Here is a 57,671-nt window from a genome sequence, read left to right as displayed (position 1 = left end):
TCAGCAGCACATTGAAATGGCAATAAAAAAGGCCCGCATTTGCGGGCCTCATGTCACGTTGGACGGCGTAAATTACAGAACGTCAACCGCGTTCAGTTCTTTGAAAGCCTGTTCCAGACGGGTGATCATAGTTGCCTGACCAGCACGCAGCCATACGCGCGGATCGTAGTATTTCTTGTTCGGCTGATCTTCGCCTTTCGGGTTGCCCAACTGACCCTGCAGGTAAGCTTCGTTTGCTTTGTAGTAGTTCAGAACGCCTTCCCAGGTAGCCCATTGGGTATCGGTATCGATGTTCATTTTCACTACGCCGTAGCTTACGGAGTCTTTGATTTCCTGAGCAGTAGAACCGGAACCACCGTGGAAGACGAAGTTCAGGCTGTTATGCGGCAGGTTATGTTTCTTAGAAACATAGTCCTGAGAGTCGCGCAGGATGGTCGGGGTCAGAACTACGTTACCCGGCTTGTAAACGCCGTGTACGTTACCGAAGGACGCTGCGATGGTGAAACGCGGGCTGATTTTGCTCAGCTCGGTGTATGCGTAGTCAACGTCTTCCGGTTGGGTGTACAGTGCAGAAGCGTCCATGTGGCTGTTGTCCACGCCGTCTTCTTCACCACCGGTGCAACCCAGTTCGATTTCCAGAGTCATGCCCATTTTGGACATGCGCGCCAGGTATTTGGAGCAGATTTCGATGTTCTCTTCCAGAGACTCTTCAGACAGGTCGATCATGTGAGAAGAGAACAGCGGTTTGCCAGTTGCTGCGAAGTGTTTTTCACCCGCGTCCAGCAGACCGTCGATCCACGGCAGCAGTTTCTTCGCGCAGTGGTCAGTGTGCAGGATAACCGGAACACCATAGTGTTCAGCCATCTGGTGAACGTGATGCGCACCAGAGATAGCACCCAGGATTGCAGCGCCCTGAGGAACATCAGACTTCACGCCTTTACCCGCGATGAAAGAAGCACCACCGTTGGAGAACTGTACGATTACCGGCGCTTTAACTTTTGCAGCGGTTTCCAGAACGGCGTTGATGGAGTCGGTACCAACGCAGTTAACAGCTGGCAGAGCAAAGTTGTTTTCTTTAGCTACCTGGAAAACTTTCTGTACGTCATCACCAGTGATTACGCCTGGTTTTACGAAATCAAAAATTTTAGACATGTTGCGAGTCCTGTATCTTCGGCCTTGGAAAGGGGGCGCGCTCGACAGCGCGCTAATAATTGGGCAGGTTTCCCTGCCCATCAATGTCTTACTTTTTAGCACGCTCTTCGAGCATGGCTACTGCTGGCAGTACTTTGCCTTCCACGAATTCGAGGAATGCGCCGCCGCCAGTAGAGATGTAGGAGATTTTGTCAGCAATGCCGAACAGGTCGATTGCTGCCAGGGTGTCACCGCCGCCTGCGATAGAGAATGCTTCGCTGTCTGCGATAGCATTAGCAACGATTTCAGTACCTTTGCGGAAGTTCGGGAATTCGAACACGCCAACCGGGCCGTTCCACAGAATGGTTTTCGCATTCTTCAGGATGTCAGCCAGCTGCTGTGCAGAAGCGTCGCCGATATCCAGGATCTGCTCGTCTTCTTTTACATCGCTAACGGATTTAAGCGTAGCCGGTGCAGTTTCAGAGAATTCAGTCGCTACGCGAACGTCAGTCGGGACCGGGATATCGCAAGTCGTCAGCAGCCGCTTAGCTTCATCAACCAGGTCAGCTTCGTACAGGGATTTGCCGACGTTGTGGCCTTGAGCAGCAACGAAGGTGTTCGCGATACCACCACCAACGATCAGCTGGTCAGCGATTTTTGACAGAGAGTCCAGAACGGTCAGTTTGGTAGAAACTTTAGAACCACCAACGATAGCCACCATCGGACGAGCAGGTTCTTTCAGCGCTTTACCCAGCGCATCCAGCTCAGCAGCCAGCAGCGGACCTGCGCAAGCTACGTCGGCGAATTTACCGATACCGTGGGTAGAAGCCTGCGCACGGTGAGCGGTACCGAAAGCGTCCATTACGAATACGTCACACAGCGCAGCGTATTTTTTGGACAGTGCTTCGTCGTCTTTCTTCTCGCCTTTGTTGAAGCGAACGTTTTCCAGAACAACCAGTTCACCGGCAGCGACTTCAACGCCGTCCAGGTAATCTTTTACCAGGCGAACCGGAGCAGACAGTTTGTCTTTCAGGTAGTTAACAACCGGCAGCAGAGAGAATTCTTCGTTGTACTCGCCTTCGGTAGGACGACCCAGGTGGGAAGTTACCATCACTTTAGCACCCTGTTTCAGGGCCAGTTCGATGGTCGGCAGGGAAGCACGGATACGCGCATCGCTGGTTACTTTCCCTTCTTTAACTGGTACGTTCAGGTCCGCACGGATAAAAACGCGTTTACCAGCCAGATCCAGATCGGTCATCTTAATTACAGACATGGTGAATCCTCTCGTTGATTCATAAAGTTTTGTCGACGCTCAAGCGTCGAGCCTGAAACCAATAGCAGCCATCGCTAACGTTGTGTCGAGCATACGGTTAGCAAAGCCCCATTCATTATCACACCAGACCAGCGTTTTGATCAGGTGAGCGCCACTCACGCGCGTTTGCGTACCATCAACGATGGCGCTGTGCGGGTCGTGGTTAAAATCTACAGAGACCAACGGTAATTCCGTATAGTCAACTATACCATGAAATGCACCTTGTGCTGCTTTTTGCAGCAACTGGTTGACTTCACTGGCTTTTACTGGTTTTTTCACCGTCACGCTTAAGTCGATCGCCGTCACATTTATGGTCGGTACACGCACCGCAATCGCTTCAAAACGATCGTTAAACTGCGGGAAAATTCGCGTGATGCCCGCCGCCAGTTTGGTATCAACCGGAATAATAGACTGGCTGGCCGCTCGCGTGCGACGCAGGTCAGGATGATAGGCATCAATAACCTGCTGATCGTGCATCGCGGAGTGGATCGTGGTGACGGTACCAGACTCAATGCCGTAAGCATCATCCAGCAATTTAATGACGGGTATTATGCAATTCGTGGTGCAGGAGGCGTTGGAAACGATCCGGTGTTCAGCGCGCAGCTGATCCTGATTAACGCCATACACAACGGTTGCGTCGATGTCGTGACTACCAGGATGTGAAAAGAGCACTTTTTTTGCACCAGCGGCAATATGCGCCTCGCCGTGTTCGCGGTTGCCGAAGACCCCCGTACAATCCAGCACAACGTCGACACTCAGTTCGCGCCAGGGAAGCGCATCGAGCGTTCGCTCATGCAGAATGCGGATCGCGTCATCGCCAACGATGAGCTGGTCACGTTCCTGACGAACATCCCAGGCAAAACGTCCATGGCTGGTGTCATATTTCAACAAATGCGCCATGCCTGCAGCATCCGCCAGTTCGTTGATTGCCACCACGGTGATTTCCGCCCGACGCCCGGATTCATACAAAGCACGAACCACGTTGCGTCCGATGCGACCGAAACCATTAATCGCTACGCGTACGGTCATAGGTCTCCTGCAAGGATTTCTCAGAAACGATGTGGCAGACAGAGTAATGCAGCAAATCGCTCAGGGAAACCTTACCTGTCGCAAACTGCGACTAATTGGTTAATTGTCGAACATTTAATCGACTGAAACGCTTCAGCTAGAATAAGCGAAACGCGGAATAAAAGGAATGATTGTCCAGCCAAAGAAAACAGTTATCTGACGCACATCACATTTTTCCCGCTGAGACCGGGGGAAATTATTCCAGTAAGCCGTAATAATCATTACGGCTTAACAGGAATAATTGGCCTTCACGCAATCCGATATTCACCAGATTCCAGCATCTCCAGCGTCAGGTCACCAGGCAGACTCGCTTCCAGTACCCGACGAACATTCGGTCCGTCGGTACGCTCATAAAACGCCTCAGCGTCAGCTTGTGATAGTCCGCCCGCCAGTTTACGGCCTACCAATCGTGTACGGAGCGCGTTGGCAGGTGCACGAATAAACAGCGAGTAATCACAAAACTCAGCTAACGCCCGCCACCTTTCATCATCGCGTAATAACCAGTTACCTTCCACAATCACAATCGGCGCGGTCACTGTTATAGCCGCTTCTACCGGATCGTGTTTTTGCCGGTCGTACTGAGGCCAGGTGCCCTCCCCTTCCCTTATCAAACGTAGATTCTGTGCAAGCTTATCCACATCAAAGGTTTCCGGCGCACCTTTGTATGCTCGCAGGTTATGAGCATCCAGCCAGGTGTTGTAGTGATGGAAGCCATCCATCGGCAGCGTCTGGATCTCCGGCAGGCCAGGATCCTGACGGGAGAGATATTCCCAGAAGGTGGTCAGCGTCGATTTACCCGTACCAGGCGGTGCGCTGAGAAAAACGATCGTTCGTCGCTGCGGGTGAGTGGCGTGTATTTTTGCCAGCTGTTGTAATAACGGTTTGTGGACGTTCTCTATCTCATCATCACGGTAATGTGCTTCAACCTGTAGCCCATTCACCGTTAGTTTGATTTTCACGGCGTTAATTCCTTTAAAATCGCCGTCACTGCCAGCGTCATTGCCGTCTTGACCATTGCGCTAAAGCGCACTTCGGACCACGCAGCAAAGTCGGCAAATTTCATCGACTCCAGCGCACCGTAGAGCGTTGCGTTGCGGGTGATACTGTTCACGTTGCTGACAAAATCCCAGGTAATGTCATCGGCAAAACCGGGGATATTATCCTGCTCGTTCAGGTACTGATAAAACTGAGAGAAATGGGTGATGTCGGCATAAAGCCATTTATCCATTTTTCCCAACGCATAAATCAGACGTAACGCAACGTCGATATCGTCAAGCGGTCCACTCTGGGCGAGTAACGGCTTCACTGCATATTCCACGATCTCTTCATCGTTATTAACGAACAGCGACGGTAGAAAGCGCTTAATGCCCTGGAGCAAAATGTTATGTGCCGTCGTCATAAACGAGAGTAAATTATTTTGAGCATCCAGTTGCTCAAGCACATCGTCTTCTGTCAGCGTCGTCATTCGTTTCTCGATAAATCACCATGAATGCAGAGAGTCTATTATATTACACGTTCGATCCGCGCCGCCGATCAGTAAAGTTTGCGTGCGCACACCATTCGCAACCTGTTGGATCCCTTTCACAAGATCGCCGCCCGTGACTCCTGTCGCGCTGAAGAGGATCTTATTTCCTCCTACCAGTTCGTCCAGCGCGTAGATCCGGTTGATCTCAACGCCCATTTCCGCGCAGCGCTGATGTTCCTGTGCCGCAATCAGACGATTATCTGCGTTATTTCCTTTCGCTTCGCAAAAATCAATCAGTTCAGCCTGCATATCACCCCCCAGCGCTTTAACCGCACAGGCTGAAATAACCCCTTCAGGCGCGCCGCCAATGGTATACATCAGATCATAAGGATTCTCCTGCATACAGGCCAGCACGCTGGCGGCCACGTCACCATCGGGCAGAGCAAAGACCTTGACGCCAAGCCGTGTCGCCTCGGCAATCGCTGGTTGAAGGCGCGGCTTATCCAGCGTCACCATCCGCAGTCGCTCCAGCGGTTTACCCAACGCCTCTGCCACATTACGCAGATTATCTGCCAACGGCAGCGCCAGATTAATCGCCCCTTTCGCAAACCGATTAACAACCAGTTTTTTCATGTACATATCAGGAGCGTGTAACAAACTGCCGCGAGGGGCAAACGCCATGACGGCCAGCGCATTGCTTTGCCCCATAGCCACCATTCGGGTTCCTTCGATAGGATCAACGGCGATATCTACCTCAGGTCCGGTGCCGGTTCCCACTTCCTCACCAATCCACAGCATCGGGGCTTGATCAATCTCCCCTTCGCCAATAACGATGCGTCCGCGAATGGCAATACTGTTCAATGCTTCCCGCATTGCCGTCACAGCCAGACCATCAATCTTGTTTTTATCGCCGCACCCGGTTTGCGGCCAGGCTGCCAGTGCAGCCTGCTCCGTGATACGAAATAGCGGCCATGCCAGCGACATCATATCGCCGCCTCCCCGATATCAACGCCAAAGTGTGCCAAAAGGTATTTTTCTGCCTTTTCATTCCAGATACCGTGCGTCTCCTCCACCAGTAGCGCCAGTTCTTTGAATAATGGGTCAGTTTTCCCTTTCTCGGCAAAATCAGCAATGGCGGTTAGTGGCATGGTAACGCCGTTATATATCAGCTTCTTACCTCCGGGGATCGCCGGTAAATTCAATACAGTTTCCGGAACGGCATCAAGGCCGCCAATGTGCGTCACCATAAACGACGGTTGCAGTTGGCCAGTTGCACTGAGCGCAATGGCCTCTTTCATATCATCCGTTGAACCACCGGATGTCCCGACAACGTGAGTGCTGTTGTAGTGCACGTTATAAAAATTAAACGGCACTTTGAAGTTACTGTCCGTAGGGCCGGCAAAAAAATTCAGGCAGCCATCTTCCGCGAGTAAATCATCAGCCATCTCAACAACTGCAGGCACTGCCGCATACACAAAGACATCATCAAAACCTGCGTCATGAGTTAACGCTCGCAGCATCGCTGTCGGAGAATCCATGCCAGTAGTATTCACATAGATGAGCTCAATCCCCTTTTCAGCCGCCAACTCAACGGGCAACAGTTTTTTAGCTTGCGCCAGTCGTGCTTCGTCAATATCGACCACCACCACGCGCGACGGCTGAATATTCCCGTTAATGGCATAATCTATTGCACCAATACCCATCGGCCCGGCGCAGGCCAGAAGCGCAATGTTCCCCCCTGGCTTAATCCCCATGCGATGCTCATAAACGTAAGGCGTGGTGTGAAAATTCGCGTTATACGCGCCAATAATGCAGCACATCGGTTCTGCCAATGAGGCGGCAGCAAAATAAGAGCCGTGATAAGGCAAAACGCATCCGAGGTTAATCGCCACTTCCGGGATAATCATATATGTCGCATTGCCGCCAAAATATTCGTAGCTGTATCCCGCTGAATATCCACTAGGCAATCCCATCGCGGGTTGCAACACAAAACGCTGACCTTTCTTATATTTATCCGTCAGGTTTTTTCCCACCTCAACAATGATACCTGCACATTCATGTCCGGTAATAACCGGATGATTTTCCAGATCGTCCGGTACGCGTTTATGATCGCTCCCCAATGCTGCTGCTTTCCAGGTAGACAAACAAACGCTATCGGATATTACGCTTACTAACAATTCATTATCTGTAATTGCAGGCAGTTCAAACTCGCGGATACGAATATCCTGCTTGCCATATATGGCAGCAACTTTCGTTTTCATATTCACTCCAAAAATATAAGAAGGCTAGTTCGCAGTAATGCGTTTAAATAAATCATCCAACAATGGGTCACCAATATAGTTCTTAATCAGCACTAATGGCTTTTCACTTACACGTTTAACACGACCTTCAAGACTGGCATGGGTGACAATAATATCGGCATCTTGCGGAACGTTTTCGATAGCATAATGCGTCACAGTAATATTCAATCCCGCTTTCTCCAGACGCTTACGAAACGTGGTTGCCCCCATAGCACTGGAACCCATTCCTGCATCACAGACAAAAGCGACACGTTTAATGTTTTTATAAGAGAATTTCCCTTCCTGCTTCATCGCTTTGACGGTTCTGGCTGATTCAGCAAAGTCATCTTCACTTTCTGTTTCAACGTTCTTTTCCATTTTCAGGATGACAGAGGTAATAACAAAAGTAACAACGGTTCCCGCGGTGACTCCTGCAATGGTCGCGAGGAAAGAACCTTTCGGCGTTAATGCCAGATAGGCGAATATGGATCCTGGGCTTGGCCCCGCAACTAACCCACCGTCCAGCAGGTGGAATACCCACGTCCCGGTCATTCCCCCGGCAATCATCGCGATCAGGGTCAGAGGCTTCATCAGCACATACGGGAAATACAGTTCATGAATACCACCGAGGAAGTGGATAATCATGGCGCCTGGCGCAGACTTTTTACTCATTCCTTTGCCAAAGATAGCAAAGCCGAGTAACAAACCTAATCCCGGCCCTGGGTTAGATGCCACCATGAAGAAAATTGATTTTCCCGTTTCAGAAGCTTGCTGCATCCCCAGCGGATAATACACCCCCTGATCGATGGCATTGTTCAGAAAGAGGATTTTTGCCGGCTCATTGATTACGGATAGCAACGGCAGATAGCCCGCATGAACCAACGCTTCAATACACTCCTTCACAAAATTATTGGCAATGAGAACCGCCGGGCCGATAACTTCAAACCCCAGCAAGCATAAAAGCATTCCCGCAATACCAAGAGAGAAATTATTGATAACCATCTCGAAGCCTGCAGGAATGCGTTTTTCCAGCAGACGGTCGATATGCTTAATCACCCAACCGCCAAGCGGCCCCATTACCATCGCGCCAAGGAACATCGGGATATCCGCGCCCACAATAACGCCAATAGAACCAATGCCCCCCATTACCGCACCGCGTTTCCCGCCAACCAGATGTCCCCCTGTGGAGCCAATCATGACGGGCAGTAAATAGGTAATCATCGGACCGACAATTTTGGCGAAATGCTCATTCGGCATCCAACCAGTAGGAATAAATAATGCGGTAATAAAACCCCAGGCAATAAACGCGCCGATGTTGGGAATGACCATTGCAGTCAAAAACCCACCAAAAGCCTGGACTTTGGCACGAGCAGACTTGTTTTCCATAATAATGTCCTGAAAGGAAACCGTTAATTATGCTTGAGCGATAATATCCGCCAATTGTTTTTCTGATTTAGCCGCTAACAAAGCGGTTAGTGCTTCCTCTTCACATAATAATTCGCTTAAGGCCTGAATAGCGCCAATGTGTGAATCAGCATTAGCCGCCGACAATCCGATTAATAATCTGATACCTTCATCGTCTTCGGAAAATTTCACTTCCTGTTTGAGAAGCGTTAATGACATACCGGTTTTTAACGCACCACACTCCGGTCGAGCGTGCGGCATGGCGACGCCTGGCGCTAAAATATAATAAGGACCATTGTTAATCGTTGAGTCTTTAATGGCCTGAATATAATCTGAATTGACATAATGATTGGCAAGTAAGGATGACATAGAAAAGTCAATTGCCTCCTGCCAGTTCTTTGCTGAATTTTTTATTGAGATAGATGATTCGGGAAAGTAATCAATCAGCCGCATACATTTTCCTTATTTTATTTTTAGGGTACGAGTTAGCGTTAAAAATAAAATACGCGCACGGCGAAATGAAATCAATCGAGGAGAAAACTACATACAGCGCAGAATGTTTTTTGGTGATGCCTTTAAAAACAATGAATTGAGAAAAGAAATATAAAAGTCAACAGAAATAATGTGATTCAAGTTACAAATATAAAACATCTCTAAATATCATATTTGTGATGCAAATCTACATTTTCGGGTTGCACACGACCAAATAAATTTAATTACTTTAAAAAAACGGGCCGCATAAGCGACCCGTTTTCACCTGTAATCAAAATTACAGCAGTTCTTTTGCTTTCGCGACAACGTTGTCGACAGTGAAGCCAAACTCTTCAAACAGCAGCTCAGCCGGTGCAGACTCACCAAAGGTAGTCATACCAACGATAGCGCCGTTCAGGCCCACGTATTTGAACCAGTAGTCTGCGATACCCGCTTCCACTGCAACACGTGCGGAAACAGCTTTCGGCAGTACAGACTCGCGATAAGCGGCATCCTGTTTGTCGAACGCGTCGGTAGACGGCATGGAAACAACGCGCGCTTTAACGCCTTCAGCGGTCAGTTTGTCCCAGGCAGCCACAGCCAGCTCAACTTCAGAACCGGTAGCGATGAAGATCAGTTCCGGCTGACCGGCGCAATCTTTCAGCACGTAACCACCGCGCGCGATGTTCGCCAGTTGCTCTTCGGTACGTTCCTGCTGTGCCAGGTTCTGGCGGGAGAGGATCAGCGCGGTTGGACCGTCCTGACGCTCTACACCGTATTTCCATGCAACGGCAGATTCAACCTGGTCACACGGACGCCAGGTGCTCATGTTCGGGGTCACACGTAGCGAAGCTACCTGCTCTACCGGCTGGTGAGTCGGGCCATCTTCGCCCAGACCGATGGAGTCGTGGGTATAGACCATCACCTGACGCTGTTTCATCAGCGCAGCCATACGCACCGCGTTACGGGCATATTCCACAAACATCAGGAAGGTGGAGGTATACGGCAGGAAGCCACCGTGCAGGGAGATACCGTTAGCGATAGCGGTCATACCGAATTCACGTACACCGTAATGGATGTAGTTACCGGCAGTATCTTCGTTGATAGCTTTAGAACCAGACCACAGAGTCAGGTTACTTGGTGCCAGGTCAGCGGAGCCGCCGAGGAATTCAGGCAACAGAGGACCAAACGCTTCAATCGCGTTCTGAGACGCTTTACGGCTGGCGATTTTCGCCGGGTTAGCCTGCAGCTTAGCGATGAACTCGTTCGCTTTTGCGTCGAAGTCAGACGGCATTTCACCTTTCATACGACGGGTGAATTCAGCGGCTTCCTGCGGGAAGGCTTTCGCATAAGCAGCGAACTTCTCGTTCCATGCTGCTTCTTTTGCCTGGCCTGCTTCTTTCGCATCCCACTGCGCGTAGATTTCAGACGGAATCTCAAACGGCGCGTATTTCCAGCCCAGCTGTTCGCGGGTCAGTGCGATTTCTGCATCACCCAGCGGCGCACCATGAGAGTCGTGGGTACCGGCTTTATTCGGGGAACCGAAACCGATGATGGTTTTGCACATCAGCAGGGACGGTTTGTCGGTCACAGCGCGAGCTTCTTCAACTGCGCGCTTAATCGCGTCAGCATCGTGACCATCAACGCCACGAACCACGTGCCAGCCGTAAGCTTCGAAACGCTTAGCGGTATCATCGGTGAACCAGCCTTCAACGTGGCCATCGATAGAGATGCCGTTGTCATCGTAGAACGCTACCAGTTTACCCAGCTTCAGCGTACCGGCCAGGGAACATACCTCGTGAGAGATACCTTCCATCATGCAGCCGTCGCCCATGAAAGCATAGGTGAAATGGTCAACGATGTCGTGACCAGGACGGTTAAACTGCGCCGCCAGCGTTTTTTCGGCGATAGCCATACCCACAGCATTCGCAATGCCCTGCCCCAGAGGACCGGTAGTGGTTTCAACACCCGCGGTGTAACCCACTTCCGGGTGACCCGGCGTTTTGGAATGCAGCTGACGGAAGTTCTGCAGCTCGGACATCGGCAGATCGTAGCCGGTGAGGTGCAGCAGGCTGTAAATCAGCATGGAGCCGTGGCCGTTGGACAGCACGAAGCGGTCACGGTCAGCCCAGGACGGGTTAGTCGGGTTGTGGTTCAGGAAATCACGCCACAGGACTTCGGCAATGTCAGCCATACCCATCGGGGCACCCGGGTGACCGGATTTGGCTTTCTGTACTGCGTCCATGCTCAGCGCACGAATAGCATTGGCAAGCTCTTTACGTGAGGACATTTTGACTCCAGATCGGATAATGAAGGCTGAGCCCTTAACGACTTGACGACAGCGCGTTTTGGGCTACGCCGGAAAAAAGTGCCAACAATGTAACCCAAGCCGCGTGTCATGTACATGGAGCATCCTTTTACCGCTTCAGAAATCTCTGGATCATGCGCGCAAGTTGCGCAATCTTCTCGCCCGCTGAATGTTCTTTTCTTTATACTAAGGCCGAGCGTCGGTTTACCTGCAAACGACGCATTTTTTAGAAAAATCCTGACTTTGTGCGGAAGAGAAAAAATGAAAATTCGCGCTTTACTGCTTGCTACGAGCATGGCGGCGGCATTGACCGGCTGCCAGAACATGGACTCAAACGGACTGCTTTCTTCTGGCGCAGAGGCTTTTCAGGCCTATAGTCTGAGCGATACTCAGGTAAAAGCGCTGAGCGATCAGGCCTGTAAAGATATGGACAGCAAGGCTACTATCGCCCCTGCCAGCAGCGAGTATGCAACGCGTCTTGGCAAAATCGCCGCCGCGCTTGGCGACAACATTAATGGCCAGCCGGTGAACTACAAAGTCTATATGGCGAAAGATGTGAATGCCTTTGCCATGGCGAACGGTTGTATCCGCGTGTACAGCGGCCTGATGGACATGATGACCGATAACGAAGTCGAAGCGGTGATCGGCCACGAAATGGGCCACGTCGCGCTGGGTCATGTGAAAAAAGGCATGCAGGTCGCGCTGGGCACTAACGCCGTACGTGCAGCAGCGGCTTCCGCTGGCGGCATTGTCGGCAGCCTGTCGCAGTCGCAATTGGGCGATCTTGGCGAGAAACTGGTGAACTCGCAGTTCTCCCAGCGTCAGGAATCCGAAGCGGATGATTACTCGTATGATTTGTTGCGCAAACGTGGGATCAATCCGGCAGGACTGGCTACCAGCTTTGAGAAACTGGCTAAACTGGAAGCAGGACGCCAAAGCTCAATGTTTGACGATCACCCGGCATCTGCAGAACGTGCGCAACACATTCGCGATCGCATGAGCGCAGACGGGATAAAATAATCCTCGAACAGTGCCGGATGGCGGCGTGAACGCCTTATCTGGCCTACAAATTCAGCAATAATGTAGGCCGGACTAGCGTCAGCGACATCCGGCAAAATAGTCCGAAACCCGTTATTCGCCTTTCTTCGCCGCCTGGATATACAGCATTTCCAGTGCCAGCGTAGCCGCCGCCAGCGCGGTGATCTCTGACTGATCGTAGGCCGGAGCCACTTCCACCACATCCATCCCGACGATATTCAGATCTTTCAGACCACGTACCAGCTTGATCGCGCGATCGGAAGTCAGACCGCCAATCACGGGCGTACCGGTTCCTGGAGCAAACGCCGGATCGAGGCAGTCGATATCAAAGGTCAGATACACCGGCATATCACCAACAATCTGCTTAACCTGGGCGATGATGTCATCTACGCCGCGATCGTTCACCTGGCAAGCATCCAGCACGGTAAAGCCGTTATCTTTGTCGAACTCTGTACGAATACCGATCTGCACAGAGTGATTCGGATCGATCAGACCTTCGTTCGGCGCAGTGTAGAACATGGTACCGTGGTCGAATTCACAGCCGTTAGCGTAGGTGTCGGTGTGGGCATCAAAGTGTACCAGCGCCATTTTACCAAAGTGTTTAGCATGCGCGCGCAGGAGCGGCAGCGTGACGAAGTGGTCACCGCCGAAAGAGAGCATGCGCTTACCGGCAGAAAGCAACTTCTCAGCATGCGCCTGCAGTTTTTCACTCATTTCACGGGCATCACCGAACGCATAAACCAGATCGCCGCAGTCCACCACGTTCAGGCGCTCGCGCATATCGAAGTCCCACGGGAAGCGATTGTGTTCCCACGCCAGGTTAGTGGAAACCTGACGGATCGCAGCCGGACCATGACGACCGCCCGCGCGGCCAGACGTTGCCATATCAAACGGTACGCCGGTGATCACCCAATCGGCGTCGCTGTCATACGGCATGAAGTTCATCGGCAGACGCAAAAAACCAAAGGCGTTAGAAACCAGGGAGTTGTCGTATTGATGACCTAAGGTGCTCATGGCAAAAACCTCATATTCGTCGGTATAAAAAAACCCTTCCGCGTCGTTAGGCCCGACGAGGAAGGGTTAGATTTTTTAAAACAGATTTTGTGTAATTATCGCCTTAAAACTTCCCCGCTTCAAGCAGCGCGTTTATTGACGACATGGCGGCGGGGCATAACCATTACTGTCCGCCGGGAATGCCTGCGCGGAGCAAGGCGGGAGCGTTTTTACGACCAGGCCCTGCAAAGCAAATGCGGCGAAACCAATCACTCCGATGTTGCGCTTGTCACCCTGCGCAGAGTTAGCGGCGTAGGAGTTTGAAGCATCAGAAAACCGAAATTCGGCTTCAGTATACTTATCTTTTCGGAACCCTTTGATTGCCAGCGAATCTCCCGCATTAACAATATAACCGCTGTTATTCAGCGAACCAGGTTTGCCGTTAAGTACATCAAGCCCATCTACAGTCGCGACGATTTCATAGTTCGTATCTCGACTGTGATTGCGCACATACAATTGATAATTTGTCCCCACCCTGGCTGGAAGACTATATTGCCATTGCCCAACAGAAGAGTTGTAAAGACGGGTAATAGGGATAGAATTAAAATTAGCATCGCGAACAGCATATTCCAAATCACTAATGCGTATGCTGTATACTCTATCGTAACCCGTCGAATACTTTGCAGAATAATTTATTAATATGACTTCGGCAGGGTCGCGCTCCGCACGTTCTACAGATACGCCCGTTACCGTTGAGTGCACGTCGCCGCCCCAGGCCGTTCCCACGCCTGGCGAAGGTGCACTGCTATAATATGCGGGCACGGAACAGCCACCAGCAAGTAAAAAAATTACGGCAAAAAACACGTTCCACTTAAATCCCTTCATCTCGATTCCTTTTCTGTTTCCGAGTTATTACATCGGCAACAGTAGAGTTCTAAAAAGATAAAAGAAAGAGTTGCCACCATATTTCAGATTTCATTAATAAAAAAAGAGCCGGTTTATATAAATAAGCCGGCTCTCAAGCAGATATATCTTAATTACTCGTCTTCGAGATAGGTATATCCGTACAGTCCTGCCTCAAACTCTTCGAGGAACTGCTGCTGCAACTCGGTATCCAGATCGGTGTTTTTCACCTGGTCACGGAACTGAGTTAGCAGGGTGTTCGGATCCAACTGCACGTATTGCAGCATATCCGCCACGGTATCCCCTTCATCAGATAGCTCAACTTCCACGCTGCCGTCAGGAAAGACGAACACGTCAACCGCTTCGGTATCACCGAACAGGTTGTGCATGTTGCCAAGGATCTCCTGGTACGCACCCACCATAAAGAAGCCCAGCATCGGCGGGTTCTCCGGGTCGTATTCCGGCATCGGCATGGTGGTCGCAATGCCGTCACCATCAACATAGTGGTCGATAGCGCCATCAGAGTCACAGGTGATATCCAGCAGAACCGCACGGCGCTCAGGAGCTTTGTTCAGCCCTTCCAGCGGCATCACCGGGAACAGCTGATCGATCCCCCACGCATCCGGCATCGACTGGAACAGCGAGAAGTTGACGTAAATCTTATCCGCCATACGCTCCTGCAACTCGTCGATAATCGGACGGTGCGCGCGGTTGCTCGGGTCGAGTTGTTTTTGCACATCGTGACACATGTTCAGATAGAGCTGTTCTGCCCACGCGCGTTCCTGCAGGCTAAAGGTGCCTGAAGAGTACCCAACGTGAATATCGTGCAGATCCATTTGGCTGTCGTGCAGCCATTCACGCAGCGAACGACGGGTTCCCGGCTCATGCATCTCTTGCCAGGTTTCCCACATGCTTTGCAGGGCACGCGGCGCATCGTCAGCCGGAGGCGTTGCTTCGGTATGCTCGCTACGCTCAACGCCGATAATATTAGACACCAGCACGGTATGATGCGCGGTAACAGCGCGACCGGATTCGGTAATTACCGTCGGGTGCGGCAGACCGTGCTCTTCACAGGCGTCGCCAATGGCCCAGATGATGTTGTTCGCGTATTCGTTCAGGCCGTAGTTTACGGAGCAGTCAGACTGCGAACGGGTACCTTCGTAGTCCACGCCCAGGCCACCGCCCACGTCGAAGCACTGGATATTTACGCCAAGCTTGTGCAGCTCAACGTAGAAACGCGCCGACTCACGTACGCCGGTGGCAATATCACGAATGTTCGCCATCTGTGAGCCGAGGTGGAAGTGCAGCAACTGAATACTGTCCAGACGACCGCGCTCGCGCAGCATTTCTACCAGTTGCAGCACCTGGTTTGCCGCCAGGCCAAATTTCGATTTCTCTCCGCCGGAGGACTGCCATTTGCCGGAACCCTGCGACGCCAGACGCGCACGCACGCCCAGACGCGGAACAACATTCAGTCGTTCAGCTTCATCCAGCACGATAGCGATTTCAGACATCTTCTCGATGACCAGATAGATCTTATGGCCCATCTTTTCGCCAATTAGCGCCAGGCGGATGTATTCGCGGTCTTTATAGCCGTTACACACGATCACGCTGCGGGTCATTCCGGCATGAGCCAGAACGGCCATCAGTTCAGCTTTAGAACCGGCTTCCAGCCCCAGCGGTTCGCCGGAGTGGATCAGCGATTCAATCACGCGACGGTGCTGGTTAACCTTGATCGGGTAAACGAGGAAATAGTCACCGTTGTAGCCGTAAGACTCACGGGCGCGCTTAAACGCGGCGTTAATCGAACGCAGACGGTGTTGCAGGATCTGCGGGAAGCAGAACAATGCAGGCAAACGCTGGCCCTGCGCTTCACGGGCTTTCACCAACTCAGCAAGGTCAACGCGCGCTTCTGGTACGTCGGGATCCGGGCACACGCTGATGTGGCCCAGTTCATTGACGTCATAGTAGTTATTACCCCACCAGGCAATATTGTAAGTACGCAGCATCTTGCTGGCTTCCTGGGAACTCATTGCAACCTCCTGCATGGAGCGTAGTACACCGTGTTCGCCTGCTGACGAAGGCGAACCCAAAGAAATGTCGTCAGACATAGCGAACCTCAAATTTTATTAACAAGTGTAAAACAGTTGACTACTATCGCAATCCGAAGACGCGATAACAACCCAAATACAGGCAGAATTTCCAGCAGATAGTGCTGACGCTCCGACTGTGCGACCGGTTTCTTTTTCATATCAATGTAAACACGTAACCGAACTTAATGCTGACGGTTCGGCGAAACCACGAGAAAACTCTTGTTTACCAAGAGCGCCCTTGTTCAGTTCTTAGTGACCGTTGCCGGCCCTGGAGTCCTGAGAAGCGCCGAGATGGGTATAACATCGGCAGGTATGCAAGATGCAGATTGCGGGGGACATATGTACACCAGAACGGTGCGACAGATTCAGCAGAATACAACGGTTCATTATCTCGTATCACCTCCACGGTTGCTCCTGACGGAACGAACCCACAAGCCAAAGCTAAAGTTTTAACCCGGCTGGAAGTGGCAACACGATGAAAACGTCGTGTGCTTTTTTGTCTATCCTCAATAAATCGAGTTGCGGGAAGGCGGCAACGCAGTGAATCCCCGGGCGCTTACAGGAGTAAGTGACTGGGCCGAGTATTGCCAACGCACATGCAACTTGAAGTATGACGGATATGAGCCGCGCGCCGCGTTTTATACCGACAACAGTACGAAAAAGCAAAAGATAAATACGCGCATTGCCAGCACCGTCAGGAAAAATTTCCAGTTACATTTTCAATACAATGCGAGCTCAATCAAAAAAAGCTGGAAATCAGGCGCAGAACCGACTTAAAATAGCCGTCCAGATGTTAATCCATCTATACCGATTAACACTCAGACTGCCAGTGTCCGTCATCTGCAGACTCATGGTAGAATCTTCTACACATGGCTATTCCACTCGACAGTTTGAGCTAACTACATTCTCCTTAGGTGAAATTAAATATGGCAAAACACCTTTTTACGTCCGAGTCCGTATCAGAAGGGCATCCTGACAAAATCGCTGACCAAATCTCTGATGCCGTGCTGGATGCAATCCTGGAGCAGGATCCGAAAGCACGCGTTGCCTGCGAAACCTACGTCAAAACCGGCATGGTTTTAGTTGGCGGTGAGATCACCACCAGCGCATGGGTTGATATCGAAGAGATCACCCGTAACACGGTTCGCGAAATTGGCTATGTGCATTCCGACATGGGCTTTGATGCCAACTCTTGTGCGGTACTGAGCGCGATTGGTAAACAGTCTCCGGACATCAACCAGGGTGTTGACCGTGCGGATCCGCTGGAACAGGGCGCAGGCGACCAGGGTCTGATGTTTGGTTATGCAACCAACGAAACCGACGTGCTGATGCCAGCCCCGATTACCTATGCTCACCGTCTGGTGCAGCGTCAGGCTGAAGTGCGTAAAAACGGCACCTTATCCTGGCTGCGACCGGATGCAAAAAGCCAGGTAACCTTCCAGTATGACGACGGTAAAATCGTCGGTATTGATGCGGTTGTTCTGTCGACTCAGCACTCTGAAGATATCGATCAGAAATCGCTGCAAGAAGCCGTTATGGAAGAGATCATCAAGCCGGTACTGCCGACTGAATGGCTGACAGCTTCAACCAAGTTCTTCATCAACCCAACCGGTCGTTTCGTTATCGGCGGTCCAATGGGTGACTGCGGTCTGACGGGTCGTAAAATCATCGTTGATACCTACGGCGGCATGGCCCGTCACGGCGGCGGCGCATTCTCTGGTAAGGATCCGTCTAAAGTTGACCGTTCCGCAGCTTATGCAGCCCGCTACGTAGCGAAAAACATCGTTGCCGCTGGCCTGGCTGACCGTTGTGAGATTCAGGTTTCCTACGCAATCGGCGTGGCTGAACCGACCTCTATCATGGTGGAAACGTTCGGTACTGAAAAAGTGCCTTCAGAACAGCTGACCCTGCTGGTGCGTGAGTTCTTCGACCTGCGCCCGTATGGCCTGATTCAGATGCTGGATCTGCTGCACCCGATTTACAAAGAAACCGCCGCTTACGGTCACTTTGGTCGCGAACATTTCCCATGGGAAAAAACCGACAAAGCCGCCCTGCTGCGTGAAGCTGCCGGTCTGAAGTAATTCCCCGACGGCTCAATGCTTATGAAGACCAGCCTCGTGCTGGTCTTTTTTTATGTCATTTGCTCTCCCATCCCCCATCGCTATAACCACGCTAATTTCATTTGCTTCAATAACAAATGAAAGCGATTACATAGCACGGTATTTCTATCCACCTTGAATTCACATCTCTTCGTTACCAGCATTGCATCACTGTTACATCATATTTCAGCATTGTCTTAAAATCAGCCAATCAACTTTATTCTATAATAATAAATAATGTTAACTTTCAACTCATTAAACAATAATCCACATGAATGCCAGTGTAACCGATTACACTAATGTGATGTGATTCGCATTTTTTTACCCCGTACTCACCTACCCTTAACATCAACAAAACTAGCTACCCAACGGAGGGCATCATGCCTGACAATAAAAAAACGGGGCATTCCAACAAAGCCATGACATTTTTTGTCTGCTTCCTGGCAGCCCTGGCTGGATTACTTTTTGGCCTGGATATCGGTGTTATTGCCGGTGCTTTACCATTCATCACCGACGAGTTCCAAATTACCCCACACACTCAGGAATGGGTGGTGAGTTCCATGATGTTTGGTGCGGCAGTGGGCGCCGTCGGCAGTGGTTGGCTCTCCTTCAAGCTGGGGCGTAAAAAAAGCCTGATGATCGGCGCAATCCTGTTTGTTGCCGGTTCGCTGTTCTCCGCCGCAGCGCCAAACGTTGAAGTGCTGCTGGTTTCCCGCGTGCTGCTCGGCCTGGCAGTCGGCGTTGCGTCTTATACCGCACCGTTGTACTTGTCCGAAATCGCCCCGGAAAAAATTCGCGGCAGCATGATTTCTATGTATCAGTTAATGATCACTATCGGTATTTTAGGTGCGTATCTTTCCGATACGGCATTTAGCTACAGCGGCGCATGGCGCTGGATGCTGGGCGTGATCATCATCCCTGCCCTGTTACTGCTGGTTGGCGTCATCTTCCTGCCGGACAGCCCGCGTTGGTTTGCGGCTAAACGTCGTTTTGTCGATGCCGAACGCGTTCTGTTGCGTCTGCGTGACACCAGCGCTGAAGCCAAACGCGAGCTGGATGAAATTCGTGAAAGCCTGCAAGTGAAGCAGAGCGGCTGGGCGCTGTTTAAAGAAAACAGCAACTTCCGCCGCGCGGTTTTCCTCGGCGTCCTGTTACAGGTGATGCAGCAGTTCACCGGGATGAACGTCATTATGTATTACGCGCCAAAAATCTTTGAGCTGGCGGGTTACACCAACACCACCGAACAGATGTGGGGGACCGTTATTGTCGGTCTGACCAACGTGCTGGCAACCTTTATCGCCATTGGCCTGGTTGACCGCTGGGGCCGAAAACCTACGCTGATCCTCGGCTTTATCGTCATGGCCGTCGGTATGGGCGTGCTGGGTACAATGATGCACGTGGGTATTCACTCGCCAGCCGCACAATACTTCGCTGTCCTGATGCTGCTAATGTTTATCGTTGGCTTTGCGATGAGCGCCGGTCCGCTGATTTGGGTACTGTGCTCTGAAATCCAGCCGCTGAAAGGTCGCGATTTCGGCATCACCTGCTCTACCGCAACTAACTGGATTGCCAACATGATTGTCGGCGCAACCTTCCTGACGATGCTGAACTCGCTGGGCAGCGCCAACACCTTCTGGGTCTACGGTGGCCTGAACGTACTGTTCATCTTCCTGACCCTGTGGCTGATCCCTGAAACTAAAAACGTCTCTCTGGAACACATTGAACGTAACCTGATGAAAGGTCGTAAACTGCGCGAAATTGGCGCACACGACTAATCTCGTTAGGCTTCCTCCCCCGTGGGAGGGAGCCTTCCTCTTGCAGTCCCTTCCCTGTCGCACTATCCTCTGGCGTTATGAAAACCTCCCGTCTCCCGATCGCCATCCAGCAAGCCGTTATGCGCAGCCTGCGGGAAAAACTCGCTCAGGCCAATCTCAAGCTCGAACGCCAATACCCGGAACCAAAGCTGGTTTACCAACAGCGCGGAACCGCCGCGGGTACCGCGTGGCTACAAACCTACGAAATTCGTCTTAATCCAGTTTTGCTGATGGAGAATGTTGACGCGTTCGTTAACGAAGTGGTGCCCCATGAACTGGCGCATCTACTGGTGTGGAAACACTTTGGCCGCGTACCGCCGCACGGGAAAGAGTGGAAATGGATGATGGAGAGCGTGCTGGGCGTACCGGCCCGGCGCACGCATCAGTTTGAGCTGCAATCCGTGCAGCGTAAGACCTTTACATACCGCTGTAAGTGTCAGGAACACCAACTGACCGTCCGCCGCCATAACCGCGTTGTACGCGGCGAAGCCACCTACCGCTGCGTTCACTGCGGTGAACCGCTGGTTGCAGAATAATCTTCAGAATTATCAGGAACTTTTCTGATCTAACTGATTGCATACAGGAATGACTTTCGCTACGTTGCGGGCTCGTTTTGACACGGAGTTCGTGATGTACCGTAATCTTTCTTTTGCTGCGGCCCTGTTAGCCGCTGCGTTTTCAGGCTCGGTTTTAGCCGAAGGCATCAACAGTTTTTCTCAGGCAAAAGCAGCAGGCGTTAAAGTTAACGCCGATGCGCCAGGCGATTTCTATTGCGGATGTAAAATTAACTGGCAAGGAAAAAAAGGGGTCGTTGACCTCGAATCCTGCGGCTATAAAGTGCGAAAAAATGAAAACCGCGCCAGTCGAATTGAATGGGAACACGTTGTCCCCGCCTGGCAATTTGGTCATCAGCGCCAGTGCTGGCAGGACGGAGGGCGTAAAAACTGCGCTAAAGATCCGGTCTATCGCAAAATGGAAAGCGATATGCATAACCTGCAGCCCGCGGTGGGTGAGGTCAATGGCGATCGCGCAAACTTTATGTACAGCCAGTGGAACGGTGGCGAAGGCCAATATGGACAATGCACCATGAAGGTTGACTTCAAAGAGAAAGTTGCCGAGCCACCAGCCCGCGCCCGTGGCGCCATCGCGCGTACCTATTTTTACATGCGCGACCAATACAACCTGACGCTCTCCCGCCAGCAAACTCAGCTTTTTAATGCCTGGAATAAGCAGTATCCGGTCACCGATTGGGAGTGTGAGCGCGACGAACGCATTGCGAAGGTTCAGGGGAACCATAACCCCTATGTGCAACACGCTTGCCAGGCGCAAAAGAGCTAACCTACACTAGCAGCAATATTTTTTAACCATGCCCTGGCCTTTTGCAGCCCAGGGCCATGACGCGGATGTTTAACTATGCGCATTCCTCGCATTTATCACCCTGAGCCACTCACTTCCGGCAGCCAAATTTCACTGTGTGAAGATGCAGCCAACCATATCGGCCGCGTGCTGCGTATGGGACCAGGCCAGGCGCTACAGCTGTTTGATGGCAGCAATCAGGTATTCGACGCCGAAATCACCCACGCCAGTAAGAAAAGCGTGGACGTGAAGGTGCTTAACGCTGAACTCGACGATCGAGAATCGCCGCTACACATCCACCTGGGCCAGGTGATGTCGCGGGGTGAAAAAATGGAATTTACTATCCAAAAATCGATTGAACTGGGTGTAAGCCTCATTACGCCACTTTTTTCTGAGCGCTGCGGCGTTAAACTGGACAGCGAACGCCTTAACAAGAAGCTTCAGCAGTGGCAGAAAATCGCCATTGCCGCCTGCGAACAGTGCGGTCGTAATCGGGTGCCTGAAATTCGCCCGGCGATGGATCTGGAAGCGTGGTGCGCCGAACAGGATGAAGGTCTGAAACTGAACCTGCATCCCCGCGCCAGCGCCAGCATCAATACGCTGCCGCTCCCGGTGGAACGCATCCGCTTGCTGATTGGCCCCGAAGGTGGGCTGTCGGCAGATGAAATTGCCATGACCGCACGGTATCAGTTTACTGATATTCTGTTAGGACCTCGCGTTCTGCGTACTGAGACAACTGCGCTCACCGCCATCACCGCGCTACAGGTGCGTTTTGGCGATCTGGGCTAACGGAGAAGAACAATGATCAAGCTCGGCATCGTGATGGATCCCATCGCAAGCATCAATATCAAGAAAGATTCCAGCTTCGCTATGCTGCTGGAAGCGCAACGTCGCGGTTACGAAATTCATTATATGGAAATGGCCGATCTCTATCTGATCAACGGTGAAGCCCGCGCCCGTACGCGTACCCTGAGCGTAGAGCAGAACTACGACAAATGGTATGAGTTCAATAGCGAGCAAGATCTCCCGCTGGCAGATCTGGACGTCATTCTGATGCGTAAGGATCCGCCGTTTGATACCGAGTTCATCTATGCAACCTATATTCTGGAACGTGCAGAGGAGAAAGGGACGCTAATCGTCAACAAACCGCAGAGCCTGCGCGATTGTAACGAGAAGCTGTTCACCGCATGGTTTGCCGACCTGACACCGGAAACGCTGGTCACGCGTAACAAAGCGCAGCTGAAAGCCTTCTGGCAAAAACACAGCGACATCATTCTCAAACCGCTGGACGGCATGGGCGGCGCATCTATTTTCCGCGTCAAGGAAGGCGATCCGAACCTTGGCGTCATTGCCGAAACGCTGACCGAGCACGGTACCCGTTATTGCATGGCGCAGAACTATCTGCCGGCAATTAAAGACGGCGATAAACGCGTGCTGGTGGTCGATGGCGAACCCGTTCCGTACTGCCTGGCGCGTATTCCACAAGGCGGCGAAACCCGTGGCAACCTGGCAGCCGGCGGTCGTGGCGAGCCGCGTCCATTAACCGACAGCGACTGGGAAATTGCACGTCGCATTGGGCCAACGCTGAAAGCAAAAGGTTTGATTTTTGTCGGTCTGGATATCATTGGCGACCGTCTGACGGAAATTAACGTCACCAGCCCAACCTGTATTCGTGAAATTGAAGCGGAGTTCCCGGTTTCGATTACCGGTATGCTGATGGACGCCATCGAGGCACGTTTGCAGAAATAAATAAGTTGCCGGATGGCGATGCCTTCGCGTCTTATCCGGCCTACATTCGCACCCCGTAGGCCGGATAAGGCGAAGCCGCCATCCGGCAAAGCTATCTTCAGAGGGTGACATCTTCGCGCTTTGCCCACATACTGGGCTCTGTTGCTTTTTTGAACCAGGAAACAGAACCTCTGACAATGAATTTACAGCATCACTTTCTAATTGCCATGCCTGCTCTCCAGGATCCGATTTTCCGCCGTTCCGTGGTGTATATCTGTGAACACAATGAGAACGGAGCAATGGGGATTATCGTCAATAAGCCTCTGGAAAACTTACAAATTGAAGGGATTCTGGAAAAGCTGAAGATTACTCCAGAAGCACGCGATCCTGCCATTCGTCTGGACAAACCGGTGATGCTCGGCGGCCCGCTGGCGGAAGACCGTGGATTTATTCTACACACCCCGCCGTCACGCTTTGCCTCCAGTATTCGCATTTCAGATAACACGATCATCACCACCTCCCGCGATGTACTTGAAACCCTGGGTACACAGGAGCAACCATCTGAAGTGCTGGTTGCGCTGGGCTATTCATCATGGGAAAAAGGTCAACTGGAACAAGAGCTACTGGATAACGCCTGGCTCACTGCTCCCGCAGACCTCAACATCTTATTTAAAACGCCGATTGCCGACCGCTGGCGCGATGCGGCGAAGCTTATCGGGATTGATATTCAGACCATGCCTGGCGTGGCGGGACACGCCTGATGAGCGGAACATTACTCTCTTTTGATTTTGGTACGAAAAGTATCGGCGTCGCGGTTGGTCAACGCATTACCGGTACGGCGAGACCCTTGCCCGCCATCAAAGCACAGGACGGTACGCCAGACTGGAGTTTGATTGAACGTCTGCTAAAAGAGTGGCAGCCGGACGAAATCATTGTCGGCCTGCCGCTCAACATGGATGGCACCGAACAACCCCTTACTGCGCGCGCGCGCAAATTCGCTAACCGCATTCACGGTCGCTTTGGCGTAACCGTAACGCTGCACGATGAACGTTTGAGCACCGTCGAAGCCCGCTCAGGCCTGTTTGAGCAAGGCGGATACCGGGCGTTAAATAAAGGCAAAGTAGATTCCGCTTCTGCCGTTATTATCCTTGAAAGCTATTTCGAGCAGGGCTACTAAAGTCGCCCCTGCGCCTGGCGCTGCTGCTGACTTTGTGCAAACGTCTGCATACCTGTCTGCTGCCCGGTTTGAATCACACCGGGTAGCTGATGCGTTTTCCCTTCGCGGATCAAATTGCCCACGGCGGGAGTGTTGACGAGCAGTTCGAATAGCGCCACGCGTCCTCCCTGCTTATCTTCCTCCAACTTTTGCGAAAGTACCGCCCGCAGGCTGTCTGCCAGCTGGTTACGCACCGGATCTTTCTCCTGAGCGGGAAAGGTGTCCACCAGCCGCGCGATGGCCTGCGCCGCCCCTCGCGTATGTAAGGTTGCCAACACCAGATGCCCGGTCTCCGCTGCCGTTAAGGCCAAACGAATAGTTTCCACGTCGCGCAGCTCGCCCAGCAAAATGACGTCGGGATCTTCGCGTAACGCGCCGCGCAAACCGGCAGCAAAAGAAGCGCAGTGTACGCCCACCTCCCGCTGTTGAATAAGACAACGCTGGCTGGTGTAGCGATATTCAATCGGATCTTCCAGAGTCAGAATATGCCCCGCAATATGTTGATTAAGGTACTCCACCATCGCCGCCAGGGTGGTTGATTTACCGCTGCCGGTGGCTCCAGTGACCAGAACTAATCCATTTTCACCGTGCAGCAGTTCAGGTATGGCCTCCGGGGTCTGGAGATCGTCTAAACGAGGACATTCAAGCGGTAGCAATCTTAGCGCCAGCGAGGTTCCCTGTTGATGAGCAAATGCGCTGGCGCGTAGACGCCGGGAGTCCACCAGCGTAAGGGCAAAATCAATCTGCCCCTGTTCCCGCCACTGTACCTGTTGTTGCTCACTGAGCCAGCACATCAGCAGATTCTCCACGTCAGGGGGAGTAAATGGTGCTATTTCGACTTTTCCACCTATGCGCCAGCGCGCAGGCCATGCATTGCACAGGTGTAGATCCGACACGTTATGCTTTACACTAAGGGCCACTATTTCTTCCATATTCATATGAACATCCTCGGAAAATGAACGATATCGCGCATAACCTGGCACATGTCCGGGACAAAATCTCAGCCGCCGCGACGCGTTGCGGGCGGTCTTCAGAAGAAGTTATATTGCTTGCAGTCAGCAAAACCAAACCTGCGAGCGCCATCGAAGAAGCCATGACCGCAGGGCAGCGTGCCTTCGGTGAAAACTATGTCCAGGAAGGGGTGGATAAGATCCGCTACTTTCAGGAAAAAGGCGTTAACGATCTGCAGTGGCACTTTATCGGCCCGCTGCAGTCGAACAAAAGTCGTCTGGTCGCTGAACATTTTGACTGGTGCCATACGATTGATCGTCTGCGTATCGCTGCCCGTCTGAGCGAACAGCGCCCTGCGGAACTGCCGCCGCTCAATGTATTGATTCAGATTAATATCAGCGATGAGAACAGTAAGTCAGGTATTCCGCTTGCAGAGCTTGACGCACTGGCCGCTGAGGTCGCCGCGCTGCCACGCATTACCCTGCGTGGTCTGATGGCGATTCCGGCGCCAGAGTCAGATTATGTAAGGCAGTTTGAAGTTGCACAGCAAATGGCGGTAGCATTTGCCGGGTTGAAAACACGTTACCCAAGTATCGACACGCTCTCACTGGGGATGTCTGATGATATGGATGCCGCCATTGCGGCGGGTAGCACGATGGTGCGCATCGGCACTGCCATTTTTGGTGCTCGTGATTACACTAAAAAATAAGGAAAACTAAGGAACACCATGAATACGTTGACCTTCCTGCTCTCAACGGTAATTGAGCTGTATACCATGGCGCTGCTGCTGCGCGTGTGGATGCAATGGTCTCGCTGCGATTTCTACAACCCGTTCTCGCAGTTTATTGTGAAAATCACTCAGCCCATTATTGGGCCGTTACGCCGTATCATTCCCCCGATGGGGCCAATTGACAGCGCATCGGCATTAGTTGCGCTCGTTCTGAGCTTTATCAAGGCCATCGTGCTGTTTAAGGTGGTTACGTTCCAGCCGATCATCTGGATCGCCGCCGTGCTGATTGTCCTGAAGACTATCGGACTGCTGATTTTCTGGGTTCTGCTGGTGATGGCGATTATGAGTTGGGTCAGCCAGGGCCGCAGCCCTGTGGAGTACGTGCTGATTCAACTGGCGGATCCGCTGCTGCGTCCTATTCGTCGCTTACTTCCAGGCATGGGCGGGATCGATTTCTCGCCAATGATCCTGGTTCTGCTGCTGTATGTCATTAATATGGGCATCGCAGAAGTATTACAGGCGACAGGTAACATGCTGCTGCCGGGGCTGTGGATGGCGCTATGAGTGCCGTTACCCCCTGCGATGACGGTCTGGTTTTACGGCTCTACATTCAGCCTAAAGCCAGCCGTGACAGTATTGTAGGTTTACATGGCGACGAACTAAAAGTCGCCATTACCGCCCCACCGGTTGATGGGCAAGCCAATAGCCATCTGGTGAAGTTTCTCGGTAAACAGTTCCGCGTGGCAAAAAGCCAGGTCGTCATTGAGAAGGGCGAGCTTGGTCGTCACAAACAGGTTAAAATCATTCATCCGCAACAGATCCCGCCCGAAATTGCGGCGCTAACTGATTAGGTATCCCATGCAAAAAGTTGTCCTCGCGACCGGCAACGCCGGTAAAGTGCGTGAACTCGCCTCTCTTCTGAGTGATTTCGGTCTTGATGTTGTTGCCCAAACGGATCTGGGTGTTGATTCTGCAGAAGAGACCGGGCTGACGTTTATTGAGAACGCCATTCTGAAGGCACGTCATGCCGCGCAAATTACCGGTTTACCCGCCATTGCTGATGACTCCGGTCTGGCGGTAAATGCCCTTGGCGGCGCGCCGGGCATCTATTCAGCCCGCTATTCCGGCGAAGATGCAACCGATCAGCAGAACCTGGAAAAACTGCTCCACACCCTGCAGGATGTTCCTGATGACAAGCGCCAGGCACAATTCCACTGCGTGCTGGTGTATATGCGCCATGCAGACGATCCAACACCTGTGGTTTGCCACGGACGCTGGCCGGGCGTTATTGCCCGTGAACCTGCCGGAAACGGTGGTTTTGGCTACGACCCAATCTTCTTTGTGCCCTCCGAAGGGAAAACCGCCGCCGAACTGACCCGCGAAGAAAAGAGTGCGATTTCTCACCGCGGACAAGCGCTGAAGCTGCTGCTGGATGCCCTGCGTAATGGTTAAGCTTCCGCCGTTAAGTCTTTACATTCACATCCCGTGGTGCGTGCAGAAATGCCCGTACTGCGACTTCAACTCGCATGCGCTTAAAGGCGAAGTTCCTCATGACGACTATGTGCAGCATCTGCTGAGCGATCTGGATTCTGAGGTGGCCCACGCCCAGGGCCGCGAGGTAAAGACGATTTTTATCGGTGGTGGTACGCCGAGCCTGCTTTCTGGCCCGGCAATGCAAACGCTGCTCGACGGCGTGCGTGCACGGCTGAATCTCGCCGCAGATGCAGAAATCACGATGGAGGCGAATCCCGGTACGGTGGAAGCCGATCGCTTTGTGGATTATCAACGTGCTGGCGTAAACCGTATCTCCATTGGTGTACAGAGCTTTAGCTCCGCCAAACTCGAACGTCTGGGACGTATTCACGGGCCGGAAGAAGCCAAACGTGCAGCGCACCTGGCGAGCGGTCTGGGACTACGCAGCTTTAACCTCGACCTGATGCACGGTTTACCGGATCAGACGCTGGAAGAGGCGCTGGGCGATTTACAGCAGGCCATCGCGCTCAACCCGCCGCATCTTTCCTGGTATCAGTTGACCATCGAGCCGAATACGCTGTTCGGGTCCCGACCACCGGTATTACCGGACGACGACGCGCTGTGGGATATTTTTGAGCAAGGCCACCAGTTGCTGACCGCCGCGGGGTATCAGCAGTACGAAACCTCAGCCTACGCCAGACCGGGTTATCAGTGTCAGCACAACCTAAATTACTGGCGTTTTGGCGACTACTTAGGCATTGGTTGCGGCGCGCACGGCAAAGTCACTTTCCCTGACGGTCGCATCCTGCGCACGACCAAAACGCGACATCCGCGCGGATACATGCAAGGACGTTATCTGGAAAGCCAGCGAGATGTCGCCGAGACCGATAAGCCGTTTGAGTTCTTTATGAACCGTTTCCGGCTGCTGGAAGCCGCGCCTCGCGCGGAGTTCACGCAATATACCGGGCTTACCGAAGACGTTATTCGTCGACAGATCGATGAGGCCATTGCCCAGGGCTATCTGAGTGAATGCGATGAATACTGGCAGATTACCCAACACGGTAAGCTATTTTTGAATTCTCTGCTGGAGCTGTTTCTGGCGGAGTAATCTCTGTGCGCCTGTCGGCGCATTTTCTTCTACAAATTCCTCTAAATATTGTACTCGGAAAAACCGAGTGCAATGCACGTCATTTATTGACAATACCCATATTAATTATTTTATTCATTTTAAATAGCCTCTTCACCAACATAAATATATTGAACACAGCGCACAAAATAAGATCAAACTGCTGCCATGCAAAAGGTATGTGATCTATATAGTGGATAGATGTCTGACAACTATATTAATTTATCATACAGAAAAAGGTAAACCATCATCAGATGTCAACCAATTACTGTACCTTAAAGCACGGAGCTTACTTATGAAAATCAAAACCTTTTCCCGCTCGCTAGTCTGTGCGTCCTTGTTGGCGCTACTTAGCACTGGCGCAAATGCTGCTGAAAAAGTGACTCTCAAACTGGCACACAACCTTGAACGTAGCCATGTGGTTCACCAGGCTTTCGAAGAAATGGCCAAAGAGGTAAAACAACTCTCCGACGGTAAAATGATTGTACGTATATATCCCAGTAGCCAAATGGGTAATGCCCGAGAAACGATGGAATTGTTACAAAATGGCGCGTTGGATATGACAAAAGGTTCTGCCAGTGATTTAGAGTCATTTGATAATATTTATGCCATTTATAATTTACCTTTCTTATTTAAAGATCAAAACCATTTCAATAACGTTGTATTTGGTGAGGTAGGTAAAGACATTATGGAATCCACAAAAGAAAAGGGATTCTTTGCGTTATCTGCTTACGTTGCCGGCACGCGTAGTTTTTATGCCAAAAAACCTATTACCAAACCAGAGGATCTGAAAGGTCTGAAAGTCCGCGTTCAACCCAGCCCCACAACCATTAAAATGGTTGAACTGATGGGCGGATCGCCGACCCCCATTTCCTTCGGTGAGGTTTATACCGCTATGCAACAAGGTGTAGTGGATGGCGCAGAGAATAACGTTCCATCGTGGGTGCAAACACGTCATATCGAAATAGCTAAAGTCTTCTCCGAAGATGAGCACGCCTCTATTCCTGATTTTCTCGTTATCTCAACCAAAACATGGAATAAGCTGGCCCCGGAGCAACAACTGATCCTTCGTCAAGCGGCTAAAAATTCCGAGGCTTATCAACAAAAGTTGTGGGATAAAATCGATGCTGATACCCGCGCTCAAGCAAAAGCTATGGGTGGCGAGATTATCAAAGTTGATAAAGCCCCTTTCCGCGCCGCTGTTCAACCGCTGTTTGATGACTTCAAAAAAGACCCGCAACATGCAGCCCTGCTGGCGAAGTTTGAGGACGCAGAACAATAACCCCTTGGGCCATTGATTGGCCCTGTTTCACCAGGAAACTCACCATGATATTTAACCGCCTTAAGCTTGCGGTAGACCGCGTCATTGCCGCATTTTCGGTCATCGTAATGATTGCGCTGGTCATGTGCGTAGTCTGGCAAGTTTTTAGCCGCTACGTGCTCAATCAGCCCAGCACCTTAACTGACGAACTGGCACGCTTCTTAATGATCTGGGTCGGATTATTAGGTGCAGCCTATACCGTAGGCGCCCAGCGCCACCTGTCTATCGATCTACTGTTCATGTCGATTAATAAACGTAAACAGGCGTTATTGAGCTTATTCATTAATCTGCTGATTTTTGGCTTTGCAGGTTCAGTCATCGTTACAGGCGGTATCAAGCTGATTAATAAAACGCTGGCAACGGTGCAAGTTTCTGCGGCCATGCAAATTCCAATGGGTTACGTGTATATCATCCTGCCGCTCAGCGGCGCAGTCATGATGTTCTATGCCCTGTGGTTTATTCACCAAAATATTCAGCAACTGAAACAATCTTCGCAGGGAGTAATTTGATGGAAGGCTATATCGCACTAACCCTGTTTGGCTGCTTCTTTGTCCTGGTGTTCATTGGCGTACCTATTTCGTTCTCCATCGGTATCGCCACTGTAGCCTCAATGCTGCTGATGTTTCCTTGGGATGTTGCCGTTATCACTGTCTCTCAACGTCTGGCAAACGGATTAGATAATTTTGCCCTATTGGCGATCCCGTTTTTCATTTTCGCAGGTACGCTGATGAACAGCGGTGGGATCGCCATCCGGCTAATTAACCTGGCGCAGGTGATGGTTGGGCGAGTTCCCGGCTCACTTGGTCATGTCAACGTGCTGGCAAACATGATGTTTGGTTCGATATCCGGCTCTGCCGTTGCCGCTGCTGCAGCCGTTGGCGGTACGCTTAATCCTATTCAGACAAAGCAAGGATACGACCCAACCTTTTCGACAGCCGTTAACGTTTCCTCCTGCATTACCGGGCTGTTAATTCCACCATCAAATGTGTTAATTGTGTTTTCTCTTACTGCTGGCGGTGTTTCAGTTGCTTCGTTGTTTATGGCGGGTTATTTACCAGGGATCCTGATGGGGCTTTCGATCATGGTGGTATGCGCCATTATCGCCAAACGCCGTGGTTATCCCCTGTCGGAAAGGCCAACCTGCGCACAGGCAGTAAAAGCACTTCTGGATGCGCTACCGAGTCTGTTACTGGTCATCATTGTGATGGGGGGTATTTTAGGTGGGATCTTTACCGCAACAGAAGCCTCAGCGATTGCGGTCGTCTACACCTTCATTCTCTCGGTGCTGATTTACCGGGAAGTAAAATGGCGTGATTTACCAAAGCTGATCCTGGAATCAGTCGTGATGACCTCTATCGTACTGTTACTTATCGGCTTCTCTGTCGGCATGTCCTGGGCAATGACCAATGCCGATATTCCCTACATGATCAGTGACACATTAATGGGTATTTCCGATAATCCACTGATCATCCTACTGTTAATCAATATTGTACTACTGGTTGTTGGGATCTTTATGGATATGACACCGGCAGTCCTGATCTTTACCCCCATTTTCTTGCCAATCGCTCAAGAGTTAGGTATGGATCCGGTACATTTCGGCATCATGATGGTCGCCAACCTGTGCATTGGTCTGCTGACACCGCCGGTAGGAAGTGCATTGTTTGTAGGCTGTTCGATTTCTGGCGTGAAGATCCAGCAATTGATCAAACCCCTGCTGCCGTTTTACGCCGCATTGCTGGTCGCACTCATGATGATCGTATACATTCCACAGATCTCTCTGTTTATTCCACAGATGCTGGGGTTGATGTAAATACGAAGAGTAACTGCTTCTGGAGAATGCCCCAACGCTACGGTAGGGGCATTTTTTATGCCATTAATACTGATTAAACATTTCCTGGATCTGCTTAGGATCCTTGGTTTGGGTCAGAGCCAGTTGCAGCAGAACACGCGCTTTTTGCGGGTTCAGAGAGCCTGAAGCCACAAATCCGTATTTCGCATCATCAACTTCAGCATCCTGGGTGGTGGCGCCCGTTGGTACACGGGATGAGCGCACCACAACAGTACCTTTATGCGCGGCAGTTGCCAGCGTATCGAAAATAGTTTTATACAGGTTACCGTTACCTACACCCGCACTGACGATCCCGGCGTAACCCGCGTCTACCAATGCTTTGGCTGGCAGATCGGAGGCGTTAGCGTAGTTGTAAACAATCCCAACTTTCGGCAGCTCGGTCAGCTTAGATACATCGAACGGCGTGGATGTGGTGTGCTTACGCGCAGGCGTACGCTGGTAGTCGATTTTACCGTTATGGATATAACCCAGCGGACCATAGTTAACGGATTTGAAAGTAGCGACATCCGTGGTGTTAGTTTTGGTCACGTCGCGACCATCCATAACGGTGTCGTTCATCACCACCAGCACACCACGGTTGGCAGAGGCTTTGTCTGCGGCGGTTACCACGGCGTTATACAGGTTGAACGGGCCATCAGCGCTCATACCCGTAGACGGACGCATTGCGCCGACCATCACTACCGGCTTGTTGCACTTGACTGTGAGATCGAGGAAATAGGCGGTTTCTTCCATGGTATCCGTACCATGTGTTACCACGAAGCCGTCAGTTTTATCACACTCGGTATTAATCTTTTTCGCCAGCGTTAGCCAGACTTCATCATTCATATCCTGGGAGCCGATGTTCACCACCTGCTCGCCTTTCACAACGGCGATATCTTTCAACTGAGGTACGGCATCAACCAAATTTTCTACGCCGACTTTGCCTGCCGTGTAGTTAGATTTTGTTGCGGAGTCACCACCGCCGGCAATCGTCCCGCCGGTAGCTAAAATAGTGATGTTTGGCAGTGCAAGCGCCGCGCCGCTGAAACCCATAACCAGTGCGGCAAGTGCCGTTCTCTTGAAAAACTCCATGTTATTTCTCCAGTTACTTGAATTTGCAGCATTATGTCTATCTTACAGATGAATAATGTGACGCCATCCAATTAACCAGATTTATATCTCCATCAAATTGTTATTCTTAGAGATGGATATCAAAAAAACAGAAAAATACAAAATAAAACGGCACAGAATGTTTCTGTGCCGTTAAAAAGAGGTGAAGATTATTTCAGAGTGCTAACCAGCGTTTTACGATCGTTTTCCAGCGTCACGACGCGGGCACAAACATCTTTGCCAAACTGCTGGAAGTCTTGTTCCTGATTCTTCCATTCGTTCTGAATTGAGGTTTGCAAACCTCCGAGGCTTCCGAGCACGCCCTGCAGCGGATTACCACCGCCTTTGAGCACGGCTTTCGCCCCCATCTCGTTGATGCTGTCCTGCAAAATACCGCCCATCGCCTGATTGACCAGCTGTTGTCCATCCGCGCGAACCTGATCAATCGCCTTATAATGGAAGGTCAGGCCGTCAGTGCGATGCTCAATAATGCGGTTCATCTGCTCTTTCAATTGCGCATCCAGCTTAGTTAAGCGGCCACGCATGTTGCTGCTTTCGCCGACCTCTTTGGCGATGATTTTATCCAGCGCCACGCGACCTTTCTCCACGCGCGCTCTGGCACCTTCATCAATCCACGGCAGACTGCTACGCAACGCCGCCTGATAATCTTTGGCCTGTTCACGCTGCGCGGCGTTCAGGTTGTACTGTTTACCGTTAAAGGTGACATCACCGGCCTGGGTTATGACCAGGTTGCCGTTCTCACCCTTCACCTGTACCGTTTGTGGACTCAAAATCACATCGTCACGCGGGGTGACGCTGCACTGATAATCAGCATGTGCGGCCATCGCCGTGAACGTTAGGACTGCCGCCAGCAGCGTTTTGCGCATCATATCTTTCCCTCAATACAAATTGGGCCGGCATTTGCCGACCCTTTGCTACTTAGTCCCACCAAATATCGAAAAGTTCGCTGGTGCGCACTTCTTCGAGTTTGTGCTCTTCCAGCCACTTACGCACGATAGCCTGATGTTCTTCGGTGCATTTGCCGATTTCCTGCAGACAGATCAGACCTTCCCAGGCCAGATAGCCGCTGCCGTCAAAGGCCAGCTTGTTCGGTTCGATAACTTCATTGATAAAATCATCAACAATTTGATCGACCTGCTCTCCAGATGTACCTTCCGGGAAACGCCATGCAACCGAAAATCCTACTTCCTGGAATTCGTCGATGTGCATTTTTTTACGCAGACGACGGCTACGGTTCTTTGCCATTATTTCACCCTCTCGAACATTAAGTCCCATACGCCGTGGCCAAGACGATGACCACGTTGTTCAAATTTGGTTACCGGGCGCGATTCCGGGCGCGGTACGTAATCGTTACTCTCTGACTGGTTTTTATACCCATCAATCGATGACATCACTTCAAGCATGTGCTCCGCATAGGCTTCCCAGTCGGTTGCCATGTGGAACACGCCGCCCAGCTTCAGCTTGCTTAAGATATGCTCAGCAAACGGTACCTGAACGATACGGCGTTTATTATGACGTGCTTTATGCCACGGGTCAGGGAAAAACAGCTGAACCATAGATAAAGAATTGTCAGGAATCATTTTATGCAGGACTTCGACGGCATCATGGCACATGACACGCAGGTTCTCGACGCCCTCTTCATGAGCTGAAGCCAGACACGCGCCAACGCCCGGTGAGTGAACCTCAATGCCGAGGAAATTTTGCTCCGGACGCGCTTTCGCCATCGCCACCAGCGAAGCCCCCATACCAAAACCAATTTCAAGCGTGACTGGCGCATCGCGACCAAACAGCGCAGCGAAATCCACAGGTTCTTCGCTGAACTCAACGCCCATCACCGGCCAGTAGTTTTCCAGCGCGTGTTCCTGCCCTTTCGTCAGTCGCCCCTGGCGACGAACAAAACTACGAATCCGGCGCAGCGGGCGGCCGTTTTCATCAAATTCCGGTGAAATGACGTCGTTCTTCATAAAAGTTTAGTCTGCTGTGTTTGAGTTCTGAAAACGGGCATTATCCAAAGTTAGTTGCCGGATGCAAGTAAAGGAAGAAAGTGAGCAGCGGAAAGTTCCGGTTTACACCCCGTTGCCGCTGTGCTGCAATCTTGCCCCCGGCAATAATGAAACGGTAATCATGCAAGCGTCTCAATTCTCGGCTCAGGTTTTGAGCTGGTACGACAAATACGGGCGGAAAACGCTGCCCTGGCAAATTGATAAGACGCCTTACAAAGTATGGCTCTCTGAGGTGATGCTGCAACAAACTCAGGTTGCGACCGTTATCCCCTACTTTGAGCGCTTTATGGCGCGCTTCCCAACGGTAACGGATTTAGCCCATGCGCCGCTGGATGAAGTCCTGCATTTATGGACCGGGCTGGGCTATTACGCCCGAGCGCGTAATCTGCATAAAGCCGCGCAACAGGTTGTGACGCTGCACGGCGGCTCATTCCCGCAAACCTTTGATGAAGTGGCCGCCCTGCCAGGCGTGGGACGTTCAACTGCAGGCGCGATCCTTTCGCTCTCCCTGGGTCAGCATTTTCCGATTCTTGACGGTAACGTCAAACGAGTGCTGGCTCGCTGTTATGCTGTAAACGGCTGGCCGGGTAAAAAAGAGGTCGAAAAGAAACTGTGGGAGTTGAGCGAGCAGGTTACGCCAGCCCATGGGGTTGAGCGGTTTAATCAGGCGATGATGGATTTAGGCGCCATGGTCTGTACGCGCTCAAAACCCAAATGTTCCCTGTGTCCGTTGGAAAATGGCTGTGTGGCGAGCGCCGATGCAAGCTGGGCGCTGTACCCAGGTAAAAAGCCCAAACAGACATTACCAGAACGGACGGGCTATTTTTTACTGATGCAGCATGAAAACGAGGTGTTGCTCGCGCAGCGACCACCCAGCGGCTTATGGGGTGGCTTATACTGTTTTCCGCAGTTTGATGATGAGGATGGGCTACGCAACTGGCTGGCGCAACGGCAAATTAACGCAGATAATCTGACCCAACTTAATGCGTTTCGCCATACCTTTAGCCATTTCCACTTAGATATTGTGCCTATGTGGCTTCCCGTGTCCTCATTCACCTCATGCATGGATGAAGGCAACGCGCTCTGGTATAACTTAGCGCAACCGCCGTCGGTCGGACTGGCGGCCCCCGTGGAGCGTTTGTTACAGCAATTACGTGCCGGCACACATGTTTAACGTACCGGTCGATAAAGAGGATTTTTTATGAGCAGAACGATTTTTTGCACTTTCCTGCAACGCGAAGCAGAAGGACAGGATTTTCAGCTGTACCCGGGCGATCTGGGAAAACGCATCTATAACGAGATATCTAAAGAAGCATGGGCGCAATGGCAGCATAAACAAACCATGCTGATTAACGAGAAGAAACTCAATATGATGAACGTTGAACACCGTAAGTTACTGGAACAGGAGATGATTAACTTCCTGTTTGAAGGTAAGGATGTGCATATTGAAGGCTATACGCCTGAAGAAAAAAAATAAGCATCGCTTGCTGGCAATCTCGTAGGCCGGATAGGGTGCTTGCACTGCCATCCGGCAAAACGATACAACAACAAACACAACACGCACTCCCGGAATGATGAAAAAATTTCTCGCGCTTGCTGTTATCGCGCCGTTGCTCATCTCCTGTTCCAGTTCGACCAAAAAAGGCGACTCCTATAACGAAGCCTGGGTCAAGGATACCAACGGTTTTGATATTCTGATGGGGCAATTTGCCCATAACATTGAGAATCTGTGGGGATTTAAGGAAGTGCTGATTGCGGGTCCGAAGGACTACGTAAAGTATACCGATCAGTATCAAACCCGCAGCCATATCAATTTTGATGACGGTACGATAACCGTCGAGACCATTGCCGGGACAGATCCCGCCGGACATCTGCGTCTAGCGATTATCAAGACGTTGCTGATGGGCGATGATCCGGGTTCTATCGACCTCTATTCCGATGTCGACGACATTAAGATTTCCAAAGAGCCGTTCCTGTACGGGCAGGTAGTCGATAATACCGGCCAGCCTATTCGTTGGGAGGGACGTGCAACCAATTTTGCCAACTACCTGCTACAAACGCGACTGAAAAAGCGCAGCAATGGCTTGCGTATCATCTATAGCGTGACGATCAATCTGGTCCCGAACCACCTTGATAAGCGCGCGCATAAATACGTCGGCATGGTACGTCAGGCTTCACGTAAGTATGGCGTCGACGAGTCGCTGATTCTGGCCATCATGCAAACCGAATCCTCGTTTAACCCGTATGCGGTCAGCCATGCCGATGCGCTGGGACTCATGCAGGTGGTACAACACAGCGCCGGAAAAGATGTGTTCCGTTCCCAGGGGCGCTCAGGCACGCCAAGCCGTAGCTTCTTGTTTGACCCGGCCAGCAACATTGATACCGGTACTGCCTATCTGGCAATGCTGAATAATGTCTATTTGGGCGGCATTGATAATCCGACCTCGCGTCGCTATGCGGTGATCACCGCGTATAACGGCGGTGCGGGCAGCGTGCTGCGCGTGTTCTCGAACGATAAAATTCAGGCCGCAAACATCATTAACAGCATGTCCCCTGGGGACGTTTATCAAACGCTGACCACCCGACACCCATCTGCTGAATCACGCCGATATCTTTACAAGGTCAATTCCGCACAAAAATCATATCGTCGCCGCTAATGTATCCCTCTCTTGCCCCCTAAAACGGGGGCCTGAAGAGGGAAAAACGTTAACTCCATCACTCTTTTGCTTTGCAATCCGAAATTGTTTGCAAATATTTGTCACAGGTAACAAAAAAAGAGTGCCTCTCGTTGATAGAATCACATCATATAGCCACGGCAAATGTGCCTTTTAAAACATTCATCCGCATTACGGTGTGAGGAAATTAACATGAATCTTAAGCTGCAGCTGAAAGTTCTCTCGTTTCTGCAGTTCTGCTTATGGGGTAGTTGGCTCACTACCCTCGGCTCCTATATGTTTGTCACCCTTAAATTTGATGGTGCATCCATTGGCGCGGTGTACAGCTCGCTGGGGATCGCCGCCGTGTTTATGCCTACGCTGTTAGGGATCGTGGCTGACAAATGGATCAGTGCGAAATGGGTGTACACCATTTGTCACCTGGTCGGCGCAGCAACGCTGTTCGCCGCAGCGGAAGTCACCACGCCAGGCGCCATGTTCTTTGTGATCTTGCTTAACTCCCTGGCCTATATGCCAACGTTGGGGTTAATCAACACCATCTCTTACTATCGCCTGCAATCAGCCGGGATGGATATTGTTACAGACTTCCCGCCAATCCGTATCTGGGGCACCATCGGCTTTATTCTGGCGATGTGGGCGGTAAGCTTCTCCGGCTTTGAACTGAGCCATATGCAGCTGTATATCGGCGCGACGCTGTCCGTCGTATTGGCGCTGTTTACCCTGACGCTGCCGCATATCCCGGTCGCCAATCAGCAGAAAAACCAGAGCTGGTCTTCCATGTTGGGCCTGGATGCCTTCGCGCTGTTTAAAAACAAGCGTATGGCGATTTTCTTCATCTTCTCTATGATGCTGGGCGCAGAGCTGCAAATTACCAATATGTTCGGTAATACCTTCCTGCACAGCTTCGATAACAATCCGCTGTTCTCCGGCAGCTTCATCGTTGAACACGCGTCGGTGATGATGTCGATTTCGCAGATCTCCGAGACGCTGTTTATCCTGACCATCCCGTTCTTCTTAAGCCGTTACGGTATTAAGAACGTGATGCTTATCAGTATTGTGGCGTGGATGCTGCGCTTTGGCCTGTTTGCCTACGGCGATCCAACACCGTTTGGTACCGTGCTGCTGGTTCTGTCGATGATTGTTTACGGCTGCGCCTTCGACTTCTTCAACATCTCTGGCTCCGTGTTTGTAGAGAAAGAAGTTCGCCCTGAAATCCGCGCCAGCGCACAAGGCATGTTCCTGATGATGACCAACGGCTTCGGTTGTATTCTGGGCGGTCTGGTGAGCGGTAAAGTAGTTGAACACTATACGCTGAACGGTATTACCGATTGGCAGACCGTGTGGCTGATCTTCGCAGGTTACTCGCTGGTTCTGGCTTTTGCCTTCGTTGCGCTGTTTAAATACAAACACGTACGCGTTCCGGCAGGTGCCCAGACTATCGCGCACTAATCTTTATTGATTAAATAGGGTCACCTGATGGTGGCCCTATTTGGTCAGATGACGCTTACTTCAGAACATATCCATACAGACGTTTAATGCCGTCTGCATCCGTTTCACTGTAAACCCCTTGCAGCTCCGGCGAGAAGCCCGGCAGCAGGTTTATGCCCTCTTCCAATGCCAGGAAGTAACGTTGCACCGCCCCGCCCCATACTTCGCCCGGTACCACGCACAGTACGCCCGGAGGATAAGGCAGCGCGCCTTCTGCCGCAATGCGACCAGCGGCATCACAAATACGCACCAGTTCAACATCACCGCGGATAAAGGCGCTGTTAGCATCCTGTGGGTTCATCGCCACGGCAGGTAAACTCTCCTGACGGAACATCGCTTTTTGCAGATCTTTCACATCAAAGCTGACGTACAGTGAGTGCATCTCCTGACACAGTTCACGCAGCGTGTAATCCCGGTAACGTACCGGATACTTGTTGAAGATGGTGGGCAGCACGTTTGCCAGCGGCGTATCGTCTTCAATATGCTGTTCAAACTGCGCCAGCATCGCGACCAGTTGCGCCAGTTTCTCAGCGCTTTCTGCCGGGGTCAGCAGGAACAGAATCGAGTTAAGGTCGCATTTCTCCGGCACGATACCGTTTTCACGCAGATAATGCGCCAAAATCGTCGCCGGAATACCAAACTCAGTATATTGCCCAGTTTGCGCATCAATGCCCGGAGTGGTTAACAGCAGTTTGCAGGGATCGACAAAATACTGGTCGCGTGCATATCCAGAAAAACCATGCCATTTAGCACCAGGTTCAAAGCTAAAGAAGCGACGCTCGCTGGCAATCACCTGTGTCGGATAGCTTTCCCACGGTTTGCCATCTACTACCGGAGGAATAAACGGTTGAAGCAGCTTACAGTGGGTAATAATCGCTTTGCGGGCCTCGATCCCCAGCGTCACACATTCCGCCCATAGCCGACGGCCGCTCTCGCCTTCATGGATTTTGGCGTTAACGTCCAGCGCCGCAAACAGCGGGTAAAACGGGCTGGTGGAAGCATGCAGCATAAACGCATTGTTCAGACGCTTATGCGGGCAGAAGCGCGCCTGGCCGCGAATATGGTTATCCTTTTTATGGATCTGCGAGGTTTGCGAGAATCCGGCCTGCTGTTTGTGTACCGACTGAGTGACAAAGATCCCCGGATCGTTAGCATTGAGCTCCAGCAGCAGCGGTGAACCATCGGCCATCATCGGGATAAATTGCTCGTAACCGACCCATGCGGAATCAAACAGAATGTAATCGCACAGGTGACCGATCTTGTCGATCACCTGCCGGGCGTTGTAGATCGTACCGTCATAGGTACCTAACTGAATGATCGCCAGACGGAACGGGCGCGGTTGATCAGCCTTTTGCGGCGCAACTTCTCGAAGTTGCTGGCGCAGATACTCCTCATCAAAGCAGTGCTCATCAATGCCGCCAATAAAGCCAAACGGATTACGCGCCGCTTCCAGATAAACCGGCGTAGCACCCGCCTGGATCAGCGCCCCGTGGTGGTTCGATTTATGATTGTTGCGGTCAAACAGCACCAGATCGCCGCGCGTCAGCAGCGCATTGGTGACCACTTTATTGGCCGCAGAGGTCCCATTCAGCACAAAGTAGGTTTTATCCGCGTGGAAAACTTTCGCAGCAAATTTCTGCGCATGTTTCGCTGACCCTTCATGAATCAACAGATCGCCAAGCTTAACGTCAGCATTGCACATATCCGCGCGAAACAGATTCTCACCAAAGAACTCATAGAAATGTCGGCCCGCAGGATGCTTCTTAAAAAACTCACCGTGTTGGTGTCCCGGGCAGGCAAACGTGCTGTTCCCCATTTCGACATACTGGGTAAGCGTGTCATAGAACGGCGGCAGCAAATCTTCCTCATACTGACAGGCAGCAGATTCCAGCTCCAGCCAGTCCTGAGCCTGACCGCGAATTACCGCATTAATGCCCGCAGGCACATCAACATCAGACTCTGCGAACAGAAACACAGGTAGATGAAAACCGGTGCGTTTCAGCAAAGCCAGGATCCCACTGCGGCTGTCCGCAACGGTAATGACGACTGCCGCAACGTCAGTAAAATCAGTACTGTCCAGCGACACCACCTGACGATGGCTGGACAGACGAGAAACCAGTTCACTACTGGCGGCAATTTTCATTGATTTCATAAGCGCAATAACCCGTTTCGGGAAAATCAAAAGTCCCGGACAACGCCGCATGGCTTTGCCCACGAAATGACAGGTCAAACTGGTTACCAGCCCCGACCGCCAGACATCAGTAAAAGCAGATAGCCTCTGATTTTACTGTTATCCTGCAGTGAGCGTGCGCTGCCCTCACCGCATGGTGGGAGCGTAAAGATAAGTCGCGGGAAGGGGCAAACGTCGCGCAAAAAGGCGATGTTGAAGGCGATGTAGGGGGAGTAATATCATCCCAGGCAGCCCCATTCAGACAGGAGAAAATTCGCGCAATCATGGCACCTTTCAATTACAGGCGCAAGATAAAATCTTGCGCGAAAACCTTACAGATCAGCAAGCATTTCGTCTGAAAGTTGCGGCATAATAATGCAATCTGAAACATAATTTCACCCAGCTAATTGCCTTTAGTATCAAGACGATGATGGGTATGCAGGAGCAAATGTGGTAATCGGACCCTTTATTAATGCCAGCGCCATTTTATTTGGTGGCATTCTCGGCGCGCTGCTCAGCCAGCATATACCAGAACGCATTCGGGTCTCCATGACCTCTATTTTCGGGCTGGCCTCGTTAGGGATTGGTATCTTGCTGGTTATCAAATGCGCCAACCTACCGGTGATGGTTCTGGCAACGCTCGTCGGCGCATTAATTGGCGAGTTCTGTCATCTGGAAAAAGGGATCAATGCTGCGGTAGCCAAAGCGCAGCAGCTTTTCACCCGCTCGGACGCCAACGTAACGCACGAATCCTTTATTCAAAGCTATGTGGCTATCATTGTGCTGTTTTGCGCCAGCGGTACCGGGATCTTCGGTGCGATACATGAAGGGATGACCGGCGACCCGAATATTTTAATCGCCAAGTCATTTTTGGATTTCTTCACGGCCATCATTTTTGCCTGTTCATTAGGAATCGCGGTATCCGCCATTTGCATGCCGATGCTGGCAATCCAGTTAACGCTTGCCACCTGTGCAGCACTGATTTTACCCCTGACGACGCCAGCTATGATGGCCGATTTCAGCGCCGTAGGCGGTCTATTGCTGCTAGCAACCGGTTTGCGTATTTGCGGCATTAAGATGTTTGCGGTTGTGAATATGCTTCCTGCCCTGCTGCTGGCAATGCCGCTTTCCGCCGCCTGGACGGCATTTTTTGCCTGAGAATGCGTGCATTAGCAGCAATGTGGTGATAGATTGTGCAGTCTGCATTGATTTGAAGAAATTTCGTTGACGAAGCGAAGCGAATCGGGTTTAATGCGCCTCGTTGCCCGGATAGCTCAGTCGGTAGAGCAGGGGATTGAAAATCCCCGTGTCCTTGGTTCGATTCCGAGTCCGGGCACCACTATTTAAAGAACCCGCCCTAGAGGCGGGTTTTTGCTTTTGGAGAAACGGACTCTCCATCAAGCTCCGTTCGATTATTCGTCTCCAGCGGCTCACCCCTGCGGGGCCAGCGCAACAAGCGCGTTGTTCACCGCCTGCTGCGTTAGTCCGGGTCCGGGCACCGCTGTTATTATAAATACATTAATAATGTTGCATTTTAACCGGCGGTTATCACATTCTCAATTTTGGTCATGTACTCGATATATAGTGATACATCTAACCACTCTCTGAATTTTTCAATGCACACATAAATGATGTAATCCAACTACACATCCAGGCTGGAGAGTGATATCACAGGAATATTTAGGTTAAGCTAAAATATAAAACTAACAGATGGAGATTTTAATACTCTGAAATATCATTATCTGTAGTGTTCAACTGAAGTATAATCCTTATCTTAATAGATAACACGCGCATTTAAAAAACACCAGGCCATTTCTGTAAAATAATTCAACAAAACAATTATCAAGAAATTATAATACATCAAATAATACTAATTAAAAATATATTGACGTAATCTATAACATAGGCGATAAACTATTAAACCATTATTTTCTTAAACCTATTATCGAAAAAGGATTGATAAGATGATCAGGAAAATTATCGCTAAGATAGTTAAAAGAAATAGTAACTATAATTACAACACTTCTTCCGACATCATCGAAGCTGACACCCCCATCGCTGAACAAAAAGCAGAAAACTACAATAAAATCATCTGCCATCATTTCACTTCTGGCATATCAACACTCAACCTGATCAGAACATCATTAATTTCAACTCATGAACAATTAAATACAGAAAAAGATAAAATAACAGAACTAAACGCACAAAATAATAAAGCAATGCATTCCCTTGAATCACTCGTTATTGAGATCAATGAGGCAGGCAAAGAATCAGCAGAAATTCAAAAACAAATGACTCATCTGAAGTTATCACTGACTGAAATTAATGATGCAATTAAAGACATACAAAAAATTGCCAATCATACAAATCTAATCGCAATAAATTCAGCGATTGAAGCTGCCCGTGTAGGTGAGGCAGGAAGAGGATTTAGCGTTATATCTAAAGAGGTTAGACAACTGGCTGAAAATGTTAAAACGTGCACTAACCATATATTCTTGCAAACGGAAACCCTCCAGAATAATGGTTCTACGGTTGATACCTCCATCGAAGCACAGCTAGCAATAATCACGAAAATCACTCAGCATATGAATGAAGTTGTTTTTTCTATTAAAAGTGTAATTGAAAAATCAGCCGCAATGAAGTCAATTATTGACTACATATCAAATTTACTATTTTTAAGTATCATTAAAATGGATCATGTTATCTGGAAAATAGATCTATATAAAAAACTTACCGAGAATAAATTAGATGATACGTTGACATCATATAGTCAGTGCAGATTGGGGAAATGGTATTACGGTGATACTGGAAGATGTTTCGCTCATTTAACGGGATTTAAAAATCTGGAGGACCCTCACCAGATGTTACATAATTCCGGCGTTCTTGCAATCGAGTATTCGATTTCTGGCGACCATGAGCAGATGTCCCTGGCGTTAAAAAGAATGGAACAGGCCAGTGATGAGGTAATGAATCAGCTCGAGATCCTTGGCAACGAGATTTTCAGGGAGGTTGTAAAATTTACGCCCGGTGATAACCCTTGACAAACTTTATTATTAAAATAGATAGTTAAAAGCTATTGGAGACAGTTGATGTATACTCTATTATCTAAAAATGAAAATGCTGTGATAGTTTTACATGAAATTTATGGATTGAATAATCATATCAAGCAAGTATGTAAAGAACTGCACAATTCAGGACTTGATGTATATTGCCCCAATTTTTTGAACCGCGAAGAACCTTTCTCATACGATCAACATAGCCAGGCATACGATTATTTTATGAAGTTCTGCGGATTCGATACATCAATGATCTTCGATTTACTGATAAGAATACGTGATCATTATAAAAAAATAATAATCGTCGGATTCAGTGTTGGAGGGACATTAGCATGGCTTTGTTCGGAGAATACACAATGCGATGGTATCGTCAGTTTCTACGGAAGCCGTATACGTGATTATACTGATATAATGCCCAACAGCCCAACACTGGTTATCCAGGCGAAATATGAAGAAGCCTATGATCCTTACTTTCTCCAGCATAAACTCCGTCAGTATCCACTAGTATCGTTTCATATACTCAACAGCCGTCACGGATTTTGCGATCCTTATAATAAGGCATACAATCCGCCTGAATCAGCGAAAGCGCTGACTCTTTTGCATGATTTTATAACGAAGATCATTAACTAAGTTAATATAAACGTCTGACTCATTTGATGATCTCTGGTTGGCTTATTTCCAGTGCTATCGCCCTCGAATGGCATTTTGTTTCAGCAGCGTATAACGATTAAGAAGCTGGTTAAGCCGTATATCGAGCTGCTGATACAAAGCGGGTGATACACTCCCCTGTTTTTTTAATTCCTCATCGATTTGACGCAACAATTCTTCTGTCGGCGGCGTTTGGTCAAGCTGGCGGCGGATAGTGAAAATGGCTGATTTCAACTCCGACCCCGTCAGGTATTTACCCTTGCGTTCATCAAGCGCATTTAGCTGGGCGGTTAACGCTTCCAGCCCCTGCTGGGCATTATGCCAGTTTTGCAGAGCACTTTCCGGCAACGCTTCCGTGATTAACTGTTTCTGTAATCTGCTCGTGAATACTGTCGTCTGCGATTCTTCCGGCCACAGAGTGACTAACTGCTGCGCTAATGATGCAGCATATTCCCGCGACCACAAAGGTGACAAGCGATGTAAAACGTCCAATTGCCCTTGCGTTGCAGCAATTATATCTTGCTTCTTCCCCTTCAAATCTGAGGACTGCTTCAACGTGGACAATTGTTCAGGTGTCAGCACCTGCGGCAATGGCTTAACCAGTTCATATCCGTCAGCTCGCATAGGGTTGATACCAAGAAAAGCGCCTGTACTCACCACTGCTGTAACCATGACACCGATAGCAAACCCCAGCCACATGCGTCGGGTTCCATGATCGATTTTGGTAGCTAAAACCGCTGTGCTCGATTGCCCGGACGACGCTGGCTCATTAACCACAAAGACCAGTTGTGGCAAAGACGTCGCAACGTTATTTGTTGCACCTGGAGCCGGTATCATCACTACGGCCGATCCCGAATCGGGATCGGACTTCTCCAGACGCAAAGCTGCATTGTGCATCCAGGTCACGATAACCTCCAGTTTACTAAGCGCTTTCAATTCAAGCCGTTGCAGCACTGCGCAGGCATGTTTTAAACTTTGTTCAACCCGATACACCTTTGATAAATCAGCATATGACAGCGTTAGCGTACGCAATTCTTGCTGTAAGCGAACAGACAGCCATGCCAGGATCTCAACGCGGGCATGGGTTTGCTGTGGCCATATTGCATTCCAGTGGTGCGTCAGTAAGGCCTCCAGAAGTTCCGTGCCTTCGGCAAGTCCCTCCAGTCCCGCATTACGTATTCTGGCTACGGTGTACCAGGCCAGTGTTTGCAGTTCGACGCCATTATGACGAAACAATGACAGGCTTAATTGTTCAACTTTTTGCCAGTCAACGTCCGGGCGCGCAGGGTGAGTCAGCTTGCTAATTTCATCACGTAACTGCCCGAACTCCATGAAAGCACGCGGGTCCCCCCCGGTGCTGATACGATTCTTTTCCATGTCAGTACACTCCAGTCTCAAGCCAACCCTGCCTCTTGAGGTGCCGAATCAGAACCCGCCCCTCGGGCATAAACTCAGTGCCGTAACGCACAAGGCCAATTCCCTTCAGCTCAGTATCAATGGCATAGCGCAGTTCACCAGGAACGTGCTGCTCCAGCAGGACAACCGTTATTTTTTTCAGGCGAGGCTCATATTTGAGCAGAACAGCAGACAATGTCCCCATGAGCTCATGGGCCGTTCCCGGCATGCCCTGAAGGATTTTCGTCATATCGGGCAGGCCGTAGTCTGGCAGATGCGCCAGAGTGCCGGCACGGCAGTTGAGGATGCGTTGCATGTTATCCAGTACCGAGAGGATGACCTGATTTTCTTCACTGACCTGGTTGAGATTGAGACCACCGGTAAAATTTCCGGTCAGCATTTCATACAGCGAAGGCGTGTTATGTCCCTGGGTCATCATTCGTCCTTGAGCGGTTGCAGCGTCAGATGGTTGTTACCGGCTTCCAGAATGCGCGGCTTATCCGGCTCAAGTTCTTCGCGGCCTATCACCAGCTTCCAGGTGTTGTTGACCATATCCGGGTGACGGAACAGACCCACCACCGCCACAAACAGTGTATCGGCCTCCATCGGCATATTCAGGGTCGCATCACCGCCCGGCTTAACCACCACATCACGGCTTGCCAGCAGGTCAGCTTTCAGAATGGTCTCCCCGTCTATCAGCAACTGCTGGTAGACCGTTTTGTCGAAGGTTTTGCGGTCTTTCAGTTGGTAGATACGGATCACTACCGGTTCAGACAGCGAGTTACTCTCGCGCGAATCGGTGTTCAGCGCCTCACGCGCGGTGAAATCCAGGTGCAGCACCTTAATCTTTTTGTAGAACACGGCGTTAAAGGCCGATTTGGTGCCATCGGTGATGCCCTGCGTCACCCCGCAGCCCGCCAGACTGAATACCAGTAGGGGTAACAGCCAGCGCGCTGTATTAGTTAAACTTGTACGTAACACGTCGGTTTCCTTGTTGTGGTGTCGCGGGCTGAAGTCCGGTGTAATAGCCCAGTTCGGTCGTAAAGGTCTGGGGGATATCGTCCGGGAGGTCTTCGTCTTCCGCGCCCAGCACGCCATTCATCCCAAGCCAGAAGGGGCCTTCGCCAAGGGGCGGCGCGGCCAGCAGACGAGTGGCGGTGGTCAGGGTGATTTTTGCCCTGAAGCGCCAGCCGAGATAGACACGCAGCATCACCAGAAAGTCCTGATACAGCAGGCCATCCGGCTTCCAGCCCTGTACTTCCTGTTCATTTTCCGTGGTGATAGCAACGAGCAGCTGGCTGTTGGCATCCATCGCTTCGTCGCCGAGCGGCGTGTTGCCATCCAGAAGAAAATCGTCATCACCGTAAAAGCCCAGTGGCTGGCTGACCTCCACCGGGCGCAGACAGTAGGGGCTGACCTTCACAGTGGTATCCGGGGCCAGCAGCGTCACCAGCGCCTGCATTCCCTCCTGGGTTTTACCGGGCTGTTGCAGTACGCCCAGCAGCGCAAGAAATCGGGATACCGGCGTGGCAATATGGTTTGCCGTACCGGGAATGCCCAACCCCACCAGGCCCAGCAACGACTGCGAGATGCTGTCAGTCCCGCCAGGCTCGAATGTGGCCGGGTAGGAATATTTTCGCCAGATACGATAAAACTGAGTCAGGATGCGGTGGCTGAAGATATCCAGAAAACCCTGTAATGCCTCATGCCCTTCCCGGCGCTGGGTGATGTCGTCGAGATAGGCGGTTGGCAGCGGCGAATCAACGCCGTACACCCCCATAAACGTCGCGCGGATGAGCGGTGGTTTACTGTCATTCTCTTCGTCATACTCAACGGCTTTGAGTTCGCTCGCCGGAAAGCCCATCCCGGGGTGTGGTGCAAATCGCACCGGGTCATCTGCGGGGTGGCTGGTTGAGCCCATCAGCGGCCTGCCCGGATTACGCTTCTCCAGCAACTGGCATAAACGGTAAAAGTTGATGCGGTTAAGGTCAGCCTCCAGGCGCGGGGTCAGCCGGGAATACGGCGGTTGTGCTTCTCTTCCCATTCAAGGCGTTCTCCGGTCGGTTGCAGGATGATAATCAGGCGGTTAAACAGATAGATATCGGTGTAGAGCGCGAAGAAGCGGCTCAGCATCTCGCCGAACAGGCAGATATCGCCCCGCCCGGCAAAGCCGTGGCTGTCCAGCGTCACCTCAATCTGCACACCGCGTACCAGGTAGCCCTGCTCAAAGCGCTCGGTTTCGCTGTGCTTCACGTCAATGATGGCTTCCAGGCGGCGGCGGTTCATTTCGCTGTCGGTCCATTCGTACAGCGCCAGGGTACCGCGCAGCACTTCAGCGTTGTCCATCATCGACAGGAAGCCGCTGCCAAGATGACTCAGCACACGCCAGTGGAAACGATCCTGTGCCGGGGGATAACAGGGCAGCGTCGGCGCGCACAGGTTATGTACAGCAATACTGGTCGAGGTGGTTTTCATCACCGTATCGAGCATGGTGCTCTGCAGTGCTCGTCGTGGCAGCTGGCCGTTGGTGCCGGTGAGCGTCAGCGACAGGCTTTCGTCTTCCGGTACGGTGTGGTTATCAAAGGCTTCACCGCCAAGGATAAGCCAGGTGTTATGCAGGCCCGACGGGCCACGGCGCACGCGGGTGTGGTAGTAATATTCCGGCGCTTCATGACGCATCATTCCACCTTTGTGGCGGAAACTCGAAAACGGCACGTAGGTGTGCTGGCTCGATGACATTACCGAATCCACCGCGTATATCTCGGTATGGCCATCCTGCACGCGCATTGGGCGCAGCATGTATTCGGTCTGCAGGGAGTTGAGCGTCAGCGGGTCGGATTCCAGCGGGAATAGGTTAATCACCGGCACGCAGTTCAGGCGCAAATGCTTTTCGGTAAAGCTGAAGTCATGCTCCCAGCGCTCCGCCAGTACCACGTCGATTTCAAACCATGGGAGCTCAGCCGGAAAGGCCACGGTCTCCAGCCCATGCAGCCCCGTAAACATGAATTTTTCACGGAAGGTGAAGTACTCCAGCAACAGCTGATAGCCGCTAAAGCTGCTGCTTCCCTTCGGCCACAGGTCATCGTCATCACCAAAGCCCAGCGCAGTGAAATATCCGTCGAGCGGTCTTCTGTCCATGTCTCCCGGCATCCGCAACCATAGGCGGGCCGTGTTCATGGTAAAAGCTTCATGCATGGCGCAGGCCAGCGGAGCGTCTGCATTGAAGTAGAACGGGAGCTGACTGAGATCGACACGACTCCAGTCGGCAAGATGGCTGCAATTAAAGCGCAGCGTGATGACCGAACGCCCGTCAGGGTCGGTGGACAGTCGGGCGTGCTCCAGCGACAACGGTTGAAGGGTAATCTCTTTGGTAGTGGTGTACCGGCAGCGCGTACCCTTCTCACCGATCGGTCGCGAGTTCACCTCGAAACCTTTGACGATACGCATCTGCTCTTTCATTTCGCGCCAGTCGGGGGTGAACTCCACCACCGACATTGACGGAATGGTGCGCAGATAATGTGGCCACAGCAGGCTGACCAGCCCTTCGGTCAGTTCCGGCAAGTCATCATCGAGCTTTTCACGCAGCCGGCCCATCAGGAAGGCAAAGCCTTCAAACAGGCGTTCCACATACGGGTCGCGCGCGCCCGCTTTATCGAGATTGAGCATTGCCGCCTGCTCCGGGTGAGCACGGGCAAACTCTTCACCGGCTTCCAGCAGGTAGCGCATTTCAGCGTCGTAATAACGCAGGGTTAAATCGTCCATAAAAACCTGAATATGTGTGTTTTAAAGGTATGCCAGGTGGTGTTACCCGCAAAGCACTGCACTGCCTGCCGGATCGAGCGCAATCAGACCAGCCAGAAGCTGGTCCATCTCAGGCTGAAGTCGTGATTTTTCGGTTTCACTGCGTGTAGCTTTCATACGCAGCAGTCTGAGGCGACGCGATTTCACTTCAAACAGCAGCGCTGGTGTCCACTGCGTGAGGGTGATGGACTGCGCAGCACCATCGAGCTCACCCAGCAAATGCAGCGCCAGTTCATTCTTACCTTTCTGCTCGGCCACACGGGCCATCAGCAAACGCAGCAGCCATTTGTCTTTTGTGGAGTCGGTGCCCGGACGGGTCTGCAGCCAGTGTAGTGTGGCATCCAGGCCGTCAGTGTCCGCTTTCTCCAACGCTTCCGGCTCAAGGGCCAGAATATCGTTGTCCGTCTCACTGACGGCACTGACCGGCTCATCGCGCCAGCCGGACATATCGTCCAGTACGCTCTGATTTATCCAGTTCAGCGTCACTTCATCCGCAAACGGCGTCCCGTCGTTAAAGGCCAACGTTTCAAGCCCGGTGAGGCGGCGCAGCAACCCTTTCAGGTCTGCAGTGATGATATCGGCCAGTACATCCTGCCCTGACTTTATCAGTGCCTGGTGGATATACCACTGCAAATCCAGCCAGAGGTGATTGGCACCACGCGAGAAGGTATTGTCCGCCTGCTCCAGTATTTCCAGCCAGCTCTGCTGCAGATACAGGCGTTTGAGCATGGCCCGCTGGTCAGCGCGCGGCGGTTCGATGCGCGTTTTCCCTTCGGCATCCGGTGCCGGAATAGCACTCAGCGTGTCATGACGCAGGCTTTTCATCAGCCGGTGTGCGGCGAGCCAGCCATCGGGCTGCTCACGCAGATATCCGGTCAGGGTACGGGCCTGGGCCAGCAAATCCTGGCCGGAGGTGATGCGGCTCAGGACTGGCGCGTCAGACTCTGTCATATGTGTGGGGGTCTGTGTCTTGTTACCAGCGTTCTGCGGTACCACAGCATCCACGCCACCGGCCTTCATCAGGCGAGACTCCAGAGCACTGTATAGTGCATTGAGCTCTGGCCGTGACGCTTCTGGTTCTGGCTCCAGACTGTCGCGGATGAGCAGCAGCGCACCGGCAGTGCGCAGTGCATCATCGCGTACCACTTCCGGCCAGAGTGACAGGCTGTCCAGAACGCGGGAGCCTGCGAGCCACTCCAGCGCCGGTTTACGGCTCCGCTCACGCTGAGGATGAAGCTGCGTTCCATAGCGCTGTAGCAATCTGGCCAGCAGTTCAAGCCCTTCGGCAAAGCCGGTCTCCCCGTCCTGATGCAGACGCGCCCAGCAGTAGTAGGTGGCGATCCGGATATCTTTGGCTGTGGTGGTCAGCAGTTTTTCGGCAAGCGTGCAAATCAGGCCAGTATCGATGCCGGAAAGTTTATTGACCTCCTCGCGGATACGCTGAAAATCATCGTCATAACCGGGGTCTTCTCCGGTCGGACTGGTGTCATTTACCGGAGCAAGCCAGGGCTGCCAGTTTTCCGTGCGTGCCTGCGCCTGTTGCCGCAACTGAGTTTCGTCAGCCTGACAGGCGGCAACCAGATTCTGCAGTGTGCTCATTATTCGCCCCCCTCCATGTCATTGTTTCTGGTGTTGGCCATCAGCGCCTGCGCGGTGGCCTCGCTGTCAACACTGAATATCTGATCCGGCAGCGTGAAACCACGCAGTTCCAGCAGCGCTAGCGGACCTTTTCCGAGTTGTGAGCGCAGCACCCACTGCAGGGTGCGACCATCCGGGGCGGTAAAACTCATCATCCACTGACTGCGGTCAAGCTGCTGGCGCTTGCCCTGGTCCAGCCAGCGAATAAAGCCCCAGGTCCCACTGAAATCCCCGAACAGACGCGCACCGGCATTGACCGTGGTCCAGGTCAGCATCGTCCCCGGCTTGTAGGTATCTCCCGGCCAGCGGAAGCTTTGCCAGTCGGCCATCTGGTTGAAGTAGTGCAGCTTTTGTCCATCAATGGTCAACTGGGTTTCCACCACCTGCGGCACAGGACGCGCCTGCAGTTCAAAGCTGATGCCCTGGCTGCCATCTGTGAACAGAATGTCTGACAGTTGACTCAGTTGGTTAATGGCCCGCAGGAAGGCCGGGTTAAAGTTCAACCTCTGGCTGTTGACCTTATCCGGTACCCACTGACTACCCTCTTTGTGCAGCACACCGTTGAGCTCTGTCGTCAGGAAGCGCTCTATACGTCCGCTGTCCTTACGCACAAATTCAGCCAGCATCGGCAAAGAGGCATCACTTTTACTCACCGCAAACGGGAAGCGCCCGTCAAAGGCCGAGTGCCAGTTCGCCACCACGGCGCGGCTCCATTTATCATTCAGGCTCGCCGCCGACGGCTGCAGCACCGTTTCCCAGGCCTGAGTCAGTGGCAACACGAACATCGTGCTGCCAAAACTGCTCCACTCTTCGCCAAGGCTTGCCGAAATAAGGCTACCGTATTGCTGGGTGTCGGTCAGATCGACACTCTTGCCCTTAAACACGGTCTGGGCGAGAGTCTGCATCATCTCCTGTGGATCAGAAGCGCTTGCCACCTGCTGCAGGCGCAGACGCACGCGGGTGATACGGGTCAGATAGGTCTGCAGGCTCAGCGAAGTGTCAGCCGACATGACGTTGCTGCCTTTGTTTTTACCCAGAAGCTGAAGCAGCGGACCAAAGGTTTCATCCAGCGGACCCTGCGGCCCTGACGCAGACTGGTCAATCACCGGTTTGTCTTTCCCGCCGACAAGATCCTTAGCCGATTTGATAATGGAATCCGAAAGTCCCTCGCTTTGCTGGCCGGTCTGCCCCTGCCAGGCGAGAGTATTCATCAGAGCAATCAGTGGCGACTGGCGCACATCACTCATCAGCGTCAACTGGTCAGTGACGTCTGCAATGTTGTTTGCCGGGTTAAGCCGCAGGCTGTTGAGAAAATTCAGCCAGCTACCCGCAAAATCAGTGAAGTAACGTTGCGTCAGGCGCGCTTTCAGGGCTTCCGGCGACAGGTCTGAGGACACTGCTTTTCGGCTGTCGCTCAGCACCCAGTCAATTTCGTCACGACGGGAGTTAGCCGCTTTCTCTATCGCCTGCTGAATACCGCCCTCCCACGCCTGACGGGTAAACATGCCTGGTACCACTTCATAAGTGGTGAACAGGCGGCGGGCATCAGTACCGCTGGTCATGTCCTCCAGAGATACATCTGCAAAGTTACGGCGCACCGATTTGAGCATGTTTTCATACAGCGTACTTTCCGCGTTGCGACGCCCGATTTGCTGCAACAGCACCTGGCGGCTCTGGCTGACCAACTGCGCATCCGGGGCGATTTTCCACTGTGGCTGTTTTGGGAGTGTGGCGATATAGAAGGCCCACAAATCCGGCGACAGGCTTTGCCACAGACCGGTAGAAATGCCCGTCCGCGCTGGCTGCACGGTTTTCAGGGTCTGCGCGTAGAATGCGCCGTCGGCTTTATCCGGCCGGGCCATCATCATCCACGCCTTCAATTGGTCATAACCGGGTTTAGCAAGCTGCGCACGCCGATCGCTGTTCGGCACAGAGTTGATCAGCGCGGTCAGTTTTTCCGTCAGAGCGGCATTGGCCGGATCGCGAATCAGGCGATTATTCGCGACACCGTACCACGGCAGCATCGCGCTCAGCAGCTGTTGGCTATGATCAAGGCCAAAGCGCTGATACAAAGGTGCGCCATTCTGAATGTGATGCTGTAAACGACCCGCATCGTTACGCAGTTCATGCAGTGTCGTCAGTTGGTAATCCGATACGGAAGGATGTTCCACCAGGTTGCGTGCTTTTGTCGCGACAGAAGAGATTTGCCCGTAGTTCAGTGAAAACGAAAGCAGCGTCCCGCCTCCCCAGACCCCGATAATGATCATCAGTATCCAGGCAAGCGTTTGTTCCCACGCCATCCCGACACGGCGGCCACGTACACGGGGGCAGTCGTCAACGATACCCTGCCAAGTCGCTGGCAGAGTCAGCGCATGGCGCTTTGATTCCGGGACATATTTCTCCGCATCGGTATAAGCAACTGCGTTTTCAGGCGACTGACTTCCCGACAGGCTGAACATCAGGCCACGCAGCGGAACGCGTTGCTGGGAGGCAGACAGCCATGGCACAAGTTGCTGAGCCCAGCGGGCGATACCGCCGTCTTTGAGGTGCTGGCCCAGGCGCAGCAGGAAGTCGTGACCGTTGTTCTCAGCGACCTGACTAATACCCTGTGCCCGCAATTCCGGCAGTATCCTTTCAAGCTGGCGGGTAATATCGTCTTCTTTTGCACGCAGCGGAAAGCGTGCCCCGACAGTCTGCTCAGGACGTTTTGTCTGCGACCAGTTGCTGTCGCATAACTGCCATAGCCAGACCGGGGCAGAATAACGCAGCAGTTCGCTGATTTTTTCCAGCCCGCGTAAATCGTTGTCACTGACCTGTGGCGTCAGGTTAAAAGACTGAGGTATTACCCGGACAATCCCGTCCAGTGGGCGTCCACGGCGTAATTTGCGTAGTGCAGCGTATTTTTCTGTGTCGTGCTCTGCGGTCAGGCTGCCACCATAAATCAGCACCGTGCAGTTCCCTTCCAGCCATTGGCTTTCCTGCAGGCCGGGAACCAGCTGTTCGATAGCGGCTTCGTCGCCAGTGACCAGTAGCAGACGGACTTTATGACGCCAGAAGAACGAGTACCGTCTTCTGAGATGTTTGTTCAGTGCTGAAAAATCATTTTGATCCGACGTTCTTTCTTCTTTGTGATTATTTTCACCATCAGGCGTAACGGGAGAGGGATTTTGTTGCCTGGACCACGTAAAAAATACCAAGGTGCATAATGTGGCAGTCAGGATGATGAAACCAGCCATCACATACCAGAAATTATCGTCACCACTATCAGAGGGCAACTGCGTTGTCTGTGCAAAAATAAAGAGTATCAACAGCAGGACTGCCACGATGAGTAGCCCAGCCCCCAGTGGCTTTGAAATCTTTTTCATGCCGGTTATTCCTTTACGGAGTGTCGTGCAACCCTGATAAATTCCGGGCGCTGGAGACGAGCTGTAATTCGCCTCAGCAAAATAGCCAACCCGGGCAATATCACTATCAGTGACAGCAGAAGAAGAGTGATCCCTGACCAGGAGAATGCCGTTGAAGGGAAATAGCGGATCATGAGGCTGTACAGCCCGGCATTGAGCAGTAATGCCATCAGAACAGATCCTCCGGGGAAGGGTGGCTGAATAACGAAATGATCATACCCGACTTCGGGGGCGTTGTTTCCGATCGTCACTGCCCAGGCATCTTCCTCGCCTTCGAGAAGTAGCCACTGACTGGCTGGGCCATAAGCAGCCATCTCAGCCGCAGCGCCAATCATTGCCCAGCCAGCAAGGCCGCCATACCAGACACATGCGGTGTCAAAGTCAATGACACCACCAGTTCCAATGCTATCGTACAGAGGAACCGGCAGATCATTCAGCACCCTATTCACTGACTGCCGTGGCGCATCTGACAGCCCACTGTGCCAGACAAGGTGTTTCTTGCTGGCAGGCGTGAGGGCCATATCCCGTAATTCACTGAGTTCCGTTGCAAGCGTACGGGTGTTGAGCGGCATCGCCCGGAAAATCCGTAACGCATTTTTTCCTTCACCCTGATTTAGCATCGACGGATGAATCATAAACAACGCGCTGGCAAATTCAGGTAGAACATCATCGGGAAGCCGATAGTGCATTGCCAGTACCAGTACGGGCCGCTTTGTTGACCCTACAAACTGATTCCAGTCACCAAAGGATGAATCTGCATCCTGAAAATGAACGTCGACATTCCAAGGTGTGGGACCTACTGACCAGATGCGATGGAATGACTGAGATTCACGATCTTTGTCGCTACCATTGGTCTGAACAATAATCTGGAGTGGGCCGGAAGGATATCGTCGCTGAATCGAAGGACTTATCTGAGCAATGAGATGACGAAGTAGCTGCTCAAAACGTGAAATGCCGGGTGTAATAGTGGCGTCCGACAACAACGTTAAAGGTGGCGTGTCCGCGCTATCCCCTGCCTGTGTATGTGCAAGACGAGACAACAGGTTCGTATTGGCAGTGATGAAAACATGGCTAAGAATGACGAGATGCTGATGCGCGCGTAAGCGCCATTTCAGACGCATACTCCGGCACCACTCATTCCAGTTCCAGACTCGAATTGCGAGCGTTTCCCACCAGAAACTATAGACAGCGATAGCTGCCGAAATGCCTGTAAATGTCCGGATAGTCAGTGGTAACCAGTACCCACTGCTCAACGAAGGCAACCCTGTCGTCGGTAATTTCAGCACAGCAACAATTAGGCCAATGAAAAGGCCTAATACGATAATCAAAAGACAGACCCAGGGCGACCAGGCCGTTGCCTGCGCTTTTTCAGGCACCTCCGGCAGAGACCATCCCATCAGCCAACCTCCATATCCTGCAAGCTTGCGATGACGCTTGCACCACACTGCGTTTTACAGCCATGTAGAACAATTCCACGCCCGTTTTCTTCATAGGCAGAAATATCGCACTCAATAATTTTATTTATGCCATGCTCAGGGCAGGTGACGGTATCATTTAAGAGTGCGGCATTTTTACCGGATATATCAAAACTGGATGAGGCTGATGTGACTTTACCACCATGTGTAGTGACATCCCCTAAAACAACTGCAAATTTCCCCACTTTATATTCCTTTAATTATAATTAAACACCTGACTCCATAGTGCTTAATTTTAGAAAACTCACCGAGACTTAAAGTCAGCTTAAATATATTTATGCTTTATTTACAACTCTGTAAGCGGGTAACTTACGTTGCTCTGTATTAAACTCATCAACAACAGTATCCCGGCCAATTAAATCAGGCTCTGGCACTTTGTCAGGTATTCCACTAAAGAGATAGGGATCCTCCCCCTGTACCCAGTCCGCTTTTCGCCGTAAATCAGCCATAAATTCCTTATCCCAGGTTGCATCGCAATATCCTATCGGTAAATCATATGCCACTATCTGAGACATGAAATCAGCATTCATTGGTAAAGTGCTATGATCTGTTGGTTGGGAAACATAGGTTCTTAAGCGAGCATCTTTCTCTTCAAATGTTTCTTTGCGAGTCACGGGTACCAGTCGAGGCTCTGATTGTGTCCCCAAATTCTTAAAGCCAATCACAATATCCTGATTAGG

The 57,671-nt window shown here is 51.5% G+C and carries 55 protein-coding genes and 1 tRNA gene; 25 read left to right on the top strand and 31 right to left on the bottom strand.

The genetic code is table 11. From position 1 onward, the window contains the following. Positions 1–72 precede the first annotated feature (72 nt). The 10 genes from fbaA to tkt form a co-directional block, all read right to left on the bottom strand. Positions 73–1,152 (bottom strand): class II fructose-bisphosphate aldolase, encoded by a 1,080-nt coding sequence (fbaA, locus tag OGV93_RS22070; protein WP_003027029.1) that lies wholly within the window; start codon positions 1,150–1,152, stop codon positions 73–75. Between the two features lie 88 nt (positions 1,153–1,240). Continuing rightward, on the bottom strand, positions 1,241–2,404 hold the full coding sequence (gene pgk, locus OGV93_RS22065; RefSeq protein WP_003027032.1) for a phosphoglycerate kinase: 1,164 nt from the start codon (positions 2,402–2,404) through the stop codon (positions 1,241–1,243). 39 nt (positions 2,405–2,443) lie between these two features. After that, entirely contained in the window at positions 2,444–3,472 is a 1,029-nt protein-coding gene (gene epd, locus OGV93_RS22060) for an erythrose-4-phosphate dehydrogenase (protein WP_016154379.1), read from the bottom strand. A gap of 287 nt (positions 3,473–3,759) precedes the next feature. Further along, complete coding sequence (locus tag OGV93_RS22055) at positions 3,760–4,470, bottom strand: nucleoside/nucleotide kinase family protein (RefSeq protein ID WP_016157432.1); 711 nt, start codon at positions 4,468–4,470, stop codon at positions 3,760–3,762. Then, on the bottom strand, positions 4,467–4,976 hold the full coding sequence (locus OGV93_RS22050; protein ID WP_016154381.1) for an MltR family transcriptional regulator: 510 nt from the start codon (positions 4,974–4,976) through the stop codon (positions 4,467–4,469). Before OGV93_RS22050 ends, OGV93_RS22055 begins: the two co-directional genes overlap by 4 nt. Before the next feature lie 15 nt (positions 4,977–4,991). Further along, on the bottom strand, positions 4,992–5,963 hold the full coding sequence (gene glpX, locus OGV93_RS22045) for a class II fructose-bisphosphatase (protein WP_016154382.1): 972 nt from the start codon (positions 5,961–5,963) through the stop codon (positions 4,992–4,994). Then, complete coding sequence (locus tag OGV93_RS22040; protein WP_016154383.1) at positions 5,960–7,237, bottom strand: zinc-binding dehydrogenase; 1,278 nt, start codon at positions 7,235–7,237, stop codon at positions 5,960–5,962. Before OGV93_RS22040 ends, glpX begins: the two co-directional genes overlap by 4 nt. A gap of 24 nt (positions 7,238–7,261) precedes the next feature. Continuing rightward, the gene (locus tag OGV93_RS22035; protein ID WP_016154384.1) at positions 7,262–8,641 is read right to left on the bottom strand and encodes a PTS mannitol transporter subunit IIBC; all 1,380 of its coding nucleotides are present in this window, start codon (positions 8,639–8,641) and stop codon (positions 7,262–7,264) included. Between the two features lie 27 nt (positions 8,642–8,668). Further along, positions 8,669–9,112, bottom strand: coding sequence for a PTS mannitol transporter subunit IIA (cmtB, locus tag OGV93_RS22030; RefSeq protein WP_047414452.1), 444 nt, complete (start codon positions 9,110–9,112; stop codon positions 8,669–8,671). Between the two features lie 316 nt (positions 9,113–9,428). Next, positions 9,429–11,420, bottom strand: coding sequence for a transketolase (gene tkt / locus OGV93_RS22025; RefSeq protein WP_016154386.1), 1,992 nt, complete (start codon positions 11,418–11,420; stop codon positions 9,429–9,431). A gap of 279 nt (positions 11,421–11,699) precedes the next feature. On the opposite strand from tkt, the gene loiP reads away from it, so the two are divergent. After that, the gene (gene loiP / locus OGV93_RS22020) at positions 11,700–12,458 is read left to right on the top strand and encodes a metalloprotease LoiP (protein ID WP_016154387.1); all 759 of its coding nucleotides are present in this window, start codon (positions 11,700–11,702) and stop codon (positions 12,456–12,458) included. A gap of 111 nt (positions 12,459–12,569) precedes the next feature. Here loiP and speB read toward each other — a convergent pair whose 3' ends face one another. From speB to yqgG, 5 genes are all read right to left on the bottom strand, one after another. Further along, positions 12,570–13,490 carry an agmatinase gene (speB, locus tag OGV93_RS22015; RefSeq protein WP_016154388.1) on the bottom strand — a complete coding sequence of 307 codons (921 nt, stop codon included), beginning with the start codon at positions 13,488–13,490 and terminating at the stop codon, positions 12,570–12,572. Between the two features lie 132 nt (positions 13,491–13,622). Next, on the bottom strand, positions 13,623–14,354 hold the full coding sequence (locus OGV93_RS22010) for a hypothetical protein (RefSeq protein ID WP_101700209.1): 732 nt from the start codon (positions 14,352–14,354) through the stop codon (positions 13,623–13,625). 152 nt (positions 14,355–14,506) lie between these two features. Next, positions 14,507–16,483, bottom strand: coding sequence for a biosynthetic arginine decarboxylase (gene speA, locus OGV93_RS22005; RefSeq protein ID WP_016154389.1), 1,977 nt, complete (start codon positions 16,481–16,483; stop codon positions 14,507–14,509). Positions 16,484–16,491: 8 nt separating this feature from the next. Next, entirely contained in the window at positions 16,492–16,623 is a 132-nt protein-coding gene (gene yqgB, locus OGV93_RS22000) for an acid stress response protein YqgB (RefSeq protein ID WP_049041971.1), read from the bottom strand. Between the two features lie 91 nt (positions 16,624–16,714). Continuing rightward, positions 16,715–16,852 carry a small protein YqgG gene (gene yqgG / locus OGV93_RS21995; protein WP_269149342.1) on the bottom strand — a complete coding sequence of 46 codons (138 nt, stop codon included), beginning with the start codon at positions 16,850–16,852 and terminating at the stop codon, positions 16,715–16,717. Positions 16,853–17,391: 539 nt separating this feature from the next. On the opposite strand from yqgG, the gene metK reads away from it, so the two are divergent. The 8 genes from metK to ruvX all read left to right on the top strand — a co-directional run bounded on the left by metK (position 17,392) and on the right by ruvX (position 24,639). After that, entirely contained in the window at positions 17,392–18,546 is a 1,155-nt protein-coding gene (gene metK / locus OGV93_RS21990) for a methionine adenosyltransferase (RefSeq protein WP_003027071.1), read from the top strand. A 398-nt stretch (positions 18,547–18,944) separates the two neighbouring features. Next, positions 18,945–20,339, top strand: coding sequence for a galactose/proton symporter (gene galP, locus OGV93_RS21985; RefSeq protein WP_016154390.1), 1,395 nt, complete (start codon positions 18,945–18,947; stop codon positions 20,337–20,339). A gap of 77 nt (positions 20,340–20,416) precedes the next feature. Beyond that, on the top strand, positions 20,417–20,914 hold the full coding sequence (locus OGV93_RS21980; RefSeq protein ID WP_016157438.1) for a SprT family zinc-dependent metalloprotease: 498 nt from the start codon (positions 20,417–20,419) through the stop codon (positions 20,912–20,914). A 94-nt stretch (positions 20,915–21,008) separates the two neighbouring features. After that, on the top strand, positions 21,009–21,716 hold the full coding sequence (gene endA, locus OGV93_RS21975; protein WP_019077649.1) for a deoxyribonuclease I: 708 nt from the start codon (positions 21,009–21,011) through the stop codon (positions 21,714–21,716). A 75-nt stretch (positions 21,717–21,791) separates the two neighbouring features. Further along, entirely contained in the window at positions 21,792–22,523 is a 732-nt protein-coding gene (rsmE, locus tag OGV93_RS21970; protein ID WP_016154393.1) for a 16S rRNA (uracil(1498)-N(3))-methyltransferase, read from the top strand. A 12-nt stretch (positions 22,524–22,535) separates the two neighbouring features. Further along, entirely contained in the window at positions 22,536–23,483 is a 948-nt protein-coding gene (gene gshB, locus OGV93_RS21965; protein WP_016154394.1) for a glutathione synthase, read from the top strand. 176 nt (positions 23,484–23,659) lie between these two features. Continuing rightward, entirely contained in the window at positions 23,660–24,223 is a 564-nt protein-coding gene (locus OGV93_RS21960; protein ID WP_016154395.1) for a YqgE/AlgH family protein, read from the top strand. Beyond that, complete coding sequence (gene ruvX, locus OGV93_RS21955) at positions 24,223–24,639, top strand: Holliday junction resolvase RuvX (protein ID WP_003825428.1); 417 nt, start codon at positions 24,223–24,225, stop codon at positions 24,637–24,639. Before OGV93_RS21960 ends, ruvX begins: the two co-directional genes overlap by 1 nt. On the opposite strand, the gene OGV93_RS21950 is transcribed toward ruvX, so the two are convergent. Beyond that, a complete protein-coding gene (locus tag OGV93_RS21950; protein ID WP_101700212.1) occupies positions 24,636–25,616 on the bottom strand; it encodes a type IV pilus twitching motility protein PilT in 981 nt (326 codons plus the stop codon). The two genes, ruvX and OGV93_RS21950, sit on opposite strands and share 4 nt — an antisense overlap. A 17-nt stretch (positions 25,617–25,633) precedes the next feature. On the opposite strand from OGV93_RS21950, the gene OGV93_RS21945 reads away from it, so the two are divergent. From OGV93_RS21945 to OGV93_RS21910, 8 genes are all read left to right on the top strand, one after another. After that, positions 25,634–26,338 (top strand): YggS family pyridoxal phosphate-dependent enzyme, encoded by a 705-nt coding sequence (locus OGV93_RS21945; protein ID WP_101700213.1) that lies wholly within the window; start codon positions 25,634–25,636, stop codon positions 26,336–26,338. A gap of 18 nt (positions 26,339–26,356) precedes the next feature. After that, positions 26,357–26,923, top strand: a complete 567-nt coding sequence (locus tag OGV93_RS21940; RefSeq protein WP_016154401.1) for a YggT family protein — start codon at positions 26,357–26,359, stop codon at positions 26,921–26,923. Continuing rightward, on the top strand, positions 26,920–27,210 hold the full coding sequence (gene yggU, locus OGV93_RS21935) for a DUF167 family protein YggU (protein WP_005123286.1): 291 nt from the start codon (positions 26,920–26,922) through the stop codon (positions 27,208–27,210). Before OGV93_RS21940 ends, yggU begins: the two co-directional genes overlap by 4 nt. A gap of 7 nt (positions 27,211–27,217) precedes the next feature. After that, positions 27,218–27,811 carry an XTP/dITP diphosphatase gene (locus OGV93_RS21930; protein ID WP_016154402.1) on the top strand — a complete coding sequence of 198 codons (594 nt, stop codon included), beginning with the start codon at positions 27,218–27,220 and terminating at the stop codon, positions 27,809–27,811. Continuing rightward, the gene (gene hemW / locus OGV93_RS21925; protein ID WP_200079816.1) at positions 27,804–28,940 is read left to right on the top strand and encodes a radical SAM family heme chaperone HemW; all 1,137 of its coding nucleotides are present in this window, start codon (positions 27,804–27,806) and stop codon (positions 28,938–28,940) included. The genes OGV93_RS21930 and hemW overlap by 8 nt, the downstream gene beginning before the upstream one ends. 313 nt (positions 28,941–29,253) lie before the next feature. After that, positions 29,254–30,240: a TRAP transporter substrate-binding protein gene (locus tag OGV93_RS21920; protein ID WP_065554318.1), complete on the top strand. Its 987-nt coding sequence runs from the start codon at positions 29,254–29,256 to the stop codon at positions 30,238–30,240. A gap of 44 nt (positions 30,241–30,284) precedes the next feature. Next, entirely contained in the window at positions 30,285–30,788 is a 504-nt protein-coding gene (locus OGV93_RS21915; protein ID WP_016157445.1) for a TRAP transporter small permease, read from the top strand. Continuing rightward, positions 30,788–32,089, top strand: a complete 1,302-nt coding sequence (locus tag OGV93_RS21910; protein ID WP_016157446.1) for a TRAP transporter large permease — start codon at positions 30,788–30,790, stop codon at positions 32,087–32,089. The genes OGV93_RS21915 and OGV93_RS21910 overlap by 1 nt, the downstream gene beginning before the upstream one ends. A 63-nt stretch (positions 32,090–32,152) precedes the next feature. On the opposite strand, the gene ansB is transcribed toward OGV93_RS21910, so the two are convergent. From ansB to trmB, 4 genes are all read right to left on the bottom strand, one after another. Further along, positions 32,153–33,199, bottom strand: coding sequence for an L-asparaginase 2 (ansB, locus tag OGV93_RS21905; RefSeq protein ID WP_101700216.1), 1,047 nt, complete (start codon positions 33,197–33,199; stop codon positions 32,153–32,155). A gap of 188 nt (positions 33,200–33,387) precedes the next feature. Continuing rightward, entirely contained in the window at positions 33,388–34,107 is a 720-nt protein-coding gene (locus OGV93_RS21900; RefSeq protein WP_016157447.1) for a YggN family protein, read from the bottom strand. A gap of 49 nt (positions 34,108–34,156) precedes the next feature. Beyond that, positions 34,157–34,483 (bottom strand): YggL family protein, encoded by a 327-nt coding sequence (locus OGV93_RS21895; RefSeq protein ID WP_016154406.1) that lies wholly within the window; start codon positions 34,481–34,483, stop codon positions 34,157–34,159. Further along, a complete protein-coding gene (gene trmB, locus OGV93_RS21890) occupies positions 34,483–35,202 on the bottom strand; it encodes a tRNA (guanosine(46)-N7)-methyltransferase TrmB (protein ID WP_016154407.1) in 720 nt (239 codons plus the stop codon). The genes OGV93_RS21895 and trmB overlap by 1 nt, the downstream gene beginning before the upstream one ends. A 160-nt stretch (positions 35,203–35,362) precedes the next feature. On the opposite strand from trmB, the gene mutY reads away from it, so the two are divergent. From mutY to OGV93_RS21870, 4 genes are all read left to right on the top strand, one after another. Then, the gene (mutY, locus tag OGV93_RS21885; protein WP_101700293.1) at positions 35,363–36,415 is read left to right on the top strand and encodes an A/G-specific adenine glycosylase; all 1,053 of its coding nucleotides are present in this window, start codon (positions 35,363–35,365) and stop codon (positions 36,413–36,415) included. A gap of 27 nt (positions 36,416–36,442) precedes the next feature. Beyond that, entirely contained in the window at positions 36,443–36,718 is a 276-nt protein-coding gene (locus OGV93_RS21880) for an oxidative damage protection protein (RefSeq protein ID WP_016154409.1), read from the top strand. Positions 36,719–36,812: 94 nt separating this feature from the next. Then, a complete protein-coding gene (gene mltC, locus OGV93_RS21875; RefSeq protein ID WP_016154410.1) occupies positions 36,813–37,898 on the top strand; it encodes a membrane-bound lytic murein transglycosylase MltC in 1,086 nt (361 codons plus the stop codon). A gap of 210 nt (positions 37,899–38,108) precedes the next feature. After that, the gene (locus tag OGV93_RS21870; protein WP_016157449.1) at positions 38,109–39,365 is read left to right on the top strand and encodes a nucleoside permease; all 1,257 of its coding nucleotides are present in this window, start codon (positions 38,109–38,111) and stop codon (positions 39,363–39,365) included. Between the two features lie 55 nt (positions 39,366–39,420). Here the strand turns inward: OGV93_RS21870 and OGV93_RS21865 are convergent, their stop codons facing one another. Further along, a complete protein-coding gene (locus OGV93_RS21865) occupies positions 39,421–41,556 on the bottom strand; it encodes an ornithine decarboxylase (RefSeq protein WP_287110175.1) in 2,136 nt (711 codons plus the stop codon). A gap of 468 nt (positions 41,557–42,024) precedes the next feature. Between OGV93_RS21865 and OGV93_RS21860 the strand changes: the two genes are divergently transcribed. The 4 genes from OGV93_RS21860 to OGV93_RS21845 all read left to right on the top strand — a co-directional run bounded on the left by OGV93_RS21860 (position 42,025) and on the right by OGV93_RS21845 (position 45,260). Beyond that, on the top strand, positions 42,025–42,732 hold the full coding sequence (locus OGV93_RS21860; protein WP_047357842.1) for a DUF554 domain-containing protein: 708 nt from the start codon (positions 42,025–42,027) through the stop codon (positions 42,730–42,732). A gap of 105 nt (positions 42,733–42,837) precedes the next feature. Beyond that, a tRNA-Phe gene (locus tag OGV93_RS21855) sits at positions 42,838–42,913 on the top strand. A 625-nt stretch (positions 42,914–43,538) separates the two neighbouring features. Continuing rightward, positions 43,539–44,615, top strand: coding sequence for a methyl-accepting chemotaxis protein (locus OGV93_RS21850; RefSeq protein ID WP_287110173.1), 1,077 nt, complete (start codon positions 43,539–43,541; stop codon positions 44,613–44,615). Between the two features lie 48 nt (positions 44,616–44,663). After that, positions 44,664–45,260 (top strand): dienelactone hydrolase family protein, encoded by a 597-nt coding sequence (locus OGV93_RS21845; protein WP_101700269.1) that lies wholly within the window; start codon positions 44,664–44,666, stop codon positions 45,258–45,260. Between the two features lie 54 nt (positions 45,261–45,314). Here the strand turns inward: OGV93_RS21845 and OGV93_RS21840 are convergent, their stop codons facing one another. From OGV93_RS21840 to OGV93_RS21795, 10 genes are all read right to left on the bottom strand, one after another. Then, positions 45,315–46,655, bottom strand: coding sequence for a VasL domain-containing protein (locus OGV93_RS21840; RefSeq protein ID WP_287110172.1), 1,341 nt, complete (start codon positions 46,653–46,655; stop codon positions 45,315–45,317). A gap of 1 nt (position 46,656) precedes the next feature. Then, a complete protein-coding gene (tssE, locus tag OGV93_RS21835; RefSeq protein WP_016154462.1) occupies positions 46,657–47,109 on the bottom strand; it encodes a type VI secretion system baseplate subunit TssE in 453 nt (150 codons plus the stop codon). Beyond that, complete coding sequence (tssJ, locus tag OGV93_RS21830) at positions 47,109–47,654, bottom strand: type VI secretion system lipoprotein TssJ (RefSeq protein ID WP_287110171.1); 546 nt, start codon at positions 47,652–47,654, stop codon at positions 47,109–47,111. The genes tssE and tssJ overlap by 1 nt, the downstream gene beginning before the upstream one ends. Beyond that, entirely contained in the window at positions 47,632–48,717 is a 1,086-nt protein-coding gene (gene tssG / locus OGV93_RS21825) for a type VI secretion system baseplate subunit TssG (protein ID WP_287110170.1), read from the bottom strand. Before tssG ends, tssJ begins: the two co-directional genes overlap by 23 nt. Further along, on the bottom strand, positions 48,681–50,435 hold the full coding sequence (tssF, locus tag OGV93_RS21820; RefSeq protein WP_103928587.1) for a type VI secretion system baseplate subunit TssF: 1,755 nt from the start codon (positions 50,433–50,435) through the stop codon (positions 48,681–48,683). Before tssF ends, tssG begins: the two co-directional genes overlap by 37 nt. Before the next feature lie 42 nt (positions 50,436–50,477). After that, positions 50,478–52,073 carry a type VI secretion system protein TssA gene (gene tssA, locus OGV93_RS21815; RefSeq protein WP_287110167.1) on the bottom strand — a complete coding sequence of 532 codons (1,596 nt, stop codon included), beginning with the start codon at positions 52,071–52,073 and terminating at the stop codon, positions 50,478–50,480. Further along, positions 52,073–55,477 carry an ImcF-related family protein gene (locus tag OGV93_RS21810; protein ID WP_287110166.1) on the bottom strand — a complete coding sequence of 1,135 codons (3,405 nt, stop codon included), beginning with the start codon at positions 55,475–55,477 and terminating at the stop codon, positions 52,073–52,075. Before OGV93_RS21810 ends, tssA begins: the two co-directional genes overlap by 1 nt. Positions 55,478–55,482: 5 nt before the next feature. Further along, entirely contained in the window at positions 55,483–56,913 is a 1,431-nt protein-coding gene (locus tag OGV93_RS21805) for a KPHS_23130 family T6SS system protein (protein WP_287110165.1), read from the bottom strand. Beyond that, a complete protein-coding gene (locus OGV93_RS21800; protein WP_016154470.1) occupies positions 56,913–57,176 on the bottom strand; it encodes a PAAR domain-containing protein in 264 nt (87 codons plus the stop codon). The genes OGV93_RS21805 and OGV93_RS21800 overlap by 1 nt, the downstream gene beginning before the upstream one ends. A gap of 90 nt (positions 57,177–57,266) precedes the next feature. Continuing rightward, a partial coding sequence (locus tag OGV93_RS21795; protein ID WP_287110163.1) for an effector protein Tle3 domain-containing protein occupies positions 57,267–57,671 on the bottom strand: 405 nt, incomplete at its 5' end.

The sequence above is a fragment of the Citrobacter sp. Cb031 genome (assembly GCF_030336725.1).
In the GTDB taxonomy this organism is placed as follows: Bacteria; Pseudomonadota; Gammaproteobacteria; order Enterobacterales; family Enterobacteriaceae; genus Citrobacter; species Citrobacter braakii.
The sequence above is the reverse complement of the archived record's forward strand: the minus strand, read 5'-3'. Positions and strand labels throughout refer to the sequence as shown.

Excerpts from the sequence above, each read along its gene's own strand:
- fbaA (WP_003027029.1), bottom strand. The coding sequence starts at position 1,152 with ATGTCTAAAATTTTTGATTTCGTAAAACCAGGCGTAATCACTGGTGAT.
- pgk (WP_003027032.1), bottom strand. The coding sequence starts at position 2,404 with ATGTCTGTAATTAAGATGACCGATCTGGATCTGGCTGGTAAACGCGTT.
- epd (WP_016154379.1), bottom strand. The coding sequence starts at position 3,472 with ATGACCGTACGCGTAGCGATTAATGGTTTCGGTCGCATCGGACGCAAC.
- OGV93_RS22050 (WP_016154381.1), bottom strand. The coding sequence starts at position 4,976 with ATGACGACGCTGACAGAAGACGATGTGCTTGAGCAACTGGATGCTCAA.
- glpX (WP_016154382.1), bottom strand. The coding sequence starts at position 5,963 with ATGATGTCGCTGGCATGGCCGCTATTTCGTATCACGGAGCAGGCTGCA.
- OGV93_RS22040 (WP_016154383.1), bottom strand. The coding sequence starts at position 7,237 with ATGAAAACGAAAGTTGCTGCCATATATGGCAAGCAGGATATTCGTATC.
- OGV93_RS22035 (WP_016154384.1), bottom strand. The coding sequence starts at position 8,641 with ATGGAAAACAAGTCTGCTCGTGCCAAAGTCCAGGCTTTTGGTGGGTTT.
- cmtB (WP_047414452.1), bottom strand. The coding sequence starts at position 9,112 with ATGCGGCTGATTGATTACTTTCCCGAATCATCTATCTCAATAAAAAAT.
- tkt (WP_016154386.1), bottom strand. The coding sequence starts at position 11,420 with ATGTCCTCACGTAAAGAGCTTGCCAATGCTATTCGTGCGCTGAGCATG.
- loiP (WP_016154387.1), top strand. The coding sequence starts at position 11,700 with ATGAAAATTCGCGCTTTACTGCTTGCTACGAGCATGGCGGCGGCATTG.
- speB (WP_016154388.1), bottom strand. The coding sequence starts at position 13,490 with ATGAGCACCTTAGGTCATCAATACGACAACTCCCTGGTTTCTAACGCC.
- OGV93_RS22010 (WP_101700209.1), bottom strand. The coding sequence starts at position 14,354 with ATGAAGGGATTTAAGTGGAACGTGTTTTTTGCCGTAATTTTTTTACTT.
- speA (WP_016154389.1), bottom strand. The coding sequence starts at position 16,483 with ATGTCTGACGACATTTCTTTGGGTTCGCCTTCGTCAGCAGGCGAACAC.
- yqgB (WP_049041971.1), bottom strand. The coding sequence starts at position 16,623 with ATGAAAAAGAAACCGGTCGCACAGTCGGAGCGTCAGCACTATCTGCTG.
- yqgG (WP_269149342.1), bottom strand. The coding sequence starts at position 16,852 with ATGAACCGTTGTATTCTGCTGAATCTGTCGCACCGTTCTGGTGTACAT.
- metK (WP_003027071.1), top strand. The coding sequence starts at position 17,392 with ATGGCAAAACACCTTTTTACGTCCGAGTCCGTATCAGAAGGGCATCCT.
- galP (WP_016154390.1), top strand. The coding sequence starts at position 18,945 with ATGCCTGACAATAAAAAAACGGGGCATTCCAACAAAGCCATGACATTT.
- OGV93_RS21980 (WP_016157438.1), top strand. The coding sequence starts at position 20,417 with ATGAAAACCTCCCGTCTCCCGATCGCCATCCAGCAAGCCGTTATGCGC.
- endA (WP_019077649.1), top strand. The coding sequence starts at position 21,009 with ATGTACCGTAATCTTTCTTTTGCTGCGGCCCTGTTAGCCGCTGCGTTT.
- rsmE (WP_016154393.1), top strand. The coding sequence starts at position 21,792 with ATGCGCATTCCTCGCATTTATCACCCTGAGCCACTCACTTCCGGCAGC.
- gshB (WP_016154394.1), top strand. The coding sequence starts at position 22,536 with ATGATCAAGCTCGGCATCGTGATGGATCCCATCGCAAGCATCAATATC.
- OGV93_RS21960 (WP_016154395.1), top strand. The coding sequence starts at position 23,660 with ATGAATTTACAGCATCACTTTCTAATTGCCATGCCTGCTCTCCAGGAT.
- ruvX (WP_003825428.1), top strand. The coding sequence starts at position 24,223 with ATGAGCGGAACATTACTCTCTTTTGATTTTGGTACGAAAAGTATCGGC.
- OGV93_RS21950 (WP_101700212.1), bottom strand. The coding sequence starts at position 25,616 with ATGAATATGGAAGAAATAGTGGCCCTTAGTGTAAAGCATAACGTGTCG.
- OGV93_RS21945 (WP_101700213.1), top strand. The coding sequence starts at position 25,634 with ATGAACGATATCGCGCATAACCTGGCACATGTCCGGGACAAAATCTCA.
- OGV93_RS21940 (WP_016154401.1), top strand. The coding sequence starts at position 26,357 with ATGAATACGTTGACCTTCCTGCTCTCAACGGTAATTGAGCTGTATACC.
- yggU (WP_005123286.1), top strand. The coding sequence starts at position 26,920 with ATGAGTGCCGTTACCCCCTGCGATGACGGTCTGGTTTTACGGCTCTAC.
- OGV93_RS21930 (WP_016154402.1), top strand. The coding sequence starts at position 27,218 with ATGCAAAAAGTTGTCCTCGCGACCGGCAACGCCGGTAAAGTGCGTGAA.
- hemW (WP_200079816.1), top strand. The coding sequence starts at position 27,804 with ATGGTTAAGCTTCCGCCGTTAAGTCTTTACATTCACATCCCGTGGTGC.
- OGV93_RS21920 (WP_065554318.1), top strand. The coding sequence starts at position 29,254 with ATGAAAATCAAAACCTTTTCCCGCTCGCTAGTCTGTGCGTCCTTGTTG.
- OGV93_RS21915 (WP_016157445.1), top strand. The coding sequence starts at position 30,285 with ATGATATTTAACCGCCTTAAGCTTGCGGTAGACCGCGTCATTGCCGCA.
- OGV93_RS21910 (WP_016157446.1), top strand. The coding sequence starts at position 30,788 with ATGGAAGGCTATATCGCACTAACCCTGTTTGGCTGCTTCTTTGTCCTG.
- ansB (WP_101700216.1), bottom strand. The coding sequence starts at position 33,199 with ATGGAGTTTTTCAAGAGAACGGCACTTGCCGCACTGGTTATGGGTTTC.
- OGV93_RS21900 (WP_016157447.1), bottom strand. The coding sequence starts at position 34,107 with ATGATGCGCAAAACGCTGCTGGCGGCAGTCCTAACGTTCACGGCGATG.
- OGV93_RS21895 (WP_016154406.1), bottom strand. The coding sequence starts at position 34,483 with ATGGCAAAGAACCGTAGCCGTCGTCTGCGTAAAAAAATGCACATCGAC.
- trmB (WP_016154407.1), bottom strand. The coding sequence starts at position 35,202 with ATGAAGAACGACGTCATTTCACCGGAATTTGATGAAAACGGCCGCCCG.
- mutY (WP_101700293.1), top strand. The coding sequence starts at position 35,363 with ATGCAAGCGTCTCAATTCTCGGCTCAGGTTTTGAGCTGGTACGACAAA.
- OGV93_RS21880 (WP_016154409.1), top strand. The coding sequence starts at position 36,443 with ATGAGCAGAACGATTTTTTGCACTTTCCTGCAACGCGAAGCAGAAGGA.
- mltC (WP_016154410.1), top strand. The coding sequence starts at position 36,813 with ATGATGAAAAAATTTCTCGCGCTTGCTGTTATCGCGCCGTTGCTCATC.
- OGV93_RS21870 (WP_016157449.1), top strand. The coding sequence starts at position 38,109 with ATGAATCTTAAGCTGCAGCTGAAAGTTCTCTCGTTTCTGCAGTTCTGC.
- OGV93_RS21865 (WP_287110175.1), bottom strand. The coding sequence starts at position 41,556 with ATGAAATCAATGAAAATTGCCGCCAGTAGTGAACTGGTTTCTCGTCTG.
- OGV93_RS21850 (WP_287110173.1), top strand. The coding sequence starts at position 43,539 with ATGATCAGGAAAATTATCGCTAAGATAGTTAAAAGAAATAGTAACTAT.
- OGV93_RS21845 (WP_101700269.1), top strand. The coding sequence starts at position 44,664 with ATGTATACTCTATTATCTAAAAATGAAAATGCTGTGATAGTTTTACAT.
- OGV93_RS21840 (WP_287110172.1), bottom strand. The coding sequence starts at position 46,655 with ATGGAAAAGAATCGTATCAGCACCGGGGGGGACCCGCGTGCTTTCATG.
- tssE (WP_016154462.1), bottom strand. The coding sequence starts at position 47,109 with ATGACCCAGGGACATAACACGCCTTCGCTGTATGAAATGCTGACCGGA.
- tssG (WP_287110170.1), bottom strand. The coding sequence starts at position 48,717 with ATGGGAAGAGAAGCACAACCGCCGTATTCCCGGCTGACCCCGCGCCTG.
- tssF (WP_103928587.1), bottom strand. The coding sequence starts at position 50,435 with ATGGACGATTTAACCCTGCGTTATTACGACGCTGAAATGCGCTACCTG.
- tssA (WP_287110167.1), bottom strand. The coding sequence starts at position 52,073 with ATGAGCACACTGCAGAATCTGGTTGCCGCCTGTCAGGCTGACGAAACT.
- OGV93_RS21810 (WP_287110166.1), bottom strand. The coding sequence starts at position 55,477 with ATGAAAAAGATTTCAAAGCCACTGGGGGCTGGGCTACTCATCGTGGCA.
- OGV93_RS21805 (WP_287110165.1), bottom strand. The coding sequence starts at position 56,913 with ATGGGATGGTCTCTGCCGGAGGTGCCTGAAAAAGCGCAGGCAACGGCC.